Source organism: Scardovia wiggsiae F0424, from assembly GCF_000269605.1.
GTDB classification, from domain to species: Bacteria; Actinomycetota; Actinomycetes; order Actinomycetales; family Bifidobacteriaceae; genus Scardovia; species Scardovia wiggsiae.
In genome coordinates, this window is sequence record NZ_AKCI01000001.1 from 57672 (window position 1) to 115342 (window position 57671).

Below are 57671 nucleotides of genomic sequence, written 5' to 3' on the forward strand. Positions count from 1 at the left end.
CCCGGATATGGGTGTGGCTGTCCAGCGCGGCAAAACGCTTGACGGCCTGGGCGAGTACTACCGCCAGATGATCAGCGAATCATCTGAAGAACCGGTAGACGTAACCCAGGTTTTGCGTGACCGCAAGGTTGATATCCTTATCAGCTATCTGCCTGTCGGCTCCGAAGAGGCAGATAAGTACTATGCCCAGTGTGCTATGGATGCCCACTGCGGTTTTGTGAACTGTCTGCCTGTTTTCATTGCTTCTGACCCTGAGTGGGCTCAGAAATTCCGTGATGCCGGGGTGCCGATCGTCGGCGATGATATCAAAAGCCAGGTCGGGGCAACTATTACCCATCGTGTTATGGCCCGCCTGTTTGAAGACCGTGGCGTCCGCCTTGACCGCACGTACCAGCTTAATGTCGGCGGCAATATGGACTTTATGAATATGCTCCAGCGCAGCCGCCTGGAATCCAAGAAAGTGTCCAAGACCCGTGCAGTAACCTCGATCGTCCCGCATGAGATGGATCCCCATAACGTGCATATCGGGCCGTCTGATTATGTGGCGTGGCTGGATGACCGCAAGTTTGCTTTTGTCCGCCTCGAAGGGACGACATTCGGCAATGTCCCCCTGAGCCTTGAATACAAGCTTGAGGTGTGGGATTCCCCTAATTCAGCGGGCGTAGTCATTGATGCCCTGCGTTCCTGCAAGATCGCGCTTGACCGCGGCCTTGCCGGACCGATCCTTGCCCCGAGCTCGTACTTCATGAAGTCCCCTGCAGTCCAGCATGAGGACAATGAGGCACGCCAGCTTGTTGAATCTTTTATCAGTGGTGATGTAGAGGCTGATGCCCAGCAGCTTGCTGATGATGTTTCTGCGGCCGGCAGGGCAGGCAAGGATGTGTGGCACGCATAAAGCGTAATAACAGCTGAGGCTGTGGATAATAAGGACCGCTTTCCTGCTTAAGGGTTTCCTGATGCGGGAAGGCGGTTTTTGCATCGTTTATGTTACTAAGGTTATGCTACAGTTATTCAGCCGCATAAAGGGCTGCTCAGAGCTGCGGCCGGCAGCCGCATGGAAAACGGCGGTGCGTACAATGTGTCGGGATAGGTGAAGTAATGAGTTCCAATGGGTCTGAGGTAAAAGGGATATCTGTGAAACAGCGTGCAGCAGATGCGGCGCGGCATGTATTCAGGCGCAGGAAAAATGACTGGGTAGCGTTTTATATCCTTGCTTTTATTGCTATCAACATATATGCTGTCCTTAAAATGCAGACTGTTGCAGAGAGCAAGTTTTCCAATATCTGGAGGTTCTTCACCCAGATGTTCTCCGGCGGGAAGTTCCAGTTCCTTAATAATTTCCTCATCCTGTCGATTATCAGCTTCGCCCTGTGCTTCCTTATCAACCGCTTCTGGGTGGCAATGAGCTTATATGTTTCGCTTGTCGTCCTTATCGCAACGGTAGACAGGTTCAAAGTCCTTGTGCGCAATGAAGCTATCACTCCTGCGGACTTGAGCTTCGTTTCCGGCGGCACTGCCGGGGATGTCGCGTCGTTCATCCCTCCAGGGTCGGAATCTATTATCGTCAGGGCTGTCCTGACTATCGCGATCGCTATTATCCTCGGCGTGCTCCTTACGCGGTGGGACCGCCGTTCGCTCATCGTGCCCAGGAACAGGAGCCTGGGGATAATTTTCCGCATATTGCTTATTATCCTTCCGCTTGGTTTTGAAGCTGCTTTCATTTCTGCAATGTCTACAACCGATTCATGGGCGAATAAAGCTTTGCTGGCGCTGTCTGACAAACCTTCCCTCTGGGATAATCTGACCGATTGCAAAAAGAATGGTACCGTAGTAGCTTTTGCCAGGAATATCAATCCAAAAATTATGACTGAGCCTGAGGGGTATTCTAAGGAAACGATGAAGGCGATAGCCGAGCGGTATTCAAAAGCTGCTCGGGAGATCAATTCTGAACGTACCCAGGACCTTAACAAGTCCACGGTGATCACGCTGCTGTCGGAATCGTTCTCCGACCCTACCCGGGCACCGGGGATATCTTTGAACGAGGACCCTATGCCGTATATCCGCTCCCTTAAGAAGGAAACGACATCAGGGCTGATGCTGTCTTCCGGATATGGCGGAGGTACTGCGAATATTGAATATATGGTCCTGACCGGGCTGTCGATGGCCAATTTCAGCCCATCGCTGACTTCGCCGTATCAGCAGCTCGTCCCCAAAGCATCATGGACCCCCACATTCAACCAGGACTGGGAAAGTTCACAGAGTTATGCTTTCCACCCCTACAGCTCCGCAATGTATTCGCGCAGATCTAATTATGCAAAGTTCGGGTTTTCCCAGTTCTATACCCTTAACGGCCCGCAGTACCTGAAATATAAGAAGAAAATCGATAAGTCCAGATATGTTGCCGACTCGGAGCTGTATAAGGCTGCACTGGAGAAAATCAACGGTTCTGCAGACGCAAAGCCGCAGTTCATCCAGCTTGCGAGCATGCAGAACCATATGCCATATAACAACTGGTATAACAATAACCAGTTCAAGGCGCATACGACTGATGGCACCAAGCTCAGCAATAACAGGTTGAACAGCATCCAGACATATGCCAAAGGGATGAGCTATACGGATACTGCTACGAAGGAATTCCTTGCCAGACTTGACGCGATGGATAAGCCGATCACAGTTATCTTCTACGGCGACCATCTGCCGGGGATATACCCCAATGCCGCAAAGAGCAAAAAGAACACTATAGCTCTCCACGAGACGGATTATTTCATCTGGTCGAATAAAGCTTCCCGCCAGAATAATAAGCTGCCGGAAAAAGAAGCTGCATACACGTCTCCGAATTTCCTCATGGCTGAGGCTGCTGCGCAGATGAACGCCAGGGTGAGCCCGTACCTTGCTTTCCTGACACGCCTGCATACAGCTGTCCCCGCTATGGAACCGCCGGTCGTCAACACTATCCAGGGGTGGAAGCGCATACCTGAAGGTGATGCGCTGTATCTGGATTCCAATGGCGAGCAGATAGATATCACTCAGGCGGATAAGGCTACCCGTCAGCTCCTTTCGGATTACCGACTTATCCAGTACGATATTACGGCAGGCAAACAGTACCTGAGGGATACCGGGTTCATGAAATATCCGCAGGGATAATACGCTCCAGGGCTGCGGGATGCGGCACCGGGGGTGTTTTTCCCCTGCCCGTGTATAATTGTCAATGCTCCTACGCGGCGCTATGCCACCCAATCCCCCCAGGGCAGGAATGCAGCAAGGGTAAGTGGCCTCTGGCGGGTGCGTAGGAGTTTTTACTATGATGGGCTGCATAAGCTATGATGGTTTTATATGCAGTATTGCGGGTTTCCCGGTAATGCGGTTCTGCTTCGGCTGGATAATACGGACGGTAAGGATACAGTGAATGGTAAATAACGATCCAATGATTGACAGGCCAGAAAACGGAAGCGGGCAGCCCCGTACCCCGGACTCAGGGCATGATGCCGCAGGGCAGTCAGGCGCAAGGCAGCCCGGCGCAGGGCAGATCAGTACTGCGCAGTTTGATGCAGGTCAGACAAGACCTATGCCTCAAGCCGGCGGGACGGATGCAATGCCTGTATCCGGCCAGGCCCAGGCTCCTGAGGAATCCCCTGTACAGCCTACGCAGATGATGCCGGCTGTGCGGGATGTGCAGACAGCCCAGTTCCCTGCGGTCCCACCGGCTGCAGTACCGTCCGCTGAAATACCGCCGGCTGCCGTACCGCCATCCGCAGCAGATCCGTCCCAGCCTGGCGGGCAGAAAGGCTTTGACAGCATAATAGGGCCTACGCAGAGGGCTGAAGAACGCCTGCTGACGCATCCGCGGGCCTCGGCAATAGTGTGGTCAGCAATTTTGGGGCTTCTGTTCCTTGCCCTGGCAGCCGGTACATGGCTTGCCGGAGTGTGCACCTACCGCGGCCAGAAATTTGATGACTGGGTGTGGCACAGGTTCCCCGAAACGTATATCCACGCCTCACTACTTAACCGCATATTTGCTAATTCCCATCTTGTTGTTTACGTATGTGCAGGTATTATCGCGCTTGCAGTACTGATTGCCCTTATCCGGAAAAGATGGTTCCTTCTCGTGCAGATAGCCGTGTCCGGCGGCCTGGTTTATGCACTGTCGCGCGGGCTTAAGATTATCCTTCCCCGGCCGGTTATCGATGCTTCCATCAGCAATCCGGCGAATTCCGCACCATCCGGGCATACGGCGCTGGCGGCTGCCGCTGCGGTGATATTCGTGATATCCGTCCCCCGGGTACTGCGCGCGCTGTCATCACTCCTCGCTACAGTATTCGTCCTTCTTGTGGGCTTCAGCGTTATCGCAGATAAATGGCATCGCCCGACTGACGTTATTATGGCGGTATTCCTTGTAACCGGGCTGGCATTGCTTACTCTCGCTTTTACGCGCGGTACTGGCATGGACATGCCCGGCAGGCGGACGGCATCTGCCAGTATCCAGATATGTGCAACGGTTATGGTCACGGCGGGGGCCATGATGCTTGCCTACGCAGCATACATGGTATGGCAGCTGTGGGATTATATCCTTTTCCAGCCGGTCGGCTTTACTGTACAGATAAATATTACGGCTATTTTTGCGATCTGCGGATGTGCGCTGATATCTTTCGGTGTCCTGTCTGCACTGCGTCAGGCGACAGCTTCCCCGCTGTCCCGTGCGGGGATGGTAGGCGCGCCTCCGGCTCCACCGTCTTCGCCATGGTACAGATAAGGCTATAGGAATAAGATAAAGCCAAGCGAACCGAGGCAGCCGGATTGTATGCCGGTTTGCGGGGTACCCCGGTACCTGTCACGCCGTTCTTGTCGATATATGTGTTATAGTACTTTTCAGTAAGTGTGGTGTTACAGTGCCGTGAAAGGGGTCTGGATGGCAGGGAACAAGCTTGTGATTGTGGAGTCGCCGACAAAAGCACGCAAAATTGGCGGGTATCTTGGCGACGGCTATACGGTTATGGCATCGGTGGGGCACATCCGGGACCTTGCACAGCCGTCTGAAGTCCCTGCAGCAGATAAGGAAAAATACGGCAAGTTTGGTGTAGATGTTGATGACGGGTTCCTGCCGTACTATGTTGTCGGCCAGGATAAGAAGAAGACAGTCACCCAGCTGCGCAAAGCCCTGAAAGATGCTGATGAATTATATCTGGCAACTGATGAGGACCGCGAGGGGGAGGCGATTGCCTGGCATCTGGTACAGACCCTGAAGCCGAAAGTACCTGTTAAGCGTATGGTTTTCCATGAGATCACAAAGAGTGCCATTGAAGACTCGCTGGAAAAAACCCGTGATGTTGATCTGAACATGGTTGATGCCCAGGAAACCAGAAGGGTGCTTGACCGCCTGTACGGCTATGAGTTGTCGCCTGTGCTGTGGCGCAAGGTCAAAACAGGACTTTCTGCGGGACGCGTGCAGTCTGTGGCTACGCGGCTGATAGTTGAGCGTGAGCGTGAGCGTATGGCGTTTGTCCGGACACCGTACTGGGATGTTATCGCTACAGTGGCTGTAGGCAACGGTGTCGGCAGGGATTCTGAGGGGAATGCAGTGCCCGGCGATAATGCCGTTGATACGTCGTTCAATACGCGCCTGGTGTCATTAGGCGGGCGGCGTATTGCCGGGTCAAAAGATTTTGGCAGTGATGGGAAACCTTCGCAGGCAATGGCGAAGGATAATGCCATGGTATTAAGCGAGGCTGATGCGCAGCGCATTGCTGATGCTGTGCAGGGGCAGGATTTTACAGTTATATCTATGGAATCAAAGCCATACCGCCGCCGCCCTGTACCGCCGTTTACCACGTCAACTCTGCAGCAGGCTGCGGGCAACCGTCTCGGGATGTCATCGCGCAGCACTATGCGGGCTGCGCAGGGACTATATGAAAATGGGTATATCACATATATGCGTACGGATTCTGTCACATTATCGGGTGAAGCCATCCGTGCCGCCCGGCAGCAGGTCAGTGAAAAATGGGGGGACAAATACCTGTCGGAAAAGCCTAAGCAGTATGCTACAACTTCCGCCGGTGCCCAGGAGGCGCACGAGGCCATCCGCCCGTCAGGGGCACATTTCCGCAAGCCTGAGTCGCTTGAGGGGAAAGTGCCTGCGGAACAGCTGAAACTGTACCGCCTTATCTGGCAGCGTACCCTTGCTTCACAGATGGCTGATGCCACGGGGTCAACTGCCACAGTGAGGCTGAGTGCTGCTGCAGGGCTGGATGGGGAGGCTGTTTTTCAGGCTTCAGGAACAGTCATTGACTTCCTGGGGTTCCTGAGGGCTTATGGCGATGGCGGGCATAAAACAGGGGCTGGGAGCAGCGTCGGGAGATCCGCCCAGGGGGCTTCTGCTTCTTCAGAAAGCCGTTCTGATGATAATGAAGTGCTGCCCATTATGGATACGGGTGATATCCTCCATGCCCTGGATGCGGAACCTTCCGGACACGAAACGCAGCCGCCGGCGCGGTACACAGAAGCATCGCTGGTGAAGACCCTTGAGGCGAAAGAGATCGGACGCCCTTCCACGTATGCAAGCATTATTTCTACAATTATTGACCGCGGATATGTGTATGAGAGGGGGCGGGCGCTGATCCCTTCATGGCTGGCTTTTGCTGTGACAAAACTGCTCGAACAGAATTTCCCGCAGTACGTTGATTATGAGTTCACTGCACACATGGAAAACGGGCTGGACGCTATTGCGCAGGGAGGGCAGTCCGGTAAGGAATGGCTGGCTGATTTCTATTTCGGCAGCGGATCCGGATCAGCCAGGAATGCCCGGGAAGCCAGTGAAGGCTTGCAGAAACAGGTAGCACAGCTGGGTGATATTGATGCCCGGGAGATCAATACTATTGTGATTGGGGACGGGCTCCAGGTACGCGTCGGGCGGTATGGCCCATATCTCGAAGATACGAAGGATGCTGATGCGGAAGGTAAGCCGAAGCGGGCGTCTTTGCCTGATACCATGGCTCCCGATGAACTGACCGTAGAGGCAGGGCATGACCTTATCAGCAGCGGTTCCTCCGGACCTCGTGAGCTTGGCACAGACCCTGAAACGGGAGGGACGGTCGAAGTCCGTTCCGGGCGCTTCGGGCCTTATGCGGCGCTGGTTGTTGAAGGCGAAGATAAGCCTAAAATGGCGTCGCTGTTTAAGACAATGTCCCCGGAGTCGGTCACTCTGGATGACGCCCTGAAACTGCTTCGGCTTCCGCGGGTCGTTGGTACTGTTGAAGAAACAGATCCCGGATCCGATGAGGCCAAAGAAGTTGAAGTCCTGGCGAATAATGGGCGGTATGGCCCGTATCTGTCGAAAACCCTTCCGGGCGGAAAAACGGAGACCCGCTCCCTTGCCAGCGAGGATGATATTTTTACAGTTGATATTGATAAGGCGAAAGAGCTGTTTGCGCAGTCCAAATACGGGCGCCGTACACGGGGTGCCACGAAGCCTCCGCTCCGCGAGCTGGGTACTGATCCGGAAAATGGTAAGGCCGTAACGATCAAAGACGGGTTTTACGGTGTTTATATTACGGATGGGGAAACGAACCGGACCCTTCCCAAACAGTATACAGCAGAATCGATCGAGCCTGAAGAGGCTTTCAGGCTTCTTGCGGAAAAGCGTGCTGCGGGGCCGTCAAAACGGCGCGGCAGGAAACGCGGCACTGCGAAATCCGGTTCCGGCCCGCGTGCGGTGAAGGCGAAGGCCGGTTCTTCTGCACGTGCCGCGAGGGCCGGAAGGTCTTCGGGCGTGAAATCAGGCAGGAGTTTGGCTGCCGCCGCGCAAAGCGCCTCGTCCGTAAAGGCTACTGCGGCTGATGCGTCCGGTGTATCCGGGCGGAGCACAGCGGGGAGACGGACATGAGCCCGGGGAGTGCAGGGGATATGGGAAGCCTGGGAAGGCAGCCTGCACAGCCGGAGTACCCGGGGTACTTTATTTCTTTTGAAGGTGTGGATGGCGTTGGGAAGTCAACGCAGGTAAGGCGCCTGGAAAGGTATCTCGGATCCGCGGGATACGATGTGCTGGTGACCCGGGAACCGGGAGGCACCGCGATAGGTGAGCAGATCCGCGGCATACTCCTTCATGGTGAAGATGAATCGCCGCGGACCGAGGCACTGCTGTATGCAGCATCCCGCGCACAGCATGTTGCGCAGAAGATCCGTCCCGCGCTGGATGATGGCTGTATGGTGATAAGCGACCGCTATATTGACAGTTCGCTGGCGTACCAGGCGGGCGGGCGTAAGCTGGCCCTGGAAGACGTCCGTTCTATTAATGCATGGGCAACAGGGGATCTGTGGCCTGTACGTACATATCTGCTGGATATGAGTTTTGAAGATTCAAAGAAAAGGCTTTCAGGGGAGCCTGACCGGCTGGAGTCTTCAGGCTCCGGGTTCTTTGAACGTACCAGGCGGGCATTCCTGTCCCTGGCTGAGGATGAACCGGACAGGTTTATGGTGGTTGACGCTTCAATGCCTGCAGATATTGTGTGGGAAGTTATCCAGGCGGATATTGATGCGCTGCTTGGCGGCAGCGTAACAGGCAAAAATGCACTGAAAGGGGATGCTCAGGTTGAGACAGGAAGAGATGGGGCAGGAAGATGAGTGTCTGGGACTCCATCATCGGGCAGCAGCCGACTGTGGACCTGCTGAGCCGCCTTGCAGGCGCACCGCAGTCGTGGGAGGGCGGCGATAAGGAAAGCCTTCACAGCGGTAGCAAGGATATTTCTGATCAGGGGATTTCTCAGGAGGAATCTAAGGAGGGGGACAGGGACGGCTTTAAGGGAGACGCTGGGGAAAGCGTGAGGGGAACCTTGAGAAGAGGAAGGATCGCGCAGTCGTGGCTGATATGCGGGGCGCCCGGATCCGGCCGCTCCCGGGTTGCGCGTGCATTTGCGGCTGCCCTTGAATGCCCCCGGCATGGCTGCGGAGAGTGCGCTGTCTGCAGGCAGGTCATGCGGGATGAGCATCCTGATGTTACCGTGCTTGCAACAGACCGTGTAACTATATCAATCGATGAAGTGCGCAAACTTGTTGCAGATTCTGAGCAGATGCCTTCCACAACACCCTGGCGCATCATTATTATTGAAGATGTTGACAGGATGCTTGAACGCACGACGAATGTGCTGCTCAAAGAAGTCGAAGAACCGGCAGAGCGGACTATATGGCTGTTATGCGCCCCAAGTTCGGAGGATGTCCTCCCTACCATACGCAGCCGGACACGCATAGTTAACCTGGCTGTGCCGCAGACTGCAGCGGTAGCCAAGTTCCTGCGAAGCACAGCTGGGGCTGATGAGGCGCTGGCAAAGCGGTGCGCCCGCCTGGCGCAAGGCCATATCGGCATTGCGCGCCTCTATGCAACAGACGACCAGGCGCTCGCGGACAGGGATGAGATCGTTGTAGGGGTGCTCGGGATGAGGCGCGCATCCGATGCCGTCCTCCTGGCCTCGTCAATGGTTGACAGTGCGCAGGGCCAGGCTAAAACCGGCGTTGACCGTGCCGTCGCCCAGGAGGAGGCAAATTTCTGCGAAATTAATGGCCTTGCACCAGGCGACAAGATCCCGGCTGCCTTGAGGCCTGCTTTCAATGCTATTGGCAAAAAAGAGGATATCCGCCGCCGCACTGTGCGGCTTTCGCGTGATGTGCTGGACCGTTTCCTGAATACTATTGCAAGCGTATACCGTGATATTTCTGTCCTGCAGAATAATGCTGAGGATACTGCAGGGATCGTCAACCTTGAGAACCGCACTGCTATTGCCGATATGTCCGCGCGGATATCCCGCGCCCGTACTGTAGCAAATCTCCATGCTATTGATGCTGCGCGCCGCCGTCTGCTCCACAACGGTTCCCAGCAGCTTGTCCTTGAATCCCTGCTGGCCTCCCTGGTTGTTTACTGATTATCCGTATATCGTGCGTCCTGTATCACACAGTTTGTTATAACACGGCAATCTGCATGACTGCGCAGCTGCTGGTGGTAAAACACGCAGATACAGAAATGGAAATTGTGGAAAACGCCGGAACTGTATTTTGTATCTGCGTGTTTTACCACCAGCATTAGTTTCCCCTGCTGCACGTCACCTTTTGTGTGTCAGGATTTGTGCGTTAGAATGGGGAAGATAAGGAAGCGGTGGGTCCGCCCGAACAGCGGGGTGGCCGCTGAACATGCGGTTAAACTGTACAATACCACCCCCCATCGCAGCCTCCAGCCCTGGCCATAAAGGAGTATCCAATGAAAGTTTCTGCCGATTTTACAACGATCCCTGATGCGTACGCCAAACATGCGCCTGAGGAGAACCTGACCGGTGGTGTCCCGGTGGTGTCATTCCCCTTCTATATCAGCGATATTGCCCCTCAGGCCCGGTATGTGCACTGGGAATTCGTTGATGATGATGCGATCCCGGTTTCCGGTTTCCAGTGGATACACTGGTCTGTGGCGAACCTTCCCCTTGATGCGCTGATGTATGATTTCAATGATTCCCGCGCGCTGCAGATCCCGGAAGATTTTTCCCGGCAGCTCCCCGCGCTGATCCCCGAAGCTGTGCAGGGGCGTAATTCTGCGGCTTCACCTATGGCCGGCGTTAAGGACCCTGCAGTCAGCCAGCGGTATAACGGCCCCCAGCCTCCGGATAAACAGCATGACTATATGCTTGCCGTTTATGCTACGTCCCGCCCTTTGCAGGGGCTCCGTGAAGGGTTCTGGCTTAATGAGCTGCGCAATGGGCTGCGCAAAAGCAGTGATGTGGTGGATTCTGCGGTAATCTGGCTGGCGGGCGAGGCGTAAGGCACTAAGTGCAGGGGTGGATTTCTGCGCATCTTCACATCTGTGCCCTTTCATATCTATGCGCCCTCCGCATCCATTGTGTCATCCATTCGTCCGCACAGTGGACGCTGTCCGTCACAGTCCGTGCGTTATAGGAGGCTTATGCGGTATAGTTCGTAAAAGGATATGCGGATCTAGCATAAAGGCTCCTCCTGTGGGGGAGCCCGCTGCATGCATATACAATACGCACCCGTAATGCATACCGTACGCATAGTACGCATACACGATCACGACCAGGGGATCACGGGGGAGACCCGGTACCCGGATAAGGAGGACAATGGCCTGCACCACTATACTTGTCGGCAAGAATGCCAGTTACGACGGCTCAACAATGATCGCCCGCAATGAGGACTCGCCTAACGGCGAGTTCACCCCAAAAGAGTTTGTCGTAGTGAATCCTGAAGAGCAGCCCCGGCATTACCGTTCGGTGATCAGCCATGTGGAGATCGACCTTCCGGATGATCCGCTGCGGTATACTGCTGTCCCTGATTCCCTGCGCAAAATCGGTATCTGGGGATCTCACGGGGTCAATGAATGCAATGTAGCTATCAGCAATACGGAAACTATTACGACGAATGAACGCGTGCTTGGGGCAGACCCGCTTGTTGAGCTGCAGAAAGCAGCCGGCAGGGAAGGCGAGGCGGATTACAGGCCTGAGATACCCGGCGGCATCGGTGAGGAAGATATCCTCACCCTCGTTTTGCCGTATGCCCATACTGCCCGCGAGGGTGTGAAACGGTATGGCGAGATCCTGCGCGATTACGGTACTTATGAGATGAACGGTATTGCGATCAGTGATGTTGATGAGATCTGGTGGGTGGAAACTGTCGGCGGGCATCACTGGATGGCGCGGCGCGTGCCGGATGACTGCTATGTGACTATGCCGAACCAGCTGGGCATTGATGAGTTCGATTTTGATGATGCTTTTGGCGATCAGGAAGAGTTTATGTGCTCAGATGACCTGCTGGATTTTGTGCGCAGCAACCATCTGGATCTGTCTGTGGAACAGGGCTCGCTGTTCAACCCGCGCTGGGCGTTCGGATCCCATTCCGATGCCGACCATGTGTACAATACTCCGCGGGCATGGTATATCCAGCGCTGCTTCAACCCTCTGGATGCTTCATGGGATGGGGAAGATGCTGATTTTACCCCGCGCAGTGACGACATCCCATGGTGCCGCCAGCCTGAACGCAGGATCACTGTTGAAGACGTCAAGTATGCGCTGAGCTCGCATTTCCAGGGGACTGCTTTTGATCCTTATGGAAAGCTGGGCACCGAGGCTACACGCACACAGTTCCGGCCTATCGGGATCAACCGCACGAACCATCTGTGTGTTATCCAGCTGCGGCCTTATGCCCCTGAAATTTCGCGGGCTATCCAGTGGACATGTTTCAGCTCCAATGTGTTCAATGCGATGGTGCCGCTGTATACCAACATCACGGAATCCCCCGAATACTACCGTGGCGCGGGCGAGGCTCCGGATACGGGTAATTTCTATTGGGCGAACCGTATTATTGCAGCGCTTGCTGATGCGCAGTTCAACGATAATACGGCGAATATTGACCGGTATGTGGAGAAGCTTGGCGGGTTATCGCACAGGATGATAGCCGATACGGATGCGCTGGTGGGGGAGCTTATCAGTTCCGGCGCTGTATCTGCTGATGATATGGCTGATGGAAAGGTCCATGAGATCCTGAATAAGGCGAATGAGGATTTCTCCCATATCGTCAAAACAGAAACTGATGATCTGCTTGCTAAGGTGCTGTACACAACGAGTATGGGCATGAAGAACGGTTTCCACCTGTCGGACCATTAAATCCGCTGAAGGCCGGTGTGCCGGCTGATGCTGGAGGCACTGAAAGAGCTAAGGCGTGTCTGGCCTGACAGGATTGCCGGAGATGCCGTTGTGATGGATGCGTTAAAATCTGGAGGCATTTAGGGATGCCGGGAATGTTCCGGGCGCTGGAAACGTTAAGGAGTGAAAATGGCTGTATCAGATATGGGGCAGGAACGGATGGATCCGCTTGGCACCGGGACAGATCCGTTAAGTGAGCTGTTGGATGCCGGGGTAAAACTGTCAGGTACTGTAGCGGATCCATTGGATACGCCCGCTTATAGGGCCATCTTTTCCAGCTTCCCTGATTTCGCGCGCTTTGTCGTTCCATACGGGCAGCTGGGGAAAATCGATGCTTTCGGGTACCTGGATTTTCTGCGTTCGTCAGACGGGCATGGCCTCCCGCGCAAACGCAAGCACGGCAAAGTCATCCTTGTAACCGCAGACACCCCGCTGAAAGCTTCGCGCGGTGAAGGCAAGACAACGGCTACTATTGCGCTGATTGATGCACTGCGTGCGCGCGGCGTAGATGCAGCAGCCGTACTGCGGCAGCCAAGTATGGGCATTACGGCAGCGGGGTCCAAAGGCGGGGCATCGGGCGGCGGCAAGGCGAGCCTTTCCCATGCGGAACTCGCTGATTGGGGTCTGACGGGGGAAATGGCGCGCATCGCTGATGCGCAGAACCTCCTTGTGGCATTCTGCGAGAAGGCAGTGGACGATGGTGTGCTTGATACAGTGATGATCCCGCGCGTATCAGAGACACCGTCACGCTCACTGCGCAGCATTGCGGTTGATAGCGGGAAGCTCCCCGAGCGTACGGTCATTACACCTGCGAGCGAGCTCATGCAGATCGTAGTACTCTCGCGCAGCGAGAGTGAGCTGAAAACCCGCATCCGCGCCATGCTTGGCGGAGCCAGGGACGGCATTCCCGTGCAGGTGGGGGATTTCGTGGATGCGGACCGCATAGTGCGTGTAATCGGGAATGCCGTCCAGCCAGCCTCCATGGAGACGGCACAGGGCAGCCCCGTGTATGTGCACTGCGGCCCGTTTGCTAACGTATCGCTGGGTATCCCGGGGCTGGCTGCCGTTGACCTGGCGTGCGCACTGCATGATGTGGTTGTTGTGGAGGCTGGCTATGGCGCGGATGCCGGTGCCCAGAAGTGGCTTGATATAGCTGCGCGTGAGTACGGCGCACCATGGCCTTCTGCCGCAGTGGTGGTTACGCGCGCAACTACATGGCGTGATGATCCCGCGCTCCAGTGGCGTTACCCGTTCCACGTCAGCCGTCTTGAATCCTTAGGTATCCCTGCTTTCCCTCTGATCAATCTGTGGGATGGCGAGGATGGCGAGGTTCCTGCCCTTCGTGAAACGGTGTCAGCTCTTCATTTCCGTGACCCCATAATCGGCAACCTGTTCCGCGATGGGGGCGAGGGGATAGAATCCCAGCTTGGCGTTTTCCTTGATGCTCTTGCGGTCCCGGGTGATCCGGCTCAATCGGTCCGATCTGTTCAGCCCGCCAACAGCCAAGCGCAGAATAACTCTCAGCCTGCGGAGATTTTCCCGTCTCCTGAGCCGTCTTCTAAACTGTCTCCATCTTCCGGGCTTTCCGAGGCATCTAAGTTTTCTGGGAATTCCCAGCCCTCCGAGCCCTCCATCCCTTCCCGGCTTTCTGCTCCCGGCCGTTCCAGCCGCAAAGGCATACCGCTGCTGGACAATCTCCGCTGGATTATTTCCCATGCCTACGGTGTCCCTGCAGGACGGGTGATCCTTAAGGATGGTTTTGAAGATTCCCTTGAATCTGCGCGCAGCTTGTGCAATCAGGCTGGTATCTCTATTGATGACCTTGCGGTGTGTGCGGTGAAATCTCCTGCCACGATGACCGACGATGATTCCCTCCCTGAGGATCAGCGGACAGTCACCCTCAAAAAAGTAACTGTGAATATGGGCGCCGGTATTGTAAGTGTTAACCTCACTACTTCGCTTACCACTCCTATGCCCAAAATCGTGTAGTGCTTTCCGTCCGTAGCAATCCCGTTCGCGGTATGGCCCTGTCTTGGCGTATTCCGTCTGTGAGGCTGTACAACACGCACAACACGTGTGATTTTGCGTATGTCAGGATGTTGAGTATAGTAAGAATTCGGTTCTTGATTGAACCGCTGTGACTGTGTCACATTGCCCCTTTAGCTCAGCTGGCTAGAGCAGCGGACTCTTAATCCGCGTGTCCAGGGTTCGAGTCCCTGAGGGGGCACTTTGATAAGCTGTATGAAATCCTTGGAAACGTTAGTGTTCCGGGGTTTTTCTTTTCCCTGTTCCTGTGGCGTGCCCATGTTTTGCCCACATTTCCCTGATATCATCGCATCCAGGGCATGGGTAATTATACTAAAATATCACCGAATAAATTCGCGTATATTAAGGTAATTTGCCTATTCCCAATAAATTTTTTAATGAAGTTTGGTGAACATGTGCTCTAACCCAAGGAATAGAGTATTTGTAGAAACCTGCATTCAGGAGTGTAATGCTTACTGTATTTTTCTTTCTCCAGTGTTTAAGCCAGAGAGATTCTATTGCCAAGAGTACCTGAGAGAATATGCTGACTGCTCGAAAAGGGCTTATGCCTGCGTTTGAATAGCTGATTTGCTGTAAGCAGGGTTATACGCATACGGGTAATGGTGCGTACGTGTCCGTTCAAATGAGGCACGTACGCACGTATCCGGCTCATTGTTGTTTGCTCATTTTGATGGTAGTGGTTACTCCCAGTGCTGTTTGCTTATATGTAAGCTGGCCTTTCGTATAAGTAAATTTTTTAGTAGAGTCCCGTGAAGCAAGAAGGGCAGTCTTCATGGTTTCCGTATCGCCTTTGCTTGTCCAGCTGTAATCGCCCGCATTTGTGGGAGGCTCATATGTACCTTTCCAGTACAGGCTTGTTGAATCGCTGGTCACCCAGTTGATTGTGATGGTATTGCCCTCAATAGTTGCTTCCATATGCTGCTGTGCACTGGCGGGATTGGTTTCTTTCCATTTGCCGGTCAAATCAGCGGGTTTTGGTGTCTCTGCTTTTTGGGATTGAGTGGAGGCACCATTTGAAGTTCCACCAGTATTGCCGCATGCAGATAACCCGGCACAGGCCAAGATAAAAGCGACAGCCACAGTGATTAGTTTTTTAGTTTTCATAACCTTTCCTTCTTATTAATTTTTTAGATTATTATATTTTGTTTTGCCCATCGTTAAGCAGTGAGTACTCTTAAAATACCGCGGGTGTAAGCCAAATATCAACTCAGGTGTGTCTGTGCATTGCCGCTTCTTCCACTCCGCTGGTGGTAAAACACGCAGATACAAAATCCGTTTTGCCGGTTTTCCACATTTCCTGTTTTTATATCTGCGTGTTTTACCACCAGATGTTTCAGAGTGTTTCGGTTCGGCCCATAATTTCTGTAAAAACCCTTGTGTAAAAAACATAACAGTGTTATGATGTTGTCTGTTTCATAACACTGTTATGGACTATTGCATGGGGACTGGTGCAAATGTCCGTAACAGGCTTGTATGAAAAGGCAAAAGTACAGAGCATAAAGGGGCAGGCAGATATGGCGGAACAGCTGGCTGAAGTATATGGGAGTACGGCAGCTGAGAATACGGCGGATACAGTTGCTAGTAGTACGGCGGATACAGTTGCTGGCACTACGGCAGCTACAGCAGCTGGGAGCACAGTATCTGAGCGCATAGTAACTCAAACGGCTTTGGACGGGAATACAGTAACAGGGAGTACAGCGTCTGGGGACAAGGGTACAGCGTCCGGGGACAAGGGTACAGCGTCCGGGGGCAGGGGCGCAGCAGCCGGGGGCAGGGATGCAGCAGCCGAGAACACGCTGGCCGAGGGGGCACCCCCCAGAGGGACGGTCGCTGAGGGTACGCTCGCCGATGCGGCACGGGAAGAATTCCTGGCATACGGCTATATGAATGCATCAATGCGCCGGATCGCTGCGGCTGCAGGATGCACAACAGGTACGCTGTATTACAGGTTCAGGGATAAGGGCGAGCTTTTCCGCTACCTGGTTGATGATGCCGCGAATGAATTTATGGAGCTGTATAAGAATGCCAATGAAGAGTTCTCCGAACTGCCCCCGTCAAGCCAGATATCCTGTATGGCAATGTATTCGCATCAGCATCTGGATGAAATGCTCGGTATCATATATCGGAATTTTGATGCATTCAAACTTATTGTGAGCTGCGGCGCCGGTTCCGGTTATGAGGATTATATCGACAGGCTCGCCCGCATGGAAGAGGAGAGCACGGTAGCCTTCATCGGGACTTTGAAAGATGCAGGCAGGGACGTGCCGGAAATCAGGCAGGAACTGTGCCATATGCTGTCGAATGCGTTATTTAATGGGATATTTGAAACTGTTGCCCACGGTTTCTCCTACACGCAGGCACGGGACTATGTCCATGGACTGGAACGGTTCTTCACTGCAGGGTGGTATGAGCTTCTCGGCATGGCCGTTCCGGAGAGTGGCAGGCAGAAAAGTAACGGGCAGGATAATCAGGACAGACAGGACAGAAAGGATAAAGGGGTCTGATATGGCCGATACATCTATGAAAATAGCCGGAAGCAGCAGCGTAGGCCTTCCGCGGGGTGCAGGCCTTCCGCAGGGTAAAAAGTCGGCTGCGGGCTGGCTTATGTATTTTGCCGGAAAACATAAAATAATGTATAGCGCTTCTGTTTTTACAGCATTGCTGGGAGTATTGTGCGGCCTGGCGCCGTACTTCATCATGGGGACCATGGTAGCTGAACTGCTGCGCGGCAACCGAAATTATCCGTACTACCTGGCGATGTGCCTGTGGATGCTGGCCTTATGGCTGTGCAGGGTCATTTTCCATGAAATATCAACCGGGCTGTCGCATACGGCAACATTCAGCGTCCTTGCTGATATCAGGCAGGCGTTGTGCGATAAATTGTACAGGCTTCCGCTGGGGTTTGTGGTGGAACGTTCGTCAGGCGAGCTCAAGAGCACTATTGTAGAGCGTGTTGACAGTATAGAGACCGCCCTGGCACATATCCTGCCGGAATTTACGGCCAACCTGGCTGGCCCGCTGTGTGTTGTCATCTATATTTTTACCCTCGACTGGCGTATGGGGCTGGCCAGCCTGCTGACTATCCCTGTTGGGGCTGTGGCGTACGTAACTATGATGTCAGGGTATAAAGAGAAGTACAGCAATACCATTGTGAAGACTAAGGCGCTCAACGACATTGCCGTTGAATACATCAATGGCGTCCAGGTCATCAAGGCTTTTGGCAAGGTGAGAAGTTCATACAGTAAGTTTGTACGTGCAGCCAGGGAAGGTGCGGACTGTTTTATCGGCTGGATGCGCAGCTGCATCACTTCTTCCAATATTTTCCATGTTGCCCTTCCTGCAACGCTTATAGGCATCCTTCCCATCGGAGGCCTGCTGTACCGGACCGGCACTTTGCCTGCATCTGTTTTTATCCTTATCATTATTATGTCTTTCGGCATTATTACGCCGATCATGGCCTGTGTCGCCCATCTTGAAGATATCGCTAAAGTCGGTACGATAACCGGTGAGGTGGCAGATATACTGGAACAGCCTGAATTGCAGCGGCCGATTGAGCTGGATAAAGATGTAAAGGAAAAGCTGAAGGATGCATCTGTCTCGGTAGACCACGTCCATTTTTCATACAACGACTGTGAAGTCCTCCATGATGTCAGTGCCCGGATGCCGCAGGGAAGCGTCAATGCCTTTGTAGGCCCTTCAGGAAGCGGAAAGTCAACGATTGCGAAACTTATCGCAGGCCTGTGGGATGTGAAAGACGGATCCATAAAAGTAGGGGGAGCAGATATCCGTGATATCCCGCTGAATGATTATAACAGGCTTATCGCATATGTTTCCCAGGATAATTACCTGTTTAATATGAGCGTCAGGGAGAACCTGCGTCTGGGCGACCCTGCTGCTTCAGATGAGCGCATAGAGCAGATAACACGGCTGTGCGGCTGCCATGATTTTATTATGGGGCTTGAGGACGGCTACGATACTGTTGTCGGGGATACCGGCGGGCATTTGTCAGGAGGGGAGCGCCAGCGTATTGCCATTGCCAGGGCTATGCTTAAGGATGCGCCTATTGTGATCCTTGACGAAGCTACGGCGTACACCGATCCTGAGAATGAAGCGGTTATCCAGGCGGCGCTCGCCCGCCTTGTCCATGGCAAAACTGTTATTATGATTGCCCATCGGCTGTCGACCGTCATGAATGCTGATCAGATATTTGTTGTAGAAGGCGGCCGTATCCGCGCCCAGGGGACCCACAGTGAACTTCTGGCGGGTGACAGCCTGTACCGCGCGATGTGGCAGGCGCATATATCTGTCCATGATACCTACGATGACCCGTCTCCGGACGGCAGCGGCGCCGCTGCGGACACTGCAGCTGTGGGCAGCCTGCCTGATGCTGGTCCGTCTGTTTTGGAAGGTGGTAAAAATGATTAAAACCATGCGTAAATTCTTTGCGTTCTGTTCTCCCGAAAACCGCAGGAAGTTTTATATTTCTGTCGTGTACGGTGTCCTTCTGTCTCTCCTTGAGGCCATGAAAATACCCGCGGTTTACATTATGATTGATGCGCTTGTTAAGGGCCAGGTCACTATTATTACCTGCCTTGTGAGTGGCGGGATAATACTGGCGAGCATCATCCTGTCGGTTCTGGGAAAAAACCGCGACGTCATGCTGCAGTGTGAAGCCGGTTATGGCACATGTGCTGATAAGCGTATAGAGATCGCCGAGCATATGCGCTATATGCCTATGGGGTATTTTAACGATAATACATTGGGATATATTACATCGGTAGCTACGAATACCATGGAAAACCTCGCAGGCATCGCTACAAAAGTTGTTATGATCATAACGCAGGGCCTGCTGACAACAGCCCTTATCATCGTGATGACTGTTTTCTTCGACTGGCGTGTGGCGCTTATCGCTGCCGCAGGCCTGCTGATATTCCTTGCGGTCAATGCGCTTCTCCAGAAAAGCTCAGTCGGCATTGCAGAAGAAAAAGAGGATGCAGATACGCAGCTGGTATCTGAAGTGCTTGAATATGTTCAGGGCATGGGCGAAGTCAAAGCTTACTCGCTGTATACAGGTACGAACAGGAAGCTGTCCGGATCCATCCGGAGGGCGCAGAAGGCGAATGTTGCTATGGAGATGAGGTTCCTGCCTATTATGGGGCTCCAGTCATTCGTTACTAAGGCAACGGGTGTGTGCATGTCCGCAGCATCCGTCTACTGGTATATAAATTCTTCAATGTCATTAAGTATGTGCATTATGATGCTGGTCTGCTCGTTTATGTTCTTCTCCAGCTTGGACTCGGCAGGGAGCATGTCCGCGCTGATGAGAACTGTCAATATTGCGGTCGATAAGGCCAATGCGATACTCGCCGTTGAAACTCTGGATACCCGGGGAGATCAGATAATGCCGCCGGACCACACTATCGATATCAGCCATATACGCTTTGCTTACGGAGACCGCCCTGTTATCAATGATGTATCCCTGCATATCCCGGAAAATACAACGACCGCGATAGTCGGCCCCAGCGGGTCAGGCAAAACTACGCTATGCACTCTTATGGCACGGTTCTGGGATGTCAGCAGCGGGGCGATCACTCTCGGAGGCAGCGATATCAAAGATTATGATATGGACTCCCTGATGGCGAATTTCAGCTTCGTTTTCCAGGATGTATACCTTTTCGAAGATACTGTTGCCAATAATATCCGGTTCGGAGATCCTGATGCCCCGATGGGTGAGGTCATTGCCGCAGCAAAGAAAGCCTGCTGCCATGACTTCATCATGGCCATCCCGCAGGGGTACGATACCGTTATAGGCGAAGGCGGCGCGTCACTGTCAGGGGGCGAAAGGCAGAGGGTATCTATTGCCCGGGCAATGATGAAAGATGCCCCTGTTGTGATCCTTGATGAAGCAACAGCTAATGTAGACCCCGAAAATGAGCAGGACCTTGTCCGCGCTGTAGAAGCGCTTACCCGCAACAAGACGATCATTATGATAGCCCATCGCCTCAAAACAGTACGCCATGCAGATAATATCGTTGTCCTTGATAAAGGGGAGGTCGTCCAGCAGGGGACGCACGAGCAGCTTATGGCGCAGGAAGGCGGAAACAATATTTATAAGAGGTTCATTGATGACAGGAAAGAGGCCGTGAACTGGAAGATATAAGTGTGCAGTATTTCGGATCCCTGCGGCATTCCTTCTAGTGCCCGGTGCGTTTGTCGGGAAGAGGGAGAGGACAGTATTTAGCGGTTAGCTGTCCGGGTTGTTTTATATTACTGATTGGGCTGTTTGCGTTACAATGGATAATTACCGTACTTACCGGAACAGCCATGCATCAGTATAGGGATCGGAGGCAGCAGATGAAGACATCATGCATCCGTCGCTGCGCACAGGCCATCATCACTGCTGCACTGTGCTGTGTGCCGGCTTCCTGCGGCGCACAGCACAGCGGGCCTGCACGGCCGGATGCTTACAGTCAGCAAACCCAGGGGCAGCGCTCAGCAAAGGCAGATAAACGGAAAGCAGAAGAACGGGCCCGCGCTGCAGCCCGGGCACAGTACAACGCTCAGGCTGCACAGATCAATGGAAGCAACCGCAAAAACCTCACAGGGGATATAACTTTCCGTGAAACGCCTTCCGGATATTCGCAGCAGGTACCTGAAAGCCAGCGGGGGAGTGTGGAAAAGGTATCGTATACAGCGACGTATCAGGGCAAAACATATAACAAATCCGCCCTTGTCTATCTGCCGGCCGGCTATGGTACAAATACATGGCAGAAATATAACGTTATGTACATCCTCCACGGGTATGGCGGGGGCTTTACTGCATATCTGGGAGGCGAGGGGCGCAACAGTACTGCGGAGATCAAACTGCTGCTTGACCATATGGTTGCCGATAAGATTATCAACCCTGCGATCTTTGTGTTCCCTGAATACTATCCAGACCGCAGTTTCAAAACGGACAGCTACATCACTGACGGACCGCTCGTCAAAGCATTTGTCCGGGATGAATTCACCAAAGCCCTTGTACCCGCTGTGGAAAGTCGCTACCGTACATATTTGCAGGCAACGGACGATGCAGAACTGAAGGCTTCTCGCGCGCACCGCGCGTTCGGCGGGTTTTCTATGGGCGGTGCTGCTGCATGGTATGCATTCCAATATGGACTCGCTTATGCACAGTATTTCCTTCCTGCTGCGCAAAGCAGCTGGGCGTTATATCCGCATGGCGGGCTGACTGATCCTGACGGGACGGCCCGGGCGCTCAGGGATGCGGCAGCGGCCCAGGGGATCAGGAAGGATGGTTTTACTATCGCAGGCGGTTCAGGGACGGCTGATATCACATCGCTGTATATGCGCCGGCAGATAGATTCGATGAGGCGGTATCCGGGCACTTTCACCGCAGCAAACCTCGAATTTGGTGTGGCCGCCGGTGCCGGGCACACCCGTGAGGCGCTGGTCAATGTGCTGTATAATAATCTGCCGTTCATGTTTGTCAATACAGATCCCAAGTAATAAGTAATATAAGGCTTTCAGACGGTAGAGGATACGGTCTTAGCGATATAAACCTGCTCCTCGGCGCCCGGCCTCTGCTGCCGTGCAGCAGCTTTCTTTGTCTTTTTGGTAAGGGCCAGTCGCCTGGCCTCGGATGCCCTGTTTGCGCAGCCATCCCTTTTGGAAGGAAGGGCAGGCAGGATCAGGGCTGAAGAAAGGCGCCGGCTGGCAGTAAGGTAAATACTATGACCGCATACATGGACCGCAAAGACCTGACGAACCGTGATATCCCGGCTGAACGCAGGCGTCAGATCATAGATAACGTCCGCAGGGTACTCGACACTATTGCGGCCGCTGAGCAGCAGTCCGGCCGGCCGGAAGGCGCTGTCCGGCTCCTGGCGGCGGTAAAAACGCGCGATGTTGGGGAAATCATGGCTGCTGTGGATGCGGGCGTGCCCATGATAGGTGAAAACCGACCGCAGGAAGCGGTAGCTGTAGGCGGTATCCTGGCGGAAGAATTCAGCCGCCGGGGGATCGCGGTCCCTTTCCATCTTATCGGCCAGCTGCAAAGCAATAAGATCAATAAAATACTTCCCTATGTAGATACGGTAGAGTCGGTTGATTCTGCAAAGCTTGCCGGAAAACTCTCGACCCGGGCAGTGGCGGCACAGAAGCATCTGGATATTTTCCTTGAAGTCAATGTGTCAGGTGAATCATCAAAATCAGGGTGTGCACCTGAGCGGGCACAGGATATCGCTGGAGAGATCGCAGGGCTTCCGGGGCTTACCCTTGTCGGGCTTATGGCTGTAGGCGCCCATGTTGATGACAGAGCCCAGGTCAGCAGAGGATATGAACGGCTCAGGGCTTTGCGTGACGCAGTTGCTGCCTCCGGCAGTGAGGGTACGGAAACGTGTACGCAGCTGTCAATGGGTATGAGCGGTGATTATCAGCTTGCCATAGCTGCCGGTGCAACTGTTGTCCGGCTTGGGACAGCTATTTTTGGCAAGCGCGCATATAAGTAAATATAAATAAAGTATAGAATTATAAACGAATATCAGTCCATATATATCAGCCGGCACTTGCGTTCGTGCGCTCCGGCTATCCTGTAACCATGAGGATCGCGCGTTTTAACCATGATGATACAGTGTCTTACGCTTTTGTCCAGAAAGACGATAATGACGGCAAAGATTATCTTGTCGAACTTGACGGATATCCCCTGGGTGCACAGCCGGTTTCGCCTACGGGACGGCGGTTTGCTGCCGATGGTGACGGCATACGGCTGCTGTCCCCTGTGATCCCGTCGAAAGTATATGGCCTGGCGAAGAATTATAAGGATCCGTCAGCAAACATAGCCGGCAGCGATGCTTCTGGGCAGTTTCCGGTTATTTTTACCAAACCGGCAACATCAGTGATAGGCCCGGATGACCCTATTGTCCTTCCTGCATTTTCCCGGAGTATGAATTACGAACCCGAGCTTGCCGTTGTCATAGGCCGGATCGCAAAAAATGTTTCTGCTGCGGATGCCATGTCTTATGTGCTGGGGTACACCTGCGTCAATGATGCGACCCTGCTTGATATCCAGGCTGAGGATCCGACATGGACCCGCGCGAAAGGATTTGATGCCTCATGCCCTCTCGGCCCGTGGATCGAAACAGACATCAATTACGCGGATGCCCATATATCTTTCAGGCTCAACGGTAGGGAAATCCCGGAAGCAGAGGGGACTACTGCAAACCTGGTCTGTCCCATCCCCGAGCAGATCGCAGAGATATCACGGTTCTCCACGCTGCTTCCCGGGGATGTTATCATGACAGGAACCCCTTATGCGGCCGGGACGGTGAAGCCGGGGGATGAAACGGTTGTAACGGTTGAGGGGATAGGATCCCTGCGCAATATTGTTGTGCAGGGGGACTAAGCCGTTAAGGCTGATTGAAAGTCACGGGAGGCCAGCTATGTCTTTTGCAGCAGCAATCGCGTCCGCACTTCCATCTGGGTCCGATAGAGGGCGCGGCGCCGTCTGCGGCGGCGTTATGCGTGTTGCCCTTCTAGGGGCGGGCACTGTCGGATCCCAGGTTGCGAAAATCCTCATCCAGCAGGGGGAATACCTTGACAGGCGGATCGGTGCCCATCTGGAGCTGGCGGGTATCGCCTGCCGGCATCCGGAGAAGGCCGCTTTCCCGTGGATTGAACGCAGCCTTCTGACTACAGATGCTGAAAGGCTGTGCGCCGAAGCAGATATCGTTATTGAGCTGATAGGCGGGATAGAGCCCGCCCGCAGTCTGATACTCACTGCTTTTGACCATGGCGCATCAGTAGTCACGGCGAATAAAGCCCTTCTTGCACTGCATGGGGATAAGTTGTTCGCGGCTGCTGCAATGCATGATGCTGATCTGTATTGCGAAGCAGCAGTAGCGGGGGCCGTCCCCGTGGTGCGGGCATTGCGGCAGTCGCTTGCCGGGGACGCGGTAAAGCGAATTTTTGGTATCGTTAACGGGACAACGAATTACATCCTTGATGAAATGGCTGTGAGGGGGGTAAGTTTTGATGAAGCCCTGCGGTCCGCTCAGGAGAAAGGTTTCGCTGAGGCTGACCCCATGAATGATATTGACGGGTATGATTCGGCTGCAAAAGCTGCTATTATGGCCAGCCTGGCATTCCATCGGTATGTGTCCCAGAATGATGTAAACATATCAGGGATCCGCAGCATCACACAGGATGATATCAGGGATGCAGCAGATAAGGGGCGTGTGATAAAGCTCCTGGCAGCAGCTGAGCGGTCTGATGCCGGTATCCGGGCATATGTGCGCCCGGTGCTTGTGCCCGGCAGCCACCAGCTTGCGGGCGTCCGCGGGAGCTTCAATGCGGTCTGGGTAGAAGCAGAGGCAGCCGGGCAGCTGATGTTTTATGGGCGCGGGGCCGGCGGTGCCCCGACAGCTTCTGCGGTGGTCGGGGATCTTGTTACTGTTGCGGGCAACCGTCTCCAGGGCAAAGCTGACCCTTCCATCCCTCTGCATTCTAACGTGCCCGTACTGCCGGTGCCCGAAAACCGTTTTCGCCGGGGGGATGGGGCTTTCCCTCTGCTTGAGGATCTGGAACGTATCTGACAGAGGAGGCATAATGGCTATTTCATTCGACGCAGTATCAGTGTCAGTCCCCGCGACTACGGCAAACCTTGGTTCCGGCTTCGATTCCGCCGGCCTGGCTCTCGGCCTTTATGATGATGCGACTTTTGAGCTTCTCCCTTCTGCTGATGTTGAGGTGGATATCCACGGCGAGGGGGCTGATACTCTTCCGCGTGATTCGCATAACCTTATGGTCAGGGCTTTTTATGAGTCATGCGATACTTTTAATATCCCCCCGATGGGTATCCGCCTTGCTGCCAACAACCGTATCCCCCAGAAGCGGGGCCTGGGGTCATCCGCATCGGCTATAGTTTCCGGCGTGTGCGCTGCCGCAGCTTTTGGCGGGTATGATATAGCAGACAGGGATGTGCAGGATGCCGTTTTCTCCAGCGCTTCACGCATAGAAGGGCACCCTGATAATGTTGCGCCTGCAGTCTACGGCGGGCTTACCCTGTCGTGGAAGTCCGTCCGTTCCGTAGGGTCGGAGGCAGACGGCCCCACCTCTTTCCCATCTTCTGCTGATCGGCCTGCGGGCAGCGGAGTATCGGGTGTATCGGGCATAGCAGGCGGTCCGGAGGATGGGTCGTTTGCGGGCTATGGCCTGGATCCCGAAGATGCGGCGCAGGAAGATGCTTCCCATACCGGCTCCTGCACAGGGCAGTTTTATTCAGTCCGCTATCCCGTCAGCAGCCAGATATCTGTGTATGTTTTTATCCCTGATTTTGAGCTGTCCACCGAAGAAGCACGTTCCGCGCTTCCCTTTTCTGTCCCGTTTTCTGATGCGGCGGCTAATCTTGGGCGTGCAGCCCTCCTGCCTTATGTACTGTCAGATGCGCCCAATACCGGGGCATTGTATCGCAGTGCAGGGGCTCCGGAGGAAGGCAGCAGCTGCGGAACGTCCATGCATCAGGTACTTTTTGATGCTACTGAGGACCGGCTCCATCAGCAGTACCGCGGCGGGCTGATGCCGGAATCATATGGGCTTGTAAAAGCATTGCGGGCCCATGGGTTTGCAGCATGCATTTCAGGAGCGGGGCCCTGCGTGCTTGTCCTGGACCGGGATGATGGGGAAGGTATTGCTGACACCGGGTTCAGCGCAGTACAGCAGGACCGCTGGCGTATGCAGAAGATGTCCGTCGCCCCACGTGGCGCAGTGGTCCGGACAGCATGAATCAGGTATGGGATACAGCATTGGGAGGCTTCGGCATGAAAGAAGACCGGGAAACCTGGGAAAAACAGAATATGGGGCACGGATCCGGCAGCAATACGGTGCCGAAGCCCGGGCAAGGGCTGCCCGGAAGGATTCCTGTACCGGTCATCCTTGCATCCCAGTCGCCATCCCGCAGGTCCCTGCTCCTTGATGCAGGGATACGTCCTGCCATCAGCGTTTCCCATGTTGATGAAGACGCAGCCCTGGATACTGCCGCGCAGGAGCTCGGGACCGGTCCGGGACAGATACCTGCGCCGCAGCGTGTGCAGATACTCGCTGATGCCAAAGCTTTCGCCGTCGCGCAGGTCTATTCGAATATCCATGCTGCTGTGCTCAGTTCAACGGGCGATATCGAATACTGCAGGCCGTTTGGATTGGACGCGGCAGGAGGCTCCGGCAGCGGTTCCCCCGGCTCAGTGCTTACCCGGGAAACCCTGAAAAGCTATCTGGATGCGCATCCCGGGCTCGCTGCTTCTGCAGCCCTGTACGGCGCGGGCCCAGTCATTATCGGTTCAGACTCCCTTTTTGAAATCAGCGGGGATATTTACGGCAAGCCGCATACCCCTGAAACAGCAAGGCTCCGGCTTCAGCAGATGCGGGGTGTCGGCGGTGTGCTGTGGACGGGGCACACTGTTACTGATCTGTTTACGGGCAAAGTGCAGCGCGCCGTCAGCAAGTCTGCCGTCCATTTTGCGGATTATACGGATGATGATATAGACAGCTATATTGCTACGGGGGAACCGCTGGAAGTTGCCGGATGCTTCACTCTGGAAGGGATAGGGTCGGCGTTTATCAGTTCCGTTGAGGGAAGTCCCAGCGGGGTGATGGGCCTGAGCATCCCCCACGTGAAAAAGCTTGTCAACAGCCTCGGGCTGGAATGGCGGGACCTGTGGAATATGGCGAAAAGCCGGAGTGCGCAGGAACAGGGGTCCCGCGATTATCTGAGCGGGCAGGACCGGCGTGCTGCTGCAGAAGTCCCTGACGATAATATTACTCAACCGGGTGATGGCTGGATACCCTGTGTGTGCGGCCACAAACACTGGGGGCTCAATGGCGCTGCGGGGGTCATGCTTGTGCGTACCGATCCCGGTACCGGCAGGCCGACGCATATCGTTATGCAGCATCGTGCAGCGTGGAGTGCTGAAGGCGGGACATGGGGCATCCCCGGCGGCGCTTTGTCCGACGGTGAGAATGCTGTAGAAGGAGCCCTCCGTGAAAGCTGGGAAGAAGCAGGCATCCCGGCCGGCGATATCCAGGTCATAGGCGCGTACTGCGAAGACCATGGCCCGTGGAGCTATACCACTGTTATTGCGCGCGAAAAACCAGGCTGCCGGGTGGAGCCTTATACCCGTGATGATGAAAGCAGCGAGATCCTATGGATCCCTGTTGATAAAATCCCTGATATCAGGCTCCTCTCAGCATTCAGGCATGACTGGCCCTATTTCTCACAGCTTATCGGCCGGCTGACAGCTGAAGGTACCCATACAGATACACGTGAGGCAGGCGAATGAGCGGGGTTTTTAATGAGCGCGTGTATAAAGAGGTCATGAAGATACCGCGCGGGAAAGTTGCTACATATGGCCAGATTGCTGCGCTGGCGGGTAAGCCGAGAAATGCGCGTGCTGTCGGTTATGCCCTCCACGCGAATCCCCGGCAGGGTGTGGTCCCATGCCACAGGGTAGTGTTCCGGGACGGCTCCCTGGCGCCGGGCTTTGCTTTCGGCGGCCCTGAGGAACAACGCGAACTGCTTGAAAATGAAGGTGTCCGGTTTATCCCTCCTGCAGAAGGCAAGCCTAATGCCGGGGCAGAAGGATGGCGCGTAGATCTGGACCAGTGCCAGTGGGAAGCATAACAGCTTTTGCTCACCCCCGCCGCAAGTGCAGCGCGGGGCGGTATCAGGCCGGTATCTGCGCAATCAGCCGCAGCAAAATCTGTATCAAGGCTGTAGTGCTTCTGTAAAACTCCTCACAGGGCTGAAAACGCATGGGTATAGCGTATAGTTTTACTCATAGGTTTAATTGGAGTTTAGGTTTTCATAGAGACAGTAAGATCATGGAGCGTATAGATATGCCCGTATCCGCAGATGATATGGCAATCAGCCGTATCGAAGAAGCAGCAGAAACACCTTATCAGGCAGAGCTTTTGGCTGAGGCGGTCAAGGGGAGGTTCGGAAGGGCTTTCGATAATAATTTCTCTTATTATGGGCGGCTTGGTTACTCGTATAAGAAGCCCGGGACCTCTTTTGCGCTGTGGGCTCCAACGGCGTACCGTGTAACGCTCAACCTGTATCCGTCTGAAACGGTATCATTCCCTGCGCGAACAGTGGAAATGTCCCGCACTGGCCGCGGCGTATGGCGGGCTTACGTGGATGGCGACCTTAACAGCACAGTATATGACTTCAGCCTTGAGTTTTTTGATGGAAGGCATACTTTGTCGCCGGACCCCTACGCCCGTGCTGCTGTTGTCAACGGGCAGAAATCTGTAGTCTTATCCCCGGAGTCAATGGCCCCTGGCGGGTTCCCGTCCCATCCGCGGGAAACCTCCCTCCGTGCCGTAAGATCCATACCTTCTGCAGCTTGCCGGGAAGACACCATCGTTGAAATGCATATCAGGGATTTCACTATATCGGAAACGTCAGGCGTGACCCCATCCCTGCGCGGCACATTCCTGGGCGCTGCAGAACCCGGTACGCGGACCCCCAATGGAAGCCCGACAGGATTTGATTACCTGAAATCCCAAGGTATCCGCTATGTCCAGATACTCCCTATGTATGATTTTGGGAGCATAGATGAAGCCCGGCAGCACCGCAGGTTTGACAGCCAGTATAACTGGGGCTACGACCCGGTCAATTATAATGTTCCGGAAGGCTCGTATTCCAGTGACCCGTTTGATCCGCGCGTCCGCATCGTTGAGATGAAAAAAATGGTCAATACTTTCCAGGAAGCCGGGATCCGGGTGATCATGGATGTGGTGTACAACCATGTGTACAACGCTGATATGCATCCTTTCGGTCTTACTGTACCCGGTTATTTCTTCCGTACAAACAGTGACGGCACTATGGCTGACGGGACCGGCTGCGGCAATGATGTGGCATCGGAGCGTGCAATGGCCCGTAAGTATATTGTTGATTCTGTGCTTTACTGGGCCAGGGAATACCATCTTGACGGCTTCCGTTTTGACCTTATGGGGAACCTCGACATTGATACCATGAACGCAGTCCGTAAAAGCCTCAGCAGCATTGACCCCGCCATAATCGTGCTGGGGGAGGGCTGGGACCTCAATACGCCTCTTGCCGCGGACCGCAAGGCTACGCAGGGTAACGCCCGGACACTTGAAGGGGTATCATTTTTCAATGATACTTTGCGGGATGCGATCAAAGGTGATACATTCAACTCCCATTCACGGGGATTCGCTGCCGGACGTGAGGGTGCTGAAAAAGTTATCGCCAGCGAAATGCTGGGCGGGTATTATAAGCCGCATTATTTCCGTGATGCTTCCCAGCGTGTGCAGTATGTGGAAGTCCATGATAATTACACCCTTTTTGACAAGTTGCAGCTGAGTATGCCGCAGGAAGATATATTCCGGCTGCATAGGCGCTGCGACCTTGCAACATCGATGGTGCTCCTGTCGCTGGGGATCCCCGAGATCCAGCTTGGCCAGGAATTCCTGCGCACAAAGGACGGTGTCGGGAACAGCTACAGTTCTCCGGACACCATCAATTCTGTTGACTGGCTGCGGGCCGAAAAATTCCGCAGCAGTGTAGAATATATCCGCGGACTGATCAGTTTCCGTCGGAGCTGCCCTTATTTCCGCATGACGGATTACGGCGAGATAGCCAAACATGCCCGCATCCTCAAGCAGGATGAAGGTGTTGTAGCACTGGGGTTTTTTGACAGCACAGGGAAGTATGATTCGTACGTCCTTGCTTTTAATGCAAGTGATGAGCGCAGGCGCATTCCCGGCATTGAGTCCGGCGCATGGCAGATCGTAGCAAGCGGGGGAAAGGTATGGGGTTCCGGATCTGCGCCGCATATCCCCCCTGCGGGAAGGTATTATCTTAATATAGATAATACCTGTATTGCAGAGCCCCTGGATACGCTGATCCTGCGGTCGGCTTTCAAAGGGGTCCGCGACAAAGGCAGGAAGTAAGATTTTCCCAGGCTGGCAGAACGGGGTGATATGGGCATAGCAGTAACCGTCTGGTGCATTATCGGTGCAGCATTCATCGCAGCATTCATCGCCATGTCTTTCATTGAGCGGCGTACGCCGTTCTACGGATTTTTTGCTGCATCAGTACTGGGGGTAGTACTGTTGGTATACAGTATTGTGCTTCTCAATTATGATCCCCGCAGTCCCTGGATCAACCCGGTGAGAATTCTTTTCGTCATACTGGTCATAGCTGTATCCATTGGACCTGCAGCTGTGGGGATCACATGTATTATTTCAGGGATAAGGCTGATCCGGAGGGAAGGGGCAAACTGGCATAATTTTCTTTCCATAGGGCTTGGCGTGGCAATTGGCGCAGATTTTGCCCTGATATTTGCGCTGCCCCAGTTAAGGGGTTGGCTTGCTGAAAAAGGGTGGCTGGCTTTTATCCTTAGCGGTTTTGAAATTGTCAGTTTTTATGTAGTCATGGTCGTCATCTCATATCTGATTACTTTATGGCTCAACAGCATCAACATCCCCACACATAAGCTTGACTATATTATTATCCTGGGGTGCGGTGTGATAGGCGGCGCGGTCCCGCCGCTTCTGGAATCCAGGATCAGGAAAGGCATCGCAGTATTTGAGCGTAATCCGCACAGCATACTTGTGATGTCAGGCGGCCGCGGCCCGGGGGAAGATATCGCTGAGGCGGAAGCCATGCAGAAGTGGGCTGTAGCCCATAATGTTGATCCTGCGCGCATACTGGTGGAGGACAGGTCGAGGAATACGCAGCAGAATATCAGGTTTTCCAAAAAGCTTATCAGCGAAGATGCTGCAATAAGGTACCCGGGGAAACGGCTGGATCCAGGCGCCGGGCGCCGTACGAAGATCCGGGTTGCCGTGGTGACCAGCAGATACCATTTGCTGCGCGGGCTGCTTTTGGCGAGGGATGAGCATCTGGACTGCATTGGTTATGGGGCGCGTACCAAGCTGTATTTCTCCATAAATGCTTTTGTGCGCGAATTTGTGGGATATCTGAGTATCCATAAAAAATTCCATCTGATCACGGTATCTGCAATAGTGCTTCTTTATACAGCGTTCCTGCTGATTTCCATGTAGGGGCCCTGATAATTTTCTCATATTGGCTGTTGGCTATTTGCTGCTGGCTATCTGTTATTGTGCCGTTGCTGTACGTTCTATATATCAGGATCACGTGTTTATCCGTTTTGTGTTTTCTTTCTTTTCGGATGCTGGCCGTTATCTGGCTGGGGAGGCTATATGCGTGGCTGTTTTCAGCGGGACCGCATTCACAGGAAAATTTAAGGGAATTGAGGATAATAGAAGTATCAGACCCCCAGTCTGATGTAAGAAATTATACGCACCGACCCTCTTTGTTTTACTCTCTTATGGTGCGTTTGGCCCTTCTGTCTGGATAACAGCCAGAAGGGCTTTTTATTTTATTTATGTCGGGTAAGGCCTGATTTATACAGAGCAGTTCCCTCAGCCCTTATGCTTCTGCGAAGATATAGTCCCAGGCAGGCTCTTGGCGACCAATGGTCCATAGAGGTGCTGGCCAGGATCCCTCTCCATATTTCTGCACCTCTGTGGTCTGCTTCCTGGCCTTCTGGTGGTAAAACACGCAGATACAAACTTGATTTTCCCGGTTTTCTGCAATTTCCATTTTTGTATCTGCGTATTTTACCACCAGGGTCCCTGTGGCTTAAAACGGCAGGCCTCAATTTCGGCGGCAGCGAACACTGCAATATATGCTGTGCCGGGAAAGTTGACTGTATTGCGGCATTTCGCCCGGTACTGATAAAACCAGATACTGATAAAACCATGGAAAGGTACTTGTGCTATGCGTGAATACGACCTCATCGTCATAGGGTTTGGCAAAGCAGGCAAAACATTGGCTGCCAGACAGGCTGCGGCCGGCAAGAAGGTTGTCCTCATTGAAAAAAGCTCTGCGATGTATGGCGGGACGTGCATCAACATTGCCTGCATCCCGACTAAAACTATGCTTGTTGCTGCCGAGAAGGGGCTGGGGTTTGATGAGGTCATGGCTCAGAGGTCTGCTGTGGTTTCCCGGCTCAATAAGAAGAATTATGCCGCGGTATCCGGTACTGCTGACGTCATTGACGCACGGGCGCGGTTCGTATCCAACAAGGTGGTTGAGGTCTCCGCAGGGGCAGATACGGAGCTGCTCACCGCTGCGGCTATCGTCATCAATACCGGCGCTGTCCCTGTGATACCAGATATCCCGGGGCTGGCAGGATCCGCGTATGCTTATGATTCCACCGGGATCCAGGGCCTCAGCTCGCGTCCCGGCAGGCTGGGGATCATCGGCGGAGGGCATATCGGCCTTGAGTTTGCGGGTATTTTCAATAAGCTTGGGACCGAGGTGACGGTGTTTGTTAACGGTCCCGGTATCCTCAGGGGGACTGAACCTGAAATCGCCGATCTCGCATATTCGTATATGAAGGAAGACGGGATCCGCTTTGAACTGGACTCCGCTGTTGCATCTGTGGAAGACTCACGGGGTGCCGCTGTGCTCTCAACCAACAAAGGCGATTTTACGTTTGATGCAGTGCTTTATGCGGTCGGCCGGCGCCCTAATATTGATGGGCTCGGGCTTGAGGCTACAGATATTGAACTGACTGACAGCGGGGCGATCAAAACTGACAGGTTCCTCCAGACAGCTGTCCCCGGAGTGTTTGCCGCTGGGGATGTCAATGGGGGTCTGCAATTTACGTACATATCCCTTGATGATTTCCGGATAATCAACGCTTATCTCAGCCGGGCAGGGCAGGGCGGGCAGACGTACAGCCTTGCTGACCGGAAGAATATCCCCACGGCTACATTTATTACCCCTCCGCTGGCGCATATAGGCCTTACCGAAGCGCAGGCGCAGGGACAGGGGCTTGATTACAGGACAAAAACGCTTCCTGTTGCATCTATGCCGCGCGCGCACGTCAATAATGATCTCAGGGGAATGTTCAAAGCCATTATCAGCAGGGGAGACGGGCGCATCCTTGGCGCAACGCTTTTCGGCAGCCAGGCACACGAACTTATTAACCTCATCAAGATGGCGATGGATAACAACATACCGGCAGAGTATCTCGCCAGCCAGGTGTTCACCCATCCTACGATGGCTGAGAATTTCAACGACCTTTTTGCGGCCTGATACAGGAGCTTAGGTAAGTTACACTGTATCCCAGCCGTGCAGCAGGGCATTGAGGCCGGTCTCAAACAGGTGGGAGAAGGACCATCCGGCTGTATCCATGGGTTTCAGCAGATCTGTAAGGGTTTCCTTTTCACGCGGGCCGGCAGCGGCGAGCATCCCGGCAAGGCCTTCGTCTATGTCCTTTGCGGCGCCGCCCGCAGGAGGGGCAACTTCAGCGGCAGCAACGCCTCCCACGTACATAGTGACCATATTGATCATTCCGAGTGCGTTGCCCGGCAGGGGGACCCCCAGATCGGCTATCTGTACCAGCAGCCGGGCCGCGGATGCGAACTCGTTCGCTGTACTCATCGGATGTGTCAGGACAAGGATAACTGCGTTAGGATGGCTGTGCAGGATATCCATGAGACAATGGGCATACAGGCTGAAAACTGTTTTCCAGTCCGTGTTCCCGGCAGTAAAGCTCTCCTCTGACAAGGCGGATGTGCATCGGTCGAAAACTTCCTGCCAGATGATTTCTGCAACCCCATCCAGCAGAGCGGCTTTATCCGGGATATGGCGGTAAAAAGCGGCCTGGGAAACACCGAGCCGCTTGCCGAGCGTGCGGAGGGAAAGGGCATCAAAACCTTTCTCATCAACGAGGGTGAGCGCCTCGCGGAGGATGCTTTCACGCGTCAGATGCCCGCGTTTTAAATCGCTGCCCTTTCTTTCCCCTGTATCGCCCATGCCTACGCTCCTATTCCATTTTCCTGGTATCTACCCCCATAATGCATCTTATTATACAGACAGCTACGAGGACGGCAAGGAATATCAGCAGCATCCCGATCTGTCCGCCAACATCGCCTATGCCCGCCGAATCCAGGCTGACCTTATGGACTGCGTCAAGCGCCCAGTATGCAGGGGATATTTTTGACACAGGCCGGGCCCAGCCGGGGAACCCTGAGGTCGAGCCGATAGCGCCGCCGATCCCTGCCATCAGCATCCCGACAAGGCTTGCCAGGGCTAGTGCTGTGTTTTCGGACCGGATCCACAGGGACAGCACCACTCCGAATGCGGTAAGGACTGCAGAGAATACAAGTGCCACTATGACAAGCGCTGCTATGCTCCCGTTGGGGCGGTAACCATACAGGAGGCTTCCCGCAGCCAGCACTACAATAAGCTGCACAGCCTGGATCAGATAAATGACTACCGTTTTCCCCATGATGATATCTGCCGGTGTGGCTGCGGTCGACCGGAGCCGGGGCCATGTCCCCCAGGTGTGTTCATCAAAGAATGACTGGACGATGAACTGCACAGAGAGGAAAGAGAACAGGACCGCCATCCCTGGAACTACCTGTTCCGCACCCGTTGCCGAAGCATATCCTTCTGAGATAAGCAGGGTTTTGGAAGAAGGTATCAGGAACGGTGTGAGCATCAGCGGTATTATAGTCATTAGGATTGTAGGTATGGGATCGCGCAGCTGGATCAGCAGGTTGAGCCTGGCTATAGCCATAAAACGTTTGATTTTCATTATTTCTCCTTTATTTCTTCGTCTGCAGTTTTTTCTGTACCGACGATATTCAGATACACGCTTTCCAGCGAAGGGCGGACTATACGGATGTCGCTGACTGCGGAATCGTCAACCTGAGGGTCTGCGAGCAGCCTGGCGATGGCGCGCCCGGGATCTTCTGCCGGCCCTTCCGCTGTCAGATGCCCTTCTTCTTCGCGCCATCCGCTGGCATCAGGCAGAGTGCCGGAAGCGAAGGAAACGTGTATCGAAGAATCCGAATACCTGCTGATGAGGTCGGGGATAGTGCCTGAAGCAGCAATCGTACCTTCGTTGAGGATGGCGATAGCCGCATTGAGCTTTTCAAATTCGGTCAGGTAATGCGACGTGTACACGACGGCCGTGCCTTCATCCGCAAGGGAGCGGACCATGTGCAATATCCTGTTGCGTGCCTCGACATCAGCACCTACTGTAGGTTCGTCGAGGAAGGCAACGCGGGGATGGTGCATTAATGCCATGCCTGTGTGCAGCCGCCGTTTCTGGCCGCCGGACAGGTTCCCTGCGTTTTGCTTCGTCTGGTTTTCCAGCCCCAGCGCCTCGATGATCTCATGGGCCCGCTGCACTGATTTTGCGGCGGATATCCCCTGTATCCGGCCTATGCTGGTGAGGTTCTGTTCAACAGAAAGATGGGGATAAACGGCGATGTCCTGCGGGGCGTAGCCGATATACCGTCCGATACTCCTGCGGGAAGGGTCTTTGCCGCAGATGCGGATCTGCCCCGAGTCGGGGCAGAGCATCCCGCACATAATGGTGATCAGTGTGGATTTGCCGGCGCCGTTCTTTCCCAGCAGGCCGAGTATCTGTCCGGGACGGACTTTCAGGTCCACGCCGCGCAGGACTTTTGTGCTCCCGTATGACTTCTGTACGCCTGTAAGGTTTATGGCTTCGTCCGATGGATCTGTATCCATGTGTCTAGCCTCCAATCGATGTTTACAGTGTTAACTTATGTAGTTAACGATGTTAACATTGGTAGTCCCGATACGGGCGCTGCCGGCGTGTCGCGCTTGATTTTTTGGGAGGGAGCGGATCATGGCTTACTCAAATACAGCAGGAATAATGCCTGAGCCGATGATTGTCGGCATGCCCAACTCGCCATAGTGGCAAAAATCGCAAGTGCGATGTACAATATTTTCCTGTTGCCCCTCTAGCTCAACGGCAGAGCAGCGTCCTTTTAAGTCGTGGGTTCAGGGTTCGAATCCCTGGGGGGGCACTTCGATAAGCTATATAAAAGCCTTGAAGATATTAGTATTCTGGGGCTTTTTCTTTCCCCCGGTCATGCGATGCCTGTGTTTTGCCATATTCTGCCCGCTTTCCGATACTTGCCGCAGTTTTATGCCGTAGTGTGTTGCGCTTCTCTCCGTGATCCCTGGTGGGCCTGCTAACCTTGGAAAATATATAAAATTCAGGCGGGTTTTTCTCAGCTTGCTGTCAGTTCCGTATAAAAAACACAGCTATTTTTCACTGATTCTCCAAAAAAGTGCGGGGGTTAGGCTATACTGATGGATACAACTTAAGAAACAACTTAAAATATCGTGTTTACTGACACATGCATTATAAGGAGAGTCATGTTTTCTAAGGATAACAAAGTGAGCATGAAGCGCCGTGTTTTCGCTGCGGCTGCTGCAATGCTTGTTACCAGTGCACTGGTGGTTCCGGCCGCTGCTTATGCTGCCGATAACGATCAGTACACTCCTGCTGACGTGCCGGACGAGTTGACAACAGCTGTTGATGAGGCAAAGAATGCTGGCATTACTGTAACGCAGTCTGAAGATGTCAAGCAGCCGAACCAGTCCGCATCAGATAAGGATTATGCCGCTCAGGTAAAAGCATTGAAAGAGCTTATTGAGAAGGCCAAGGCTAATACTGAGGCCTGCACTCAGGCCCAAGGGCTTGCAAAGAAAATCAATGATCGGGTTGATGAGCTGAAGGCACAGTATCCGAAAGCCAATGTTACGACCCGCAGCGTCACTGCTTCCGATCTTGCCGAATATGAGCGTCAGGCGAACAATGCCGGCGCTGAGAATGAAGCCGCTCTGAACAAATACACAACAGAGAAGGCTGAAGTTGACCGTCATAATGCTGATACCAAGCGTGTTGAGGACAATCTGAAGAATCACTCCCTGTATAAGGATGAAGCTTCCGGAATTTATGTTACCGGCCAGTGGAACCCCACAGGTCATGGCCTTGGTTACTACAGCAAGCTCACTGCACATCTGGTTGATGCTGCAAAGAAAGGTACTGTACTGTTCAAGGAAACAGGATGGGTGCCGGGCTCTTCTGCAGTCAAGGATGCTAATACCAAGGTTATCGTCAATCCGACGAAGGCAAGCATCCCTAACGGTGTGAATGATTCCACGATCAGCTCCGGTACTCCTACAGCGCTTCTTACCAATGTTAAGGTGGGTACTACTTTCACTATTACTAATGCTGCTGAAGACGATCACGGCACTATGTATGATGTGAAGATCACTGTTACTGCTATTGACCGCTCCAACCTCAAACCGGGTACCGAAACTGCCGATAAGAGTGTAAATCTTGTTGTTGGTTATGAGAATGGCTCAGGCAAGCATCGCGGCATCCTCTTCGATTATATGAATGCCAATGATATTACCATCAGTGCAACGTTCCTTGACAAGAGCGGAAACCCGGTACGCTCCCTGCAGGCATTTGCTGTTGGCGATGTGGATTTCCACCAGTCATCTACCGTTACCTTCAACCAGAGCAACCTTGATGTTATGAATCCGCCGAACAGCCAGCTTACCTGCTCAGGCAAGCGCTGCACCGCTAATTTCATGAATAACGTTGACGGTTTCAATGAGGCTCCTAAGGGGACTTTCGCAGCTTCCGGTGTCGGCACCTCGCTGACATACAAGCATGAAGCTCCGAATGCTATTGCCCGTGATCTTACTGAGTTCGGCCTCTTCGGTACTGGAGCAAGCCTCGCATCTGATAAGATCGAGTATCTCCCGGATCCTGATCTGAACCTGGTCAAGGTTTCTGAACCGACCTGCCCAGCTGCCCTCACTGCAGCATGGCATAAGAACCTGGTCAAGGTCCCTCCAACCCCGCCAACACCACCGACTCCTCCAACGCCGAATACTCCGCCGGCTCCTCCTGCGACCCCAAAGAAGCCGCAGAAGAAGCTTGCCCGTACCGGTGTCGGTACCTTTGGGGTTGCAGCGGTTTCGGTTATCCTGCTTCTTGCAGCTGCCGGCGTGCTGACTGTGAAGATCCGCGCAGCGAAAGAGTAGGATACTCGGCATATATATCTTGATGGGATGCCCAGCCTTAGTAAAGAGTGGGGCGGGGCATCCCCGCCGGGTTGATGCAAAACTTAATATTTAAGTTAATTTAGGAGACTAAAACAACCTCTCCTTATGTAATTGGGGCTTCGCCAGTCAGGCGTTGCCCCAATTTTGTTTACTTTATTTTTGTAAAATCTCTGATAATCTTGCCATTACACTAGGTATAGTTTCTGGGTAATTCTTTTGGGTTGATTTTATCGAATCCCTCAGATCCTCTTTTTGAGGAGATTCTGCTATGTCCGGAGATATCTTTGAAAGAACTTTATACTCACTTGTAAGGCATGATCGTAATGCCAAGTAATTTATAGTATCAAAAACTCCACGTATTTTATCTATTAGTTGTTGGTCAATCTTTCCATCCGAAAAGATTGAGTCAATTATTATTTTAACAATATGGTCGTTAAGATAATAACCAATATCATAATAATCAATATCTTTAGAGATACTCCCAATAAGAGAAGTTTGAAAATCTGAAGGCTTTTTAAGCTTATCAAGTTCCATCGTTTTACGTTGTATAATAGATTTATACAGCTCATATTTAACAACTATCGGGCTAACATCATATCTCCTATGAGAATAAGCGCAGGTATATATTAAGTGTCTGATAATCTGCTCAATAGGTAGAAATTCCAATATTGCTTTAAGTAGTACCAAGTCTGTTATGTTTTGCTCATTAAGAAGGTGTAGCAACTCTGTCCCGTCTTTGTTATATGTCAACTTAATATAGTTTTCCTTTACTTTCCATACTTGCCATCCCCGAGCTTGCCATGGATAAGTAAGAAGAAATTCGCCTGCTGTTTCAAGGTAGTCTGATTCAATGGCCTTTTGGGTTTCCTGAAGTACTTTTTCAGCTCCTTGGGTTGCCGTTTGAATATTTCCGTTTTTACCGATATCGATTGCCTTTTTGAGTGTTTCGTGTAACTCTATTATTTTCTTCGGGTCAGCGTCAGCATTATGAAGATAAGCTTTGTTGTAGCACTGGGTCATCTTGGATAACAATGTATCTATTTGCTGTTTCGGGTTAGGATCCTCTTTTGGGTAGGGTACGAGTACTTTCTCAGAATACTCTTTCCCCCAAGACGCGTAGATATTTAAGCATAACTCAGTATTTCTCTTATATTGACCATCTATGAATTCGAGTAATTCCTGAGACCGATCCTCAATTTTCAAAGTAGATAAAACTTTCCATTTATTCTCAAAATATCTTTTAATACAAAGAATACGATCGCTTATTATAGATGAGTTATCGTTACGGAATACTGTTTTTTGCTCATCATTATTCATAAATAAGGTGCGGTAAGTGACTTTCTTCTCACTATCATTCAATATCGTATACAGGTAAATAAATTTTTCGTCTTCCTGAAATAAATTAATCCTTTTCTCAATTAATTCTATTGGATCTTCGTTGTTTTTGTAATTTTCGATATAATGAATGAGTGTTTCACAAAATTCTTTTTTATAAGAATCATCAATCATATTGTCGGTTTTGTCGCGCTCCGATTGCAACATATCGCTCCGTGACCATAGGAGACTTAAACAGTCATTTGCACTGAGAATAAGGCTAAATAAACAGAATAAATATGTTACATACCAAAAAGACAAAAGTAGTGAGTTAATGTCAATACTACTAAATTGAGGTTTATGAGGTAAAAGTACAAGCTTATCCTTTGGTATAAAATATTTCGACAATGGTATAATATAAAGGAGTAAAAGGCTTCCCCGAAACTCTTTACTAGAAATTAATGAATATCCGGGTTTTTTAGATAGACGAAAAAGGTTGCGATTTATTCCAAGGTAATAAGCATTCTTCACGTTCGTAGAAGCAAACGAATTGAAAAATGTAACAGTAAAGGCAATTAGTGCCGTAAGCCCAACTAAGTATGTAAGTAATGTAACTGAGTTATCTGCGAGAAAACGATGGCTACCAGGTTGAGTATAAACATTGTAAAGAACTATGGTAAATAGGAAAACAATGATAAAAAAGCTTATATTAATATGATTTATGATAAGCGCCTTTAACCGTTCGATGTTATGGCTAATTATTCGTTTCACTAGTATGGCCTCCCCTATTTTCCGATGGATAATAATTATTATAATCACATATTCTGCATTTCGCGGTCTTTGTTTCTGTAGTACTCACGCGCACGGCTGACCAGTGTGCGAATAGGGAAAGTGATGATGCGCGCGCCATTGAGTTTTACGGAACGGATAGCCGAAGGGTCAGTATCCATGAAATGGTGTCCGAACGCAGTGAAATCATCATACTTATCAAGATCAACGCTATCGTATGTTATCCATTTTACTGAGGCTTTGCGCTGGTCAGTATCTGTTTTGCCCACTGGCGCAGTCTCCCGGATAAGAGGCCTTCCGATAGTGGATTCGGCATAATGGATAGCGGTGCAGGTATCAAATCCTGTGCCGAGGAACAGCACTTTTCCATCCAGCTGATAAAGCTTATCAAGCGGGCTGCCTTCGCCAAACGGCATATCATATGTGCAAGTTTCGCATATCCAGTCGGCATGTTTGCCCCAGGCAGCCATAGAATACAGAGGGTGGAGGCTGCGCCTGGTATTGTGGAGCGTACGGAAGTATTCGGGTATCCTGCCGAGGCCATGCACCGGTGTAAGATCCGGGTCAAAGGCGGGGAGTGCGTCATGCACAGAGGATATAAGCGAAGGGTCAACCGGCGGAAACTCCCACCCCTCGGGACTGGACAGGTCAGTACTTTGCGCAGGCATGATGATGTCGCCGTCAGTCAGTACCTCCTTCAATACGCTGACAACAGTCTGTTCCCCTCCGGGGATGAATCCAAAAGCGCTCATCCTGGTATGTACGATGCAGGAATCGGTCGGCTGCAGGCCGATGGACAGGAGGGCTTTATGCAGCTGGCTGTCGGAGGTTACGGTAGTAATAGTCTGCTGTTCCCACGCCATGCTGGCCCTCCTTTTGCCCGATATTTATAAGTACGGTTAAAAACAGGTGAATAACTGGCCGGGTATGCCGATACCGGTTTATCCTGTCAGCTTACCGCGATATCAGTATAGAATGTGAACTTACCATGCACAGTAAACCAATCGGATTTGTATGCGATTATATCAGGTTGCTGTGGTATTCGGTTCGACCGGCGAGAACGTTATTGTAGAAGCACTGCTTATTGTCAATGTAGGCGATTGAATCGTTAATTTCTTTCAGCCTGGCATGCAGCGCCTTATATTTTTCGTCAAGCATTCGTTTTCGTTCGGGGATGGACGATTTTCCCCTCATGCACAGCTCCATGTAATGCCGCATTTCTGCGAGGCTCAGCCCGCAGCGGCGCAGGCAGCCGAGCCCCTCGATCCAGGCAATATCGCGTTCAGTGAAGACCCGATGGTTATGTTCGTTGCGCTGCAGATTGGGTACAAGACCTTCATTACAGTAAAACTTTAATGTCTCGTATTTCATGCCTGTGCGTTCGCACGTCTCCTTCATTGTATACAGATGGCTCTGTTCGTCTGTTGCTCTTGACATAACTTTCTCCGGATTCCGTAATCATACCGTGATTCTGTGCGGTTCATTATCGCACGTCCGCTCTGGCGGATTTTACCAGTAGTCTGGTTCTGGCGTGTCGTAATTTGACCGGTAGCTGCTACCGGCATATATATTATGAATTATCAATTGGACAGTGTGAATCATTGAAAGGAACTATCGTGGAGCATATCACCCTTAGTAATGGTACTAAAATACCGAAGATAGGCTACGGCGTTTTCCAGATCGGCAAGGACGACTGCGCGCGCTGTGTACGGGAGGCTATTGAGATTGGTTACCGCCATATCGATACTGCACAGTCATATTTCAATGAATCCGAGGTAGGCGATGGCATCAAGGCCAGCGGTATTAGCCGTAGAGATCTGTTTGTCACCACCAAAGTATGGATTGACAACTACGGTTATGAAAACACGCTCAAATCTATTGATGCTTCACTAAAAAAGCTTAAGACCGACTATCTGGATCTCGTGCTGCTTCACCAACCGTTTGCCGATTACTACAGTGCATGGCACGCGCTGGAAAAGCTGTACAGGGATGGTGTCGTACGCGCTATCGGAGTAAGCAATTTCTATCCGGACCGGCTGGCGGATATGGTTGCCTTCAACGAGATTGCTCCGATGGTCAACCAAGTTGAGACCAACCCTCTTAACCAGCAGATTGCTGCGCATGAGAACATGGTTGCACGCGGGGTGGTGCAGGAAGCGTGGGCACCGTTTGGCGAAGGCAAATCCGGCTTATTTGACAATCCGACGCTCAAGGCTATAGGCGGGCAGTACGGTAAGTCGGCCGCGCAAGTTATCCTGCGCTGGCTTATGCAGCGCGGTATTGTGGCTTTGCCGAAATCTACCCATACGGAGCGTATGGCTCAGAACCTTGATATTTTCGACTTCACGCTTACGGCTGACGACATGGCAGCTATCACTGCGCTTGATACTGGGACCAGCCTGTTCTTTGATCACCGTACCCCCGAGGCCGTGGACCGGTTCATCGGTTATGTCAAGGAACGTGCCGGCCGTGAATGAATCACTGCGGCCAGCCAGCAGTACCCAGTGGTAACATCATGTGCAAAATTCAAGAAATATCTGTATGGGAGAAAATACCGCTGCCATGATGGCAATCATGGGACGTCGGCCTGTTCGCCGGTTGCGCTGGTGGAGCAGATACCTGTCCTGCCAGTGCTGCCAGCACCGGGGGCCAGCCCAACTCCGCTGTAAGCCAGCCGGTTTATCTTCGCCACTGGATAATATCTGCACGGACGCCGTGCCCATAGCCTGACATGAATCAATCTGTTTTTGGATATATTGCTATTTGGCAATAAAGAAGCCCTTTTCCTTCAGGCGAGAAAAGGGCTGGAGCGGAGGATACGAGATTCGAACTCGTGAGGGCTTGCACCCAACACGCTTTCCAAGCGTGCGCCATAGACCACTAGGCGAATCCTCCATGTCTGTGCGACCTCTAAACTTTAACACACGCCGTCGAATTCGCTAGCGGGTTTAGGCCATTCGTGTCTTATGCACTCGGGAGGGGATAGTCATCCTTGCAAGGCCTTGTCTTGCAGCCTTTATGCGATTTTTGCCATGCTTGCTTTCGTCCCGTTCTTCTTAAATTTATCGTTTATACGCACCCTCCGGCGGTAAAAAACAGGAGGCTCCAGCGAAGCGCAGGCAGACCACGACGGTAACTGCATCCGCGTATTACCGCGCGCCCCGTGCCCGCGGACCTCGGGCCTATTCTGCCAGCAGCGGTGCGACCTGCCCGTCATAAGCGGCCAGGGCGCTGCTGATCACCTGATGCATATCGTAATATGCATAAGTGCCGAGCCGCCCGCCGAAAACGACCTGAGGCTCTTCGGCTGCTTTTGCCTTGTACTGCGCGTAGAGAGTGCGGTCTTCGTCGGTGTTGATGGGATAGTACGGCTCATCGCCGCGCTCGGCAAAGCGTGAATACTCTTCCCAGACAACAGTCTCATTATGGTTCTGCCTGTCGTACCGTTCGGGGTTGAAATTCTTGTATTCGATAGCGCGGGTGTACGGTACATCGGAATCAGCATAGTTCATTACTGCACAGCCGAAGTGGTCATCTTCCGCATAGCGCTTTTCCTTAAAATCAACAGTACGCCACTTGAGCTCACCAAGCTCATAATCGAAATAACGGTCAACAGGGCCTGTGTAAATAACGGGGACACGGCCTACGAGCGCTTTCTTGTTATATGGCTGGCTTTCATCGAAGAAATCAACGCCAAGCGACACGGTGATGCGGGGATCATCGATCATGCGCTCAAACCATGCTGTGTACCCGTCAGCCGGCAGCCCCTCCCACGTGTCTTTGAAGTAGCGGTTATTATAGGTGAACCGTACGGGCAGGCGGCGGATAATAGATGCGGGCAGTTCGCTTGGATCCGTCTGCCACTGCTTGGCCGTATAGTTGCGGATGAAAGCGTCATACAGCGGCTGCCCGATAAGCTTTTTGCCCTGCTCGTCAAGGTTTTTCGGGTCAACATCAGCGTATTCACCAGCCTGCTTTTCAATCTCAGCCTTTGCTTCTGCGGGCGTATACGACGCATGGAAAAACTGGTTGATGGTCCCCAGGTTCACCGGCAGGGGGAAGACTTCGCCGGCATGTGTGGTATACACACGATGCACGTAATCGGTAAACTCAGTGAAACGGTTTACATATTTCCATACGCGCTCATTGCTAGTGTGGAACAGATGCGCACCGTATTTGTGGATTTCAGCACCGGTCTTTTCATCGAAATATGAGTAAGCATTACCCCCAATATGGCTGCGGATATCAATAATATGTACTCGTTTGCCGGTATGCTCCACCACTTGCTGGGCTATCGTCAGGCCAAAAAGCCCTGCCCCTACGATTACAATATCAGCGTTGATTCCGTCAGTCTCCGCGCCGGCGTCAGCAGTATTTACATCATGAACCATATTGGGTGCCTTCCTTTTCATATCGGTTAAAGGTCTGCCATCATTCTAGCTTATGCGATGTATGCGCTGTGCCGGGGCATGTGCAGGTGAGGATGCGAAAAGCTGCACGGTGGTTGCACGGTTGCCGCCTGGCGTAATCGGCATGAGGAAGTTGTAGACTTGTAAGGGCTGATACGGCCACGTACGCAAACTAAAAAACGCCATAAACTGTTGAGCTTATTAAGGAGGCCGGAAGTGTCAAAAGAAAGGCTGGCAGCTTTCACAGATGCAGTCCTTGCAATCATTATGACGATTATCGTGCTTGAACTGCCTAAGCCTGATCCGGTAACGCCGGCAGGGCTGTGGGGCCTCCAGGCAAGTTTTTTCTCCTACGCCCTGTCATTTTTCTGGCTGGGTGCCATGTGGGCGGGGATACACAATGAGTGGAATTCAGTTAAAGAGATCACCAGTGCTGTTATATGGCGGGTCCTGATACTCCTCTTTTTTGTTTCGCTTTTCCCCTATGCCACATTGCTTGTAGCCGGCAATTTCTTCAATAGGACAGCACAGGGGTTTTATGGCATTGTCGTGGTGCTTGCCACCCTGTTGAATATGTGGCTGAGCAGGGGGCTTGCTGCCATACCGGCAAATGCCGCAATCACAGACAGTGTTGATTTCCGGCTCAGCTGGCTCAGTGTCGATCTGGCAGTCAAGGCGCTTGGTTTTGTTCTCGCAGTAACAGTTTTCCCGCCGGCGATGATGATTGCGGTGCTTGTGACTTCGTTTATGATTGCGATGCCAGCGCATTTCTGGGAGGAGCGTCGGCGCAGGAAAGCCCGTGAAGGGGTAAAGGGAAAAGCGGAGAAAACAGCAAAGTCCAGGAAGACTAATAAAAATGCGCAGGAAGTGCCGGAGGAAGATGCAGGAACCGGACCGGCAGCAATAGCAGGAGTAGAAGGGAACGGAACAGGGGGCCGGCAGGATGGGCTCGGATAAGCAGTTCCGCCGTATCCTTGTGACGGGCGGTGCAGGGTTCATCGGCGCAAATTTCGTCCGGCATGTTGCAGACAGGCATCCTGAAGTGGAGATCACAGTCCTGGATGCGCTTACTTACGCCGGCAATATCCATAACCTTGACGGCGTGCGCGGGCAGATCACTTTTGTTGAAGGCGATATCCGCGATGCAAAAACGGTGGATGAGGCGGTAGCAGGCCAGGACGCAGTTGTCCATTTTGCTGCCGAATCGCATAATGATAATGCCATCTTCGACCCTCAGCCTTTTATCTCGACGAATATTGAGGGCACTTTTAGGCTTCTGCAGGCTGTACGTAAATATGATGTGCGGTTCCACCATATTTCTACGGACGAAGTATTTGGGGATATGCCGTTGTCCAGTACAGCGAAGTTTACTGAGGACAGCCCGTACCGGCCGTCAAGCCCCTATGCGGCGTCAAAGGCAGCTTCTGACCAGCTCGTACGCGCGTGGGTGAGGACATACGGTGTAAAAGCCACTATTTCCAACTGTTCCAATAATTACGGCCCCTGGCAGCATGTGGAAAAATTCATCCCCCGGCAGATCACGAATGTGCTGTGCGGGCTCCCGGTGCAGATTTATGGCGACGGACGTGCTGTGCGCGACTGGATCGCTGTGGAAGACCAGTGTTCTGCTGTCTGGGCAGTGCTGGAACGCGGGCGGATCGGTGAAACGTATATCGTCAGTGCAGGCGGGGAGTGTTCCAATATTGAGATAGCTCGTATGATCCTGCAGACCATGGGTAGGAGCGGGGACCATCCTGATGCGGGTATTGAATTTGTCAGAGACCGTCCGGGTGCGGACCAGAGATATGCCATGGATGCATCCAGGATCCGCCGGCAATTGGGATGGGAACCGCAGTCCACTAATTTTGAGCAGGGGCTGGCGAAAACGGTAGAGTGGTATGAGGAACATCGCAGCTGGTGGGAAGCCGTGAAAGGTGAAACCGAACAGCATTATGCGGATATGGCCCGCCGTCAGGATAGCAGTGGACAGTGATACCCTTATCCGAACGAGGGCTGCAGATGCTGCAGTGCCTGCCGTACCGCGCCGCTGCATAGTCGCGGTATGCAGGTATAGTAAATAAGTTGCTGACGCAGGCATAGAGACCGTGTCAGGCCGGCCGGATCAGAGGCTGGCGGAAGACCGTAGTCTGCATAGCCCGCCCGGCAAGCGTAAACACATCTTCTGCTGCAGAAAGCCTGCAGCCTTTAGTCCGAAGGAGGTGGGTGATGTCTGCGCATAAGTATGAGTTAATGCTGATCGCTGATCCGGAATTGGATGATAATGCTTTGAAAAAGCTTATTGATCAGTATCTTGAAACAGTCACCAATGAAAAGGGCACTGTAGAAAATATCGATATCTGGGGCCGCCGCAAGCTCGCATATGAGATTGACGGCAAAACCGAAGGCGCGTATGCTGTCGTTGAATATACCAGCGAACCTGCATCAAGCGCTGAGCTGGATCGTCTTCTTAACCTTAATGAATCCATTGTCCGTACGAAAATACTTCGTAAGGATGCCGAGTAGATCCTGCCGGAAACAGATATACGCAAAGTAAGCATATTAAATAATTCGCGAATTGAGGTAAGTCATCATGGCTGGAGAAACGCCGATCACAATAGTTGGAAATCTTACTGCTGATCCGGAACTCCGCACAACGGGCAATGGCGGTACAGTAGTGAACTTCACTATCGCATCAACACCTCGGACCTACAACCGCAACAGCGGGCAGTGGGAAGACGGGGATGCGCTATTCCTGCGCTGCTCCTGCTGGGATTCCCAGTACAGCCCGATGGCAACGAATATTTCCCAGTCGTTGTCCAAAGGCATGCGCGTTATTGCACAGGGCAATCTGACGCAGCGTTCCTATCAGACGCAGTCAGGTGAGAGCCGCACAGTCGTTGAACTCCGCGTTAATGAGATCGGGCCTGCGCTGAGCCGCAACACGGCACAGGTGCAGCGCAATGCGAGCAGCAGCGGTTTCTCCGGCGGCAGTTCCAACAGCGGCGGCTTCAGCGGCGGGAACCGCGGAGGATACCAGGGCGGCGCTACCCAGGCGAATGCTTCCAATGCGAATTCCGGTGGTTTTTCAGGCAACGGCGGCGGCTTCGCCTCCCAGGGGGGCGATCCGTGGGCAAATTCATCTGATACCGATTCATTCAATTCCGGTGCCGCTTTCGGTTCCGGTAATGATTTCGGATCAAATGATGAATTCGCAGATCCTGAATTTTAAGGTTTACGTCCGGGAATCCGGGAATTTAGATTTTATAAAGTTTGATAAAAAGGAGTGTGCATATGTCACGCAAAAGGCCTCAGCCTCCAGTAAAGCCTTTTAAGAAAAAGCCGAATCCATTGAAAACGGCTAAAGTTACTGAAATTGATTATAAAGATGTAGCGCTTCTGCGCAAGTTCATCTCTGACCGCGGTAAGATCCGTTCACGCCGTATTACAGGGGTAACGGTCCAGGAGCAGCGTAAGATCGCACGCGCAATCAAGAATGCCCGTGAGATGGCTCTTCTTCCATACAGCTCAACAGGCCGTTCTTCAAGGTAGGTGATCACATGGGAAAGAATGTAAAAGTTATCCTGCGCGAAGATGTGTCCGAACTGGGCCAGCCCGGGGATACCATTGAGGTAAAAGCCGGTTATGCCCGCAACTTCCTGATCCCCCAGGGTGCAGCCTTTATGTGGTCTGAGAAGGCGGGAAAGCAGATCGAGCAGATGCAGCGCGCCCGCCGTGCCAAAGCCCTTCAGACCCGTGAAGATGCAGTTGCAGCAAAGGCAGCTGTTGAAGGTACTGTTGTTGAGATTGCTGCCAAGGTATCTGAATCAGGCAAGCTTTTCGGCAGCATCAGCACAGATAAGGTCGCTCAGGCGCTGTCTGCAGCAGTTGCCGAAGCCGGTTCTGTTGACCCTAAGAACATTACAGTCGAAAGCATTAAGGCAACAGGCGAATACCCTGCATCCGTAAAGCTTCATCCGGAGATCTCCGCGCAGTTCACAGTGCGGGTGACCGAGGAAAAGTAAATACGGTTTATCCAGCAGCTGATGCGGCTGGAGATATGGGGCTGTCGGTACGTATGCCGGCAGCCCTTAATTTATTGCTGGTTTTATGTATTTGCTCAGGGGGTGGTGCTTGAATAATATGTGTGAAAAAGTTTGAACAGATCATAAAGTTCGGGATCGTCGGAGTTCTCGCTTTCCTTATTGATGCAGGCCTTCTTTATGCCCTGGTGCGTTTCCTGTACTGGAATGCAGTCCCGGCTTCAATAGTATCTTTTATTGTATCGCTGATTTTTAATTATCTTGCCAGTATGAAATATGTATTCGTCCACCGCGATGATATGGCCCGGTGGATGGAAATCGTGATATTCGTTGTATCGTCTGTTATCGGGCTGCTTATTAATGCATTCATCATATGGATAGGCACCGCAGTAATCATCAGCCCCTCAATGCAGCAGACCGACCCTTTGTGGTATCAGATATATACTATGGGCAGCAAGCTTGTGGCAACAGCAGTAGTCATGATATGGAATTTCGTTATCCGCAAGTGGCTTTTAGATGCGCCCTCCCCGGGTGCTGAAATCAACAAGAAATCTTTCGCGTACAGGATCGGTCAATGGTCTTTAAGCCATGGGCCTCAAGGCCTGTGACGGATGCCTTATAATTGATACAGGCGTCTGGCGCCGGATGTATCGGCAGCAGCTTTGCCGGTGCTTCGTAGCAGCCAGCAAATCTATAAAGGAGGCAATATGCCAGTGATCCATACACACGTCAGCGTGACGACAACCCCTGAACAGCGTGAAGCATTGAAAAATGCTTACGGTGAGGCTATCTCCATCCTTCCGGGCAAATCTGAGGGATGGCTGATGTGCCCGTTCGAAGACGGGATGCCGATCTATTTTGCCGGTGATGATAAGGAACCGGCAGCATACGTGGAAATCAATGCTTTCGGGCGGTCCCCTGTCAGCTCTGATACATGGGAAAGGCTCGGCCAGGCTGTGATGAAAGCTGTACATGAGACGCTGGGGATCAGCGAAGACCGTATGTATATCAGGTATACTGCAACCGCAGACTGGGGATGGAACGGCGGTAATTTCTAGCCTATGGCATATACAACGATCCATCTGGTGCGCCACGGGCAGGTAGACAATCCCGGACATGTCGTGTATGAGCGTATGCCCGGGTTCCACCTGTCCGGCCGCGGCAGGCGCATGGCGGAAGCAACAGCCCGGTTCATAGCATCCCGCAGCGATATGTGCGCTGCTGCTGCGATATATTCCTCTCCGCTGGAACGTACGCAGGAAACGGCTGAGGCTATTATTGCAGCGGTCAATATGCAGCGCCGTACCGGCCCTCTGCCGCCTTTGCACCTGCATACAGACAGCCGCATTATTGAAGCAGGGAATGAGTTCCGCGGCAGGCGCATAGGCCATGGCGAGGGTGCCCTGTGGAAAAACGGCAACTGGCGGCTGATCCTGAACCTGTGGCGCCCCAGCTGGGGGGAATCGTATAAGGCTATTGCAGAACGTGTCTCGGATTTTGTTTATGAACAGGTTGACAGATATCCGGGGGGCAGCGTGATCGCTGTAACCCATGAATCTCCGATCTGGTCATTCCGGCATATGCTTGAAAAAGGCCGGCCTGAGCATAATATGCTCCTGCGCCGCACCGCTTTGGCGTCGGTGACATCACTGACCTTTGAAGCAGGGACGCACCGGGTCATGAATATAGCTTACTGCGACCCCGCTGCAGGCATCAGCTGAGCGGCCAGGCGCTGAGGGGAGCAGATGGGCTGCTGACGGCAGCGGACAGGGCAGCCGGCAAAACAGATAATACACGTATACATATGGTGATGCAGAAAATATGGAAAACAGGATGACCGGGCACTATACAGGGCAGGCTGCACAGGCAAATCCCCTGCGGACAGAGGCCCCTGCCGATATCATACAGAATCTCAGCGCGCAGGCATCTGTGAAAAAAGCTGCTGAAAACGGTGAAAGGCTGGAATCGCTGTGGCCGCTTGCCAACAGGACCCAGCTGGACAATGACGTAAAATATAACGAAACGCTGCGCGTACGGCAGACCCGTGAATTTGCACAGCTTCTCGTCAGGGACTGTGATGTGACTGTTGCGGATGCTGAATATGTCTATGAAGGCGCTGAAGAGATCCCCGGCCGGCCTCAGCAGGCAGTAGATGCACTTATCCTCGCGAATGATATTTATGATGATACCGCTGAGTTCAGCGAAAACCCTGACCCCGCAGTATTCCGTACTGTAATAGCGCGCATGGGCAGCCCCTTCAATGATGGGAACCGGGATGTCCTTGATACGGCAATCGATGAGTGCGAGGCCCTGATGGAAAACATCAGCAGGTCTGAGAGCCGCAGTTTTGCACAGCGGTTTGCCGTATCCCTGTACGCATATACACAGGTCAGGCAGTGCGTTGCGGGCTTTACTCCGGATGATACTGCCCGGACTGTTGCGGTGCTTTTTGTCAATGAGTTCAATGAGCAGTGGTCGCTGCCGCGGATCTTCGTGAAATATGAATATCTCATGGTGCCGTTCATGCATCCGCAGGAGTCCTGGGATGCGCTTTCCCTGGCAGCAGCGGATGAGTGGGAGAAACATACTGCAGATATCCTGTGGGACCCTGTTGAGGCTAAACGTATAGCCAGGGAAGAGGATGAAAAGAAAAGCAGGGCTGCGCTTGCTGAGAAGTTTGAGCATGTCAAGGATGATCCCGGCAAACCGGAGGTTGAACTTTAACCCAGGCTGACTTGCAGGTCTGCGGGTCCGTTATGCGGTACCATCAGACTTTTGCGGCTAATCGATGCTGTCAGATCCGGGAGGCCCCAGGGCAAGCCATTCTACGGCCGCGATGATGCTGAGTATAATACCTGTGAGAATAAGGATCACAAAAGTGGCGGCAAAAACCATTGGGGACTGGCGGGAAACATAGGCAGACTGGATCCATATCCCGATCCCTGCGCGGGCGCCTACATATTCTGCTGTCGTCGCTGTTATGAAAATATACGTTGCTGATATCCTGATCCCGCTGAATATCTGGCGGGCTGCGACACGCATCTGCACATGCCATAAAGCCCAGCTGCGGGTAGCGCCGCAGGTCAGGGCAACATCGCTGAAATACTGCGGTACAGCCATAAGCCCGCGGCATGTCTGGACTGCAATGGGGAAGATACTGAATATCGCAACCAGTACTGCTTTCCCCGGGGGTTCATACCCGAACCAGATAACAAATAGCGGTGCTATAGTGATCAGAGGCAGGGCCTGGGCGCCTGCCAGCAGAGGGAATAATGCTGAGTACAGTATTTTAGACGTATAGAGGCCAACCCCGCCGAGGATGCCCGCTATGATTGCAATAGCAAACCCTGCCACGGCCTCTGAGGCTGTAATATATGCTGCATAGGATAAAGAATCCCAGTTCAGCACAGCAGATTCCAGGATCCGCGATGGTGAAGGGATATCGCGTCCCGGCAGGCTTCCCCAAGATACGGCTGCCTCCCATACAGCCAGCAGAACTGTTATTACGGTAACCGGAGGTATGCATGCCAACAGCAGCGGGTGCTTTTTTGCCGCCAGTTTGCCGGGAGGTTTAATTGTAGATGCCATAGAGGGAAACAGTACTAAAACTCAGATAGATTGTCAGCGGATATGCGCTCCGGAAGGGGAATAGACATTCTGAGGGGGCTGGAGCGGAGTCACAGGTGCAGGATATCCGTATCCTGGCTGCTGCAGGGGCTGAACAGGCTGATTCCCCGCGGCACCGTGCTGTATGCCGGCAGCCGGCAGGGAAGAAGGCTGCTGCGCATAACCGTACTGGGTGCCTGCGGGCTGCCCTGCTCCGGCAGTATGCGGCGATGGTGCAGATGCCGTGGAAGAAGCACCACCGTTGGCCGAGGCAGCGGAAAAATTGCTGTAGGCCTGCCGGCCGTCCGTGCTGTATACAGGCATCCACCCGCCAGCGTTCTGCTGGGCAATCCGGGGAGCAGTATCTTTTGCTGTAGGCCTTGCCATCAATATCACATAGATAACTGCCAGGACCAGCATGAGAGCGAGGACAGCAAGCAGGCCGTCAGCAATTGCCCTGTACCAGAATGCCATTATGGAATACTCGCCAAACCCGCGTGAATATGAGCCGCGTGAGTATGAGGAGTATGAACTGTATCCGTAATAGTTATCGAAACGGGACGTTCCCATGCCGGATGTATCCGTAGCGGCCTTCATCAGAACGCTGAATAAAGCTATATCAAGAAGAAAACGGCATACATAGTACGTTATAGGGACCCAGTTATGAAGCCCGGAATCATGTGCGCGGCGGAATGTCAGGGTCAGGCCGGGTATGAGGGTGCCGAGGTGGTACAGCACAATAAACAGGAATATGATATAGCTTAATGGCTGTATCCCCATTGCAGGAATAAAAACGCTGAGGAAAGCGGGCAGCACAGCCAGGGCGCATACAGCGAGGAAATTGAACAGATAGGCCCACCAGAATTCTGAACGGGATGCCCTTCCTGAAATAACAGCATATTTTGTAAAGAACCTTTTAGCCGCGTAATACATTGACACTCCATACCACGGCTGGTTCCTTTCCGGTTCCTCGGGGAGCGCCTGCGAGGCAGAAGAACCCGGTGCTGCATTGAAGGGGACATACATCCCCTGCGGTTTCTGCACCGGGAACGGTGCATAGGATGACTGATATGGATAAGGATCCGCAAAAGCAGGATTATGCAGCCCATATCCCGCTGGTGCTGATACCGGCTGCGATGCAGCCTGGCCGTATGGCCGTAACGGTGCCTGTGGTTCAAACGTCATAGCATAGCCCTTCTGTGAAATGATAATATTGTGGAATCCTTATCCATATCCTTTTTGTTGTGTACCGGTTGAACAGTTCAGCTACTGCTGGGAACTTTCTGCATCCGGATCGGCAGTCTGCCCTGACCCGGTATCAGTATTAGGCCCGGTAGATGATGGCTGCCCATACTGGTTCTGGGAAGGCTGTGCCGTACTGCTCAGCGGTGAAGGTGCAGATACCTGCTGGGAGGAGGGGGAGGGAGCCTGAGACGGTTGTGATGCCTGTGCCTGAGAGGCCGAAGCCTGGGGCTGCTGCGGAGAGAAGCCGGAGAAGCCTTGCTGTCCCTGCTGCTGAGCGGGCTGCTGCCTCTGTGCTGCCTGCTGGCCGAAGTTCTGCCCGTATCCCTGATACCCGTACTGTGCCTGGTTCCCGGCAGGCTGCTGGAAACTCTGCTGCCCTGCCGCAGGCTGGTATGCCTGCTGCCCATAACCGGCCTGGGCGCCTGCCGGCGATCCGGCTGCCTGTGCGTGCGCAAGGAAATACTGAGGGTTGTCTTCAGGCTTATCGAAACGCTGGCCTTCAGCCTTTGACGGCAGGCACATGAAAACGATATAAGCGATGCGCAGGGCAAAGAGGAGGAGCCCGACTATTGCGGTATTCCCTGTAAAGCCCAGCATACTTGCTATAAATGGGGCGGTAACATCAATTGAATGGGCATACCCGTAGTAGCCAAGAATGGATGCCAGGGTGTTGATCGTTATGATAAAAATGATGATGCCGAGGATAATCTCTGCACACCAGTATCCCAGGAGCCACCATCCGCTGTGGTTGCTGTCATGCAAACGCCTCACGGTAAGTGCCAGATTGGGGACGAGGATAGCAAGAAGGTAGATCCCATAAAGCATTATACCGCCAAGCCCCAGGACGCCCAAAGAAGTATAATCATAGTTTGGTGTCATGGTTGAAGCAATGATGCTGATAATCATCCACCATGCAAAAGAGACCAGTATGTTGAAAAGGACAATGAACCAATATTCCGAACGCGAAGCCCGCCCTGAGAATGTTGCATACTTCTTGAAGAAGCGCGCAACTGCCTTGGGGAAGGGGATGCCGTACCACGGCAGCCCCAATGCAGGCTCAGCCTTTGGAGGGATATAAGTATTGTAATTATAATTTGACGGGTATCCGGGTTGAGATGCACCAGGCGCACCTGCACCTGTATTCGTGCCCGTACCGGTGTTCTGCTGCGGCTGCTGGGCGTATGAAGGCTGTCCGTAAGGCTGCTGGCCATAAGATGGCTGGCCGTAGGGCTGCTGGCCGTCAGGCTGCTGATAAGTCATAATTTTTCCTTATTGGTTGGGTATCGCCCGTATACATGATCTGTATGTAAGGATATGTATATAAGGCGTATGAAATTTACACCAGCATTATATAAAAGGCGCACAACATTCGTCGAAGCGCAAAGGCACAATAGATACGTTGTACAGTCACTATTCATAAAAGATAAAGGTTTGGCAGGGAAATAATGTCAGAAGTTTTGGAAAACACCGGGAGTGGGAAGGCTGATGGGGATAAGGCACGGCCTCAGATGCCTGCAAATATCCGTGTGCGTTTCTGCCCTTCCCCTACAGGGATCCCGCATGTAGGGATGGTGCGTACTGCGCTGTTCAACTGGGCTGAAGCCCGGCATACCCACGGCACTATGGTGTTCCGCATTGAAGATACCGACAGTGCAAGGGACAGCGAGGAAAGCTATAACCAGATCATTGAGGCGCTCCAGTGGCTCGGGATCGACTGGGACGAGGGGGTCAATGTGGGCGGGCCGCATGCCCCTTACCGCCAGTCTGAGCGTATGGATATTTATGCTGATGTTGCCAAAAAACTCCTTGACGCAGGGTATGCCTATGAATCTTATTCCACCCCGGAGGAGACCAGGGAGCGTAATATTGCTGCCGAGCGTCCGGCGGAGTTCGGTTATGACGGCTATGACCGGACCCTTACTGATGAACAGAAGCAGGCGTTCCGTGAAGAAGGGCGGGATCCGGCTCTGCGTATAAAAATGCCTGATGAAGATATCGTTTTTAATGACCTGATCCGCGGGGAGATCACTTTCAAAGCAGGCTCAGTGCCCGATTATGTGATTGTCCGCCCTAATGGCGACCCGCTGTATACCCTTACTAATCCAGTTGATGACGCCATGATGGACATCAATGTAGTACTGCGAGGCGAAGACCTTCTCAGCTCTACGCCGCGCCAGATCGTCCTGTACCGGTATCTTGCGGAGCTGGGGATCGCCGGGCAGATACCGCTGTTTGGCCATATGCCGTATGTTATGGGCGAAGGGAAGAAAAAGCTGTCAAAGCGTGACCCCGAATCCAACCTTTTCCTCCACAGGGACCACGGCTTCATCCGCGAAGGCCTTTTGAACTATCTTGCTTTGCTTGGATGGTCCATTGCTGCAGACCGCGATGTCTTCTCCATTGATGAATTCATAGAGAAGTTCGATGTCCGTGATGTTAAAGCGAACCCGGCACATTTTGATCTGGATAAAGCTACTGCTATCAATGCTGAGCATATCCGCATGCTTGATCCGCAGGATTTCCTTAACCGTTCGGTACCGTACCTTTACCGCGACGGTGTTGCCAGCGCCGGTTCATGGGGCGGCCTGACTGAGCGCGAATGGAAGATATTGGGCGCTTCTGCAGGCCTTGTACAGACACGCGTCCGCCTGCTCGGCGAGGTGCCGGGAATGATGGAAGGCCTCCTCTCCACTGAGGAATATATGGAGCCGGATGATGATGCCCGTAAGCAGCTTAAAGATTCCGCTGGTGAAGTACTCGACGCTGCAGCTGCCGCCCTGAAGGGGATAAACGAAGCTGACTGGCATGCTGAGAAAATCCATGACGTGCTTGGCAAAGCTCTGGTTGAAGAGCTGGGATATAAGCCGAGGCTTGCTTTCGGCCCCGTGCGTATCGCCATTTCAGGGCGCAGGGTGTCGCCGCCGCTTTTTGAATCTATCGAGATCCTGGGCAAGGGGCTTACCCTTGCGCGACTCGCCCAGTTGCGCAAGCACCTCTAAGTGTGTATACTCGCTTTTTGTGCCTGATGGGTAGCGTTACTGCTGCACACAGGTGCTAAAACTGAATCGCCCCTGTCGTATAGCGGTCTAGTACGTCGCCCTCTCACGGCGTTAACACCGGTTCAAATCCGGTCAGGGGTACCCGTTTGTACATACCTGGTTCTAAAACTGATAGTGTACAAACCATTGGGGTATGGTGTAATTGGCAACACAGGTGATTCTGGTTCATCCATTCTTGGTTCGAGTCCAGGTACCCCAGCCATTCAGCTTAGGCCGCGCAGGCTTAAGCGGTTTTATAAAGATAAAAATGCCTCCACGCCGGAGGCTTTTTTTGATACCCTATTATTATGGTCAGCGATATGGCGGTTGTATCAGATGTTTCTCAGGCTGCAGGAGCCCCGCGGCAGCTATCGGACGGCTCTGCAGCACCATTGTGCGATGCCTCGCACCTGTCTGTTTCTGCACGCCTTGGCCGGCTGCAGTTCCACAGATCCGGGAAATTCCGCATCCTCCAGTTTGCGGACATACAGGATGGCCCGCATGTGAATAAAGATACTGTCAGCCTTATCGCTGCTGCA

At 52.8% G+C, this 57671-nt stretch carries 48 protein-coding genes, 5 tRNA genes and 1 other RNA gene (2 of these 54 cut by a window edge); 41 read left to right on the forward strand and 13 right to left on the reverse strand.

All coding sequences use genetic code 11. The annotated features are described in order from the left end of the window. The 11 genes from HMPREF9156_RS0100295 to HMPREF9156_RS0100345 form a co-directional block, all read left to right on the forward strand. A protein-coding gene (locus HMPREF9156_RS0100295) for an inositol-3-phosphate synthase (protein WP_007148246.1) crosses the window boundary here: on the forward strand, positions 1 to 895 show its 3' portion. It extends 248 nt beyond the left edge of the window; only the last 895 of its 1143 coding nucleotides appear in the window; the start codon falls outside the window, past its left edge; the stop codon is at positions 893 to 895. A 203-nt stretch (positions 896 to 1098) separates the two neighbouring features. After that, complete coding sequence (locus HMPREF9156_RS0100300; protein ID WP_007148247.1) at positions 1099 to 3144, forward strand: LTA synthase family protein; 2046 nt, start codon at positions 1099 to 1101, stop codon at positions 3142 to 3144. A 61-nt stretch (positions 3145 to 3205) separates the two neighbouring features. Beyond that, positions 3206 to 3302, forward strand: an RNA gene (gene ffs / locus HMPREF9156_RS07010) — signal recognition particle sRNA small type. A 104-nt stretch (positions 3303 to 3406) separates the two neighbouring features. Continuing rightward, on the forward strand, positions 3407 to 4750 hold the full coding sequence (locus HMPREF9156_RS0100305) for a phosphatase PAP2 family protein (protein WP_007148248.1): 1344 nt from the start codon (positions 3407 to 3409) through the stop codon (positions 4748 to 4750). Between the two features lie 156 nt (positions 4751 to 4906). After that, positions 4907 to 7876: a type I DNA topoisomerase gene (gene topA, locus HMPREF9156_RS0100310; protein ID WP_007148249.1), complete on the forward strand. Its 2970-nt coding sequence runs from the start codon at positions 4907 to 4909 to the stop codon at positions 7874 to 7876. Beyond that, the gene (gene tmk, locus HMPREF9156_RS0100315) at positions 7873 to 8613 is read left to right on the forward strand and encodes a dTMP kinase (RefSeq protein ID WP_007148250.1); all 741 of its coding nucleotides are present in this window, start codon (positions 7873 to 7875) and stop codon (positions 8611 to 8613) included. The genes topA and tmk overlap by 4 nt, the downstream gene beginning before the upstream one ends. Next, positions 8610 to 9905, forward strand: coding sequence for a DNA polymerase III subunit delta' (locus HMPREF9156_RS0100320; RefSeq protein WP_007148251.1), 1296 nt, complete (start codon positions 8610 to 8612; stop codon positions 9903 to 9905). Before tmk ends, HMPREF9156_RS0100320 begins: the two co-directional genes overlap by 4 nt. A 332-nt stretch (positions 9906 to 10237) precedes the next feature. After that, the gene (locus HMPREF9156_RS0100330) at positions 10238 to 10789 is read left to right on the forward strand and encodes a YbhB/YbcL family Raf kinase inhibitor-like protein (RefSeq protein WP_007148253.1); all 552 of its coding nucleotides are present in this window, start codon (positions 10238 to 10240) and stop codon (positions 10787 to 10789) included. 316 nt (positions 10790 to 11105) lie between these two features. Next, the gene (locus tag HMPREF9156_RS0100335) at positions 11106 to 12644 is read left to right on the forward strand and encodes a C69 family dipeptidase (protein WP_007148254.1); all 1539 of its coding nucleotides are present in this window, start codon (positions 11106 to 11108) and stop codon (positions 12642 to 12644) included. 168 nt (positions 12645 to 12812) lie between these two features. Beyond that, positions 12813 to 14672, forward strand: coding sequence for a formate--tetrahydrofolate ligase (locus HMPREF9156_RS0100340; RefSeq protein WP_007148255.1), 1860 nt, complete (start codon positions 12813 to 12815; stop codon positions 14670 to 14672). A 164-nt stretch (positions 14673 to 14836) separates the two neighbouring features. Beyond that, positions 14837 to 14910: transfer RNA gene (locus tag HMPREF9156_RS0100345), tRNA-Lys, on the forward strand. Between the two features lie 467 nt (positions 14911 to 15377). Here HMPREF9156_RS0100345 and HMPREF9156_RS0100350 read toward each other — a convergent pair. Beyond that, positions 15378 to 15833: a hypothetical protein gene (locus HMPREF9156_RS0100350; RefSeq protein ID WP_007148256.1), complete on the reverse strand. Its 456-nt coding sequence runs from the start codon at positions 15831 to 15833 to the stop codon at positions 15378 to 15380. Positions 15834 to 16243: 410 nt separating this feature from the next. On the opposite strand from HMPREF9156_RS0100350, the gene HMPREF9156_RS0100355 reads away from it, so the two are divergent. From HMPREF9156_RS0100355 to HMPREF9156_RS0100415, 12 genes are all read left to right on the forward strand, one after another. Next, complete coding sequence (locus HMPREF9156_RS0100355; RefSeq protein WP_231198115.1) at positions 16244 to 17233, forward strand: TetR/AcrR family transcriptional regulator; 990 nt, start codon at positions 16244 to 16246, stop codon at positions 17231 to 17233. 1 nt (position 17234) lies between these two features. Then, complete coding sequence (locus HMPREF9156_RS0100360; RefSeq protein WP_007148258.1) at positions 17235 to 19154, forward strand: ABC transporter ATP-binding protein; 1920 nt, start codon at positions 17235 to 17237, stop codon at positions 19152 to 19154. Beyond that, on the forward strand, positions 19147 to 20889 hold the full coding sequence (locus HMPREF9156_RS0100365) for an ABC transporter ATP-binding protein (protein WP_007148259.1): 1743 nt from the start codon (positions 19147 to 19149) through the stop codon (positions 20887 to 20889). Before HMPREF9156_RS0100360 ends, HMPREF9156_RS0100365 begins: the two co-directional genes overlap by 8 nt. A gap of 194 nt (positions 20890 to 21083) precedes the next feature. Further along, on the forward strand, positions 21084 to 22235 hold the full coding sequence (locus HMPREF9156_RS0100370; RefSeq protein WP_007148260.1) for an alpha/beta hydrolase: 1152 nt from the start codon (positions 21084 to 21086) through the stop codon (positions 22233 to 22235). A gap of 224 nt (positions 22236 to 22459) precedes the next feature. Further along, positions 22460 to 23236: a YggS family pyridoxal phosphate-dependent enzyme gene (locus HMPREF9156_RS0100375; protein WP_007148261.1), complete on the forward strand. Its 777-nt coding sequence runs from the start codon at positions 22460 to 22462 to the stop codon at positions 23234 to 23236. 89 nt (positions 23237 to 23325) lie between these two features. Next, on the forward strand, positions 23326 to 24129 hold the full coding sequence (locus HMPREF9156_RS0100380) for a fumarylacetoacetate hydrolase family protein (RefSeq protein ID WP_017147337.1): 804 nt from the start codon (positions 23326 to 23328) through the stop codon (positions 24127 to 24129). A gap of 37 nt (positions 24130 to 24166) precedes the next feature. Continuing rightward, on the forward strand, positions 24167 to 25318 hold the full coding sequence (locus HMPREF9156_RS06780) for a homoserine dehydrogenase (protein WP_007148263.1): 1152 nt from the start codon (positions 24167 to 24169) through the stop codon (positions 25316 to 25318). 13 nt (positions 25319 to 25331) lie between these two features. Continuing rightward, positions 25332 to 26507 (forward strand): homoserine kinase, encoded by a 1176-nt coding sequence (locus HMPREF9156_RS0100390; protein WP_007148264.1) that lies wholly within the window; start codon positions 25332 to 25334, stop codon positions 26505 to 26507. 131 nt (positions 26508 to 26638) lie between these two features. Continuing rightward, positions 26639 to 28057 carry a Maf family protein gene (locus HMPREF9156_RS06785; protein ID WP_050958437.1) on the forward strand — a complete coding sequence of 473 codons (1419 nt, stop codon included), beginning with the start codon at positions 26639 to 26641 and terminating at the stop codon, positions 28055 to 28057. After that, on the forward strand, positions 28054 to 28398 hold the full coding sequence (locus HMPREF9156_RS0100400; RefSeq protein ID WP_007148266.1) for an MGMT family protein: 345 nt from the start codon (positions 28054 to 28056) through the stop codon (positions 28396 to 28398). The genes HMPREF9156_RS06785 and HMPREF9156_RS0100400 overlap by 4 nt, the downstream gene beginning before the upstream one ends. 200 nt (positions 28399 to 28598) lie before the next feature. Further along, on the forward strand, positions 28599 to 30695 hold the full coding sequence (pulA, locus tag HMPREF9156_RS0100410; protein ID WP_017147340.1) for a type I pullulanase: 2097 nt from the start codon (positions 28599 to 28601) through the stop codon (positions 30693 to 30695). Positions 30696 to 30725: 30 nt separating this feature from the next. After that, positions 30726 to 31811, forward strand: coding sequence for a YdcF family protein (locus HMPREF9156_RS0100415; protein ID WP_007148268.1), 1086 nt, complete (start codon positions 30726 to 30728; stop codon positions 31809 to 31811). A 388-nt stretch (positions 31812 to 32199) separates the two neighbouring features. Here HMPREF9156_RS0100415 and HMPREF9156_RS07140 read toward each other — a convergent pair whose 3' ends face one another. Further along, positions 32200 to 32373 (reverse strand): hypothetical protein, encoded by a 174-nt coding sequence (locus tag HMPREF9156_RS07140; protein ID WP_155998894.1) that lies wholly within the window; start codon positions 32371 to 32373, stop codon positions 32200 to 32202. Between the two features lie 177 nt (positions 32374 to 32550). Here HMPREF9156_RS07140 and HMPREF9156_RS0100430 point away from each other — a divergent pair, with 177 nt between their 5' ends. Beyond that, positions 32551 to 33876: an FAD-containing oxidoreductase gene (locus HMPREF9156_RS0100430; protein WP_007148269.1), complete on the forward strand. Its 1326-nt coding sequence runs from the start codon at positions 32551 to 32553 to the stop codon at positions 33874 to 33876. 18 nt (positions 33877 to 33894) lie between these two features. Here HMPREF9156_RS0100430 and HMPREF9156_RS0100435 read toward each other — a convergent pair whose 3' ends face one another. Genes HMPREF9156_RS0100435 through HMPREF9156_RS0100445 form a run of 3 tightly spaced genes read right to left on the reverse strand, consistent with a single transcriptional unit; the run spans position 33895 to position 36327 of the window. Continuing rightward, positions 33895 to 34599, reverse strand: a complete 705-nt coding sequence (locus HMPREF9156_RS0100435; protein WP_007148270.1) for a TetR/AcrR family transcriptional regulator — start codon at positions 34597 to 34599, stop codon at positions 33895 to 33897. 10 nt (positions 34600 to 34609) lie between these two features. Continuing rightward, the gene (locus tag HMPREF9156_RS0100440; RefSeq protein WP_007148271.1) at positions 34610 to 35383 is read right to left on the reverse strand and encodes an ABC transporter permease; all 774 of its coding nucleotides are present in this window, start codon (positions 35381 to 35383) and stop codon (positions 34610 to 34612) included. Next, positions 35383 to 36327, reverse strand: coding sequence for an ABC transporter ATP-binding protein (locus HMPREF9156_RS0100445; protein ID WP_007148272.1), 945 nt, complete (start codon positions 36325 to 36327; stop codon positions 35383 to 35385). Before HMPREF9156_RS0100445 ends, HMPREF9156_RS0100440 begins: the two co-directional genes overlap by 1 nt. Before the next feature lie 230 nt (positions 36328 to 36557). Here HMPREF9156_RS0100445 and HMPREF9156_RS0100450 point away from each other — a divergent pair. Next, positions 36558 to 36629, forward strand: a tRNA-Lys gene (locus HMPREF9156_RS0100450). 355 nt (positions 36630 to 36984) lie between these two features. Beyond that, on the forward strand, positions 36985 to 38670 hold the full coding sequence (locus HMPREF9156_RS0100455; protein ID WP_007148273.1) for a cell division protein ZapA: 1686 nt from the start codon (positions 36985 to 36987) through the stop codon (positions 38668 to 38670). A gap of 174 nt (positions 38671 to 38844) precedes the next feature. Here the strand turns inward: HMPREF9156_RS0100455 and HMPREF9156_RS0100460 are convergent, their stop codons facing one another. The 3 genes from HMPREF9156_RS0100460 to HMPREF9156_RS0100470 all read right to left on the reverse strand — a co-directional run bounded on the left by HMPREF9156_RS0100460 (position 38845) and on the right by HMPREF9156_RS0100470 (position 42231). Then, complete coding sequence (locus HMPREF9156_RS0100460) at positions 38845 to 40200, reverse strand: hypothetical protein (protein WP_155998896.1); 1356 nt, start codon at positions 40198 to 40200, stop codon at positions 38845 to 38847. Positions 40201 to 40820: 620 nt separating this feature from the next. Then, positions 40821 to 41657, reverse strand: a complete 837-nt coding sequence (locus tag HMPREF9156_RS0100465; RefSeq protein ID WP_007148275.1) for an AAC(3) family N-acetyltransferase — start codon at positions 41655 to 41657, stop codon at positions 40821 to 40823. A gap of 157 nt (positions 41658 to 41814) precedes the next feature. After that, positions 41815 to 42231, reverse strand: coding sequence for a MerR family transcriptional regulator (locus HMPREF9156_RS0100470; RefSeq protein WP_007148276.1), 417 nt, complete (start codon positions 42229 to 42231; stop codon positions 41815 to 41817). A 179-nt stretch (positions 42232 to 42410) separates the two neighbouring features. On the opposite strand from HMPREF9156_RS0100470, the gene HMPREF9156_RS0100475 reads away from it, so the two are divergent. Continuing rightward, positions 42411 to 43271 carry an aldo/keto reductase gene (locus HMPREF9156_RS0100475; RefSeq protein ID WP_007148277.1) on the forward strand — a complete coding sequence of 287 codons (861 nt, stop codon included), beginning with the start codon at positions 42411 to 42413 and terminating at the stop codon, positions 43269 to 43271. Between the two features lie 333 nt (positions 43272 to 43604). Here the strand turns inward: HMPREF9156_RS0100475 and HMPREF9156_RS0100480 are convergent. Beyond that, positions 43605 to 43689 (reverse strand) — tRNA-Ser (locus HMPREF9156_RS0100480). Positions 43690 to 43976: 287 nt separating this feature from the next. Continuing rightward, positions 43977 to 45185 carry a UDP-galactopyranose mutase gene (gene glf, locus HMPREF9156_RS0100485; RefSeq protein WP_007148278.1) on the reverse strand — a complete coding sequence of 403 codons (1209 nt, stop codon included), beginning with the start codon at positions 45183 to 45185 and terminating at the stop codon, positions 43977 to 43979. 234 nt (positions 45186 to 45419) lie between these two features. Between glf and HMPREF9156_RS0100490 the strand changes: the two genes are divergently transcribed. From HMPREF9156_RS0100490 to HMPREF9156_RS0100535, 10 genes are all read left to right on the forward strand, one after another. Beyond that, positions 45420 to 46160 carry a TMEM175 family protein gene (locus HMPREF9156_RS0100490; RefSeq protein ID WP_007148279.1) on the forward strand — a complete coding sequence of 247 codons (741 nt, stop codon included), beginning with the start codon at positions 45420 to 45422 and terminating at the stop codon, positions 46158 to 46160. Further along, complete coding sequence (rfbB, locus tag HMPREF9156_RS0100495) at positions 46147 to 47196, forward strand: dTDP-glucose 4,6-dehydratase (RefSeq protein ID WP_007148280.1); 1050 nt, start codon at positions 46147 to 46149, stop codon at positions 47194 to 47196. Before HMPREF9156_RS0100490 ends, rfbB begins: the two co-directional genes overlap by 14 nt. Before the next feature lie 233 nt (positions 47197 to 47429). Continuing rightward, the gene (gene rpsF / locus HMPREF9156_RS0100500; protein WP_007148281.1) at positions 47430 to 47726 is read left to right on the forward strand and encodes a 30S ribosomal protein S6; all 297 of its coding nucleotides are present in this window, start codon (positions 47430 to 47432) and stop codon (positions 47724 to 47726) included. A gap of 67 nt (positions 47727 to 47793) precedes the next feature. After that, a complete protein-coding gene (locus HMPREF9156_RS0100505) occupies positions 47794 to 48432 on the forward strand; it encodes a single-stranded DNA-binding protein (RefSeq protein ID WP_007148282.1) in 639 nt (212 codons plus the stop codon). A gap of 62 nt (positions 48433 to 48494) precedes the next feature. Next, positions 48495 to 48752, forward strand: coding sequence for a 30S ribosomal protein S18 (rpsR, locus tag HMPREF9156_RS0100510; RefSeq protein WP_007148283.1), 258 nt, complete (start codon positions 48495 to 48497; stop codon positions 48750 to 48752). Positions 48753 to 48760: 8 nt separating this feature from the next. Continuing rightward, positions 48761 to 49225, forward strand: a complete 465-nt coding sequence (rplI, locus tag HMPREF9156_RS0100515) for a 50S ribosomal protein L9 (RefSeq protein ID WP_007148284.1) — start codon at positions 48761 to 48763, stop codon at positions 49223 to 49225. A 122-nt stretch (positions 49226 to 49347) separates the two neighbouring features. Beyond that, positions 49348 to 49851 (forward strand): GtrA family protein, encoded by a 504-nt coding sequence (locus tag HMPREF9156_RS0100520; protein ID WP_007148285.1) that lies wholly within the window; start codon positions 49348 to 49350, stop codon positions 49849 to 49851. Between the two features lie 99 nt (positions 49852 to 49950). Continuing rightward, positions 49951 to 50301 (forward strand): phenylpyruvate tautomerase MIF-related protein, encoded by a 351-nt coding sequence (locus tag HMPREF9156_RS0100525; RefSeq protein WP_007148286.1) that lies wholly within the window; start codon positions 49951 to 49953, stop codon positions 50299 to 50301. Positions 50302 to 50304: 3 nt separating this feature from the next. Further along, positions 50305 to 50964: a histidine phosphatase family protein gene (locus tag HMPREF9156_RS0100530; protein ID WP_007148287.1), complete on the forward strand. Its 660-nt coding sequence runs from the start codon at positions 50305 to 50307 to the stop codon at positions 50962 to 50964. A gap of 100 nt (positions 50965 to 51064) precedes the next feature. Next, positions 51065 to 51967: a hypothetical protein gene (locus HMPREF9156_RS0100535; RefSeq protein WP_017147344.1), complete on the forward strand. Its 903-nt coding sequence runs from the start codon at positions 51065 to 51067 to the stop codon at positions 51965 to 51967. A 57-nt stretch (positions 51968 to 52024) separates the two neighbouring features. Here the strand turns inward: HMPREF9156_RS0100535 and HMPREF9156_RS0100540 are convergent, their stop codons facing one another. The 3 genes from HMPREF9156_RS0100540 to HMPREF9156_RS0100550 form a co-directional block, all read right to left on the reverse strand. After that, positions 52025 to 52831, reverse strand: coding sequence for an ABC transporter permease (locus tag HMPREF9156_RS0100540; protein ID WP_007148289.1), 807 nt, complete (start codon positions 52829 to 52831; stop codon positions 52025 to 52027). Positions 52832 to 52864: 33 nt separating this feature from the next. After that, positions 52865 to 54034 (reverse strand): DUF805 domain-containing protein, encoded by a 1170-nt coding sequence (locus tag HMPREF9156_RS0100545; protein ID WP_007148290.1) that lies wholly within the window; start codon positions 54032 to 54034, stop codon positions 52865 to 52867. A gap of 81 nt (positions 54035 to 54115) precedes the next feature. Beyond that, complete coding sequence (locus HMPREF9156_RS0100550) at positions 54116 to 55354, reverse strand: DUF805 domain-containing protein (RefSeq protein WP_007148291.1); 1239 nt, start codon at positions 55352 to 55354, stop codon at positions 54116 to 54118. Positions 55355 to 55539: 185 nt separating this feature from the next. On the opposite strand from HMPREF9156_RS0100550, the gene gltX reads away from it, so the two are divergent. From gltX to HMPREF9156_RS0100570, 4 genes are all read left to right on the forward strand, one after another. After that, positions 55540 to 57093 (forward strand): glutamate--tRNA ligase, encoded by a 1554-nt coding sequence (gltX, locus tag HMPREF9156_RS0100555; RefSeq protein WP_007148292.1) that lies wholly within the window; start codon positions 55540 to 55542, stop codon positions 57091 to 57093. A gap of 68 nt (positions 57094 to 57161) precedes the next feature. After that, positions 57162 to 57234: transfer RNA gene (locus HMPREF9156_RS0100560), tRNA-Glu, on the forward strand. 46 nt (positions 57235 to 57280) lie between these two features. After that, positions 57281 to 57355, forward strand: a tRNA-Gln gene (locus HMPREF9156_RS0100565). Between the two features lie 85 nt (positions 57356 to 57440). Then, positions 57441 to 57671: the 5' end (the start) of a metallophosphoesterase family protein gene (locus HMPREF9156_RS0100570; RefSeq protein WP_007148293.1), read on the forward strand. 1161 nt of this gene lie beyond the right edge of the window; the window shows 231 of its 1392 coding nt (coding positions 1-231); the start codon lies at positions 57441 to 57443; its stop codon lies beyond the right edge, outside the window.

Coding starts and splice junctions, on each gene's coding strand:
- HMPREF9156_RS0100300 (WP_007148247.1), top strand. CDS start 1,099: ATGAGTTCCAATGGGTCTGAGGTAAAAGGGATATCTGTGAAACAGCGT.
- HMPREF9156_RS0100305 (WP_007148248.1), top strand. CDS start 3,407: ATGGTAAATAACGATCCAATGATTGACAGGCCAGAAAACGGAAGCGGG.
- topA (WP_007148249.1), top strand. CDS start 4,907: ATGGCAGGGAACAAGCTTGTGATTGTGGAGTCGCCGACAAAAGCACGC.
- tmk (WP_007148250.1), top strand. CDS start 7,873: ATGAGCCCGGGGAGTGCAGGGGATATGGGAAGCCTGGGAAGGCAGCCT.
- HMPREF9156_RS0100320 (WP_007148251.1), top strand. CDS start 8,610: ATGAGTGTCTGGGACTCCATCATCGGGCAGCAGCCGACTGTGGACCTG.
- HMPREF9156_RS0100330 (WP_007148253.1), top strand. CDS start 10,238: ATGAAAGTTTCTGCCGATTTTACAACGATCCCTGATGCGTACGCCAAA.
- HMPREF9156_RS0100335 (WP_007148254.1), top strand. CDS start 11,106: ATGGCCTGCACCACTATACTTGTCGGCAAGAATGCCAGTTACGACGGC.
- HMPREF9156_RS0100340 (WP_007148255.1), top strand. CDS start 12,813: ATGGCTGTATCAGATATGGGGCAGGAACGGATGGATCCGCTTGGCACC.
- HMPREF9156_RS0100350 (WP_007148256.1), bottom strand. CDS start 15,833: ATGAAAACTAAAAAACTAATCACTGTGGCTGTCGCTTTTATCTTGGCC.
- HMPREF9156_RS0100355 (WP_231198115.1), top strand. CDS start 16,244: ATGGCGGAACAGCTGGCTGAAGTATATGGGAGTACGGCAGCTGAGAAT.
- HMPREF9156_RS0100360 (WP_007148258.1), top strand. CDS start 17,235: ATGGCCGATACATCTATGAAAATAGCCGGAAGCAGCAGCGTAGGCCTT.
- HMPREF9156_RS0100365 (WP_007148259.1), top strand. CDS start 19,147: ATGATTAAAACCATGCGTAAATTCTTTGCGTTCTGTTCTCCCGAAAAC.
- HMPREF9156_RS0100370 (WP_007148260.1), top strand. CDS start 21,084: ATGAAGACATCATGCATCCGTCGCTGCGCACAGGCCATCATCACTGCT.
- HMPREF9156_RS0100375 (WP_007148261.1), top strand. CDS start 22,460: ATGACCGCATACATGGACCGCAAAGACCTGACGAACCGTGATATCCCG.
- HMPREF9156_RS0100380 (WP_017147337.1), top strand. CDS start 23,326: ATGAGGATCGCGCGTTTTAACCATGATGATACAGTGTCTTACGCTTTT.
- HMPREF9156_RS06780 (WP_007148263.1), top strand. CDS start 24,167: ATGTCTTTTGCAGCAGCAATCGCGTCCGCACTTCCATCTGGGTCCGAT.
- HMPREF9156_RS0100390 (WP_007148264.1), top strand. CDS start 25,332: ATGGCTATTTCATTCGACGCAGTATCAGTGTCAGTCCCCGCGACTACG.
- HMPREF9156_RS0100400 (WP_007148266.1), top strand. CDS start 28,054: ATGAGCGGGGTTTTTAATGAGCGCGTGTATAAAGAGGTCATGAAGATA.
- pulA (WP_017147340.1), top strand. CDS start 28,599: ATGGAGCGTATAGATATGCCCGTATCCGCAGATGATATGGCAATCAGC.
- HMPREF9156_RS0100415 (WP_007148268.1), top strand. CDS start 30,726: ATGGGCATAGCAGTAACCGTCTGGTGCATTATCGGTGCAGCATTCATC.
- HMPREF9156_RS07140 (WP_155998894.1), bottom strand. CDS start 32,373: ATGGAAATTGCAGAAAACCGGGAAAATCAAGTTTGTATCTGCGTGTTT.
- HMPREF9156_RS0100430 (WP_007148269.1), top strand. CDS start 32,551: ATGCGTGAATACGACCTCATCGTCATAGGGTTTGGCAAAGCAGGCAAA.
- HMPREF9156_RS0100435 (WP_007148270.1), bottom strand. CDS start 34,599: ATGGGCGATACAGGGGAAAGAAAGGGCAGCGATTTAAAACGCGGGCAT.
- HMPREF9156_RS0100440 (WP_007148271.1), bottom strand. CDS start 35,383: ATGAAAATCAAACGTTTTATGGCTATAGCCAGGCTCAACCTGCTGATC.
- HMPREF9156_RS0100445 (WP_007148272.1), bottom strand. CDS start 36,327: ATGGATACAGATCCATCGGACGAAGCCATAAACCTTACAGGCGTACAG.
- HMPREF9156_RS0100455 (WP_007148273.1), top strand. CDS start 36,985: ATGTTTTCTAAGGATAACAAAGTGAGCATGAAGCGCCGTGTTTTCGCT.
- HMPREF9156_RS0100460 (WP_155998896.1), bottom strand. CDS start 40,200: ATGATTGATGATTCTTATAAAAAAGAATTTTGTGAAACACTCATTCAT.
- HMPREF9156_RS0100465 (WP_007148275.1), bottom strand. CDS start 41,657: ATGGCGTGGGAACAGCAGACTATTACTACCGTAACCTCCGACAGCCAG.
- HMPREF9156_RS0100470 (WP_007148276.1), bottom strand. CDS start 42,231: ATGTCAAGAGCAACAGACGAACAGAGCCATCTGTATACAATGAAGGAG.
- glf (WP_007148278.1), bottom strand. CDS start 45,185: ATGGTTCATGATGTAAATACTGCTGACGCCGGCGCGGAGACTGACGGA.
- rfbB (WP_007148280.1), top strand. CDS start 46,147: ATGGGCTCGGATAAGCAGTTCCGCCGTATCCTTGTGACGGGCGGTGCA.
- rpsF (WP_007148281.1), top strand. CDS start 47,430: ATGTCTGCGCATAAGTATGAGTTAATGCTGATCGCTGATCCGGAATTG.
- HMPREF9156_RS0100505 (WP_007148282.1), top strand. CDS start 47,794: ATGGCTGGAGAAACGCCGATCACAATAGTTGGAAATCTTACTGCTGAT.
- rpsR (WP_007148283.1), top strand. CDS start 48,495: ATGTCACGCAAAAGGCCTCAGCCTCCAGTAAAGCCTTTTAAGAAAAAG.
- rplI (WP_007148284.1), top strand. CDS start 48,761: ATGGGAAAGAATGTAAAAGTTATCCTGCGCGAAGATGTGTCCGAACTG.
- HMPREF9156_RS0100525 (WP_007148286.1), top strand. CDS start 49,951: ATGCCAGTGATCCATACACACGTCAGCGTGACGACAACCCCTGAACAG.
- HMPREF9156_RS0100530 (WP_007148287.1), top strand. CDS start 50,305: ATGGCATATACAACGATCCATCTGGTGCGCCACGGGCAGGTAGACAAT.
- HMPREF9156_RS0100535 (WP_017147344.1), top strand. CDS start 51,065: ATGGAAAACAGGATGACCGGGCACTATACAGGGCAGGCTGCACAGGCA.
- HMPREF9156_RS0100540 (WP_007148289.1), bottom strand. CDS start 52,831: ATGGCATCTACAATTAAACCTCCCGGCAAACTGGCGGCAAAAAAGCAC.
- HMPREF9156_RS0100545 (WP_007148290.1), bottom strand. CDS start 54,034: ATGACGTTTGAACCACAGGCACCGTTACGGCCATACGGCCAGGCTGCA.
- HMPREF9156_RS0100550 (WP_007148291.1), bottom strand. CDS start 55,354: ATGACTTATCAGCAGCCTGACGGCCAGCAGCCCTACGGCCAGCCATCT.
- gltX (WP_007148292.1), top strand. CDS start 55,540: ATGTCAGAAGTTTTGGAAAACACCGGGAGTGGGAAGGCTGATGGGGAT.